This window comes from Spirillospora sp. NPDC048824 (genome assembly GCF_043198455.1).
In the GTDB taxonomy this organism is placed as follows: Bacteria; Actinomycetota; Actinomycetes; order Streptosporangiales; family Streptosporangiaceae; genus Spirillospora.
The window spans coordinates 1-56,723 of record NZ_JBICUS010000006.1; the positions used below are offsets into that span (position 1 = coordinate 1).

50 protein-coding genes and 1 pseudogene (1 of these 51 running past the window's edge) are annotated in these 56,723 nt (G+C 70.5%); 22 read left to right on the forward strand and 29 right to left on the reverse strand.

Annotated elements, in window-relative coordinates; all coding sequences use genetic code 11:
- Positions 1-512: 512 nt before the first annotated feature.
- Positions 513-1,316, reverse strand: coding sequence for a polyphosphate kinase 2 (gene ppk2, locus ACGFIS_RS13165; protein WP_392911487.1), 804 nt, complete (start codon positions 1,314-1,316; stop codon positions 513-515).
- A 118-nt stretch (positions 1,317-1,434) separates the two neighbouring features.
- Between ppk2 and ACGFIS_RS13170 the strand changes: the two are divergent.
- Positions 1,435-1,632, forward strand: a pseudogene (locus ACGFIS_RS13170) (transposase family protein); the annotation flags it as partial.
- 125 nt (positions 1,633-1,757) lie between these two features.
- Here ACGFIS_RS13170 and ACGFIS_RS13175 read toward each other — a convergent pair.
- Entirely contained in the window at positions 1,758-2,450 is a 693-nt protein-coding gene (locus ACGFIS_RS13175; protein WP_392970792.1) for a hypothetical protein, read from the reverse strand.
- A 467-nt stretch (positions 2,451-2,917) separates the two neighbouring features.
- Between ACGFIS_RS13175 and ACGFIS_RS13180 the strand changes: the two genes are divergently transcribed.
- Positions 2,918-3,997, forward strand: a complete 1,080-nt coding sequence (locus ACGFIS_RS13180) for a DUF3500 domain-containing protein (RefSeq protein ID WP_392970795.1) — start codon at positions 2,918-2,920, stop codon at positions 3,995-3,997.
- A gap of 104 nt (positions 3,998-4,101) precedes the next feature.
- Here ACGFIS_RS13180 and ACGFIS_RS13185 read toward each other — a convergent pair whose 3' ends face one another.
- The 3 genes from ACGFIS_RS13185 to ACGFIS_RS13195 form a co-directional block, all read right to left on the reverse strand.
- Positions 4,102-4,341 (reverse strand): hypothetical protein, encoded by a 240-nt coding sequence (locus ACGFIS_RS13185; RefSeq protein WP_392911493.1) that lies wholly within the window; start codon positions 4,339-4,341, stop codon positions 4,102-4,104.
- Positions 4,342-4,369: 28 nt separating this feature from the next.
- Positions 4,370-4,624, reverse strand: coding sequence for a hypothetical protein (locus ACGFIS_RS13190; RefSeq protein WP_392970798.1), 255 nt, complete (start codon positions 4,622-4,624; stop codon positions 4,370-4,372).
- A gap of 307 nt (positions 4,625-4,931) precedes the next feature.
- The gene (locus ACGFIS_RS13195) at positions 4,932-5,222 is read right to left on the reverse strand and encodes a hypothetical protein (protein WP_392911497.1); all 291 of its coding nucleotides are present in this window, start codon (positions 5,220-5,222) and stop codon (positions 4,932-4,934) included.
- 69 nt (positions 5,223-5,291) lie between these two features.
- Between ACGFIS_RS13195 and ACGFIS_RS13200 the strand changes: the two genes are divergently transcribed.
- Positions 5,292-5,846 (forward strand): HEAT repeat domain-containing protein, encoded by a 555-nt coding sequence (locus tag ACGFIS_RS13200; protein WP_392911499.1) that lies wholly within the window; start codon positions 5,292-5,294, stop codon positions 5,844-5,846.
- On the opposite strand, the gene ACGFIS_RS13205 is transcribed toward ACGFIS_RS13200, so the two are convergent.
- The gene (locus ACGFIS_RS13205) at positions 5,761-6,606 is read right to left on the reverse strand and encodes an NAD(P)H-binding protein (protein ID WP_392970801.1); all 846 of its coding nucleotides are present in this window, start codon (positions 6,604-6,606) and stop codon (positions 5,761-5,763) included. The two genes, ACGFIS_RS13200 and ACGFIS_RS13205, sit on opposite strands and share 86 nt — an antisense overlap.
- 119 nt (positions 6,607-6,725) lie before the next feature.
- Here ACGFIS_RS13205 and ACGFIS_RS13210 point away from each other — a divergent pair, with 119 nt between their 5' ends.
- The gene (locus ACGFIS_RS13210; protein WP_392911503.1) at positions 6,726-7,118 is read left to right on the forward strand and encodes a winged helix-turn-helix transcriptional regulator; all 393 of its coding nucleotides are present in this window, start codon (positions 6,726-6,728) and stop codon (positions 7,116-7,118) included.
- 67 nt (positions 7,119-7,185) lie between these two features.
- Here the strand turns inward: ACGFIS_RS13210 and ACGFIS_RS13215 are convergent, their stop codons facing one another.
- Complete coding sequence (locus ACGFIS_RS13215) at positions 7,186-7,497, reverse strand: hypothetical protein (protein WP_392911505.1); 312 nt, start codon at positions 7,495-7,497, stop codon at positions 7,186-7,188.
- Between the two features lie 372 nt (positions 7,498-7,869).
- On the opposite strand from ACGFIS_RS13215, the gene ACGFIS_RS13220 reads away from it, so the two are divergent.
- The 3 genes from ACGFIS_RS13220 to ACGFIS_RS13230 all read left to right on the forward strand — a co-directional run bounded on the left by ACGFIS_RS13220 (position 7,870) and on the right by ACGFIS_RS13230 (position 10,566).
- Complete coding sequence (locus ACGFIS_RS13220; RefSeq protein ID WP_392911507.1) at positions 7,870-8,061, forward strand: hypothetical protein; 192 nt, start codon at positions 7,870-7,872, stop codon at positions 8,059-8,061.
- A gap of 46 nt (positions 8,062-8,107) precedes the next feature.
- Positions 8,108-10,060: a DNA/RNA non-specific endonuclease gene (locus tag ACGFIS_RS13225; RefSeq protein WP_392970804.1), complete on the forward strand. Its 1,953-nt coding sequence runs from the start codon at positions 8,108-8,110 to the stop codon at positions 10,058-10,060.
- Positions 10,061-10,278: 218 nt separating this feature from the next.
- Positions 10,279-10,566, forward strand: a complete 288-nt coding sequence (locus tag ACGFIS_RS13230; RefSeq protein WP_392970807.1) for an NAD-dependent epimerase/dehydratase family protein — start codon at positions 10,279-10,281, stop codon at positions 10,564-10,566.
- A gap of 74 nt (positions 10,567-10,640) precedes the next feature.
- On the opposite strand, the gene ACGFIS_RS13235 is transcribed toward ACGFIS_RS13230, so the two are convergent.
- The 4 genes from ACGFIS_RS13235 to ACGFIS_RS13250 form a co-directional block, all read right to left on the reverse strand.
- The gene (locus ACGFIS_RS13235) at positions 10,641-11,594 is read right to left on the reverse strand and encodes a sigma-70 family RNA polymerase sigma factor (protein WP_392911513.1); all 954 of its coding nucleotides are present in this window, start codon (positions 11,592-11,594) and stop codon (positions 10,641-10,643) included.
- An 18-nt stretch (positions 11,595-11,612) separates the two neighbouring features.
- Positions 11,613-12,845, reverse strand: coding sequence for an NAD(P)/FAD-dependent oxidoreductase (locus ACGFIS_RS13240; protein WP_392970810.1), 1,233 nt, complete (start codon positions 12,843-12,845; stop codon positions 11,613-11,615).
- Between the two features lie 113 nt (positions 12,846-12,958).
- Positions 12,959-14,590 carry a glycoside hydrolase family 27 protein gene (locus tag ACGFIS_RS13245; protein WP_392911517.1) on the reverse strand — a complete coding sequence of 544 codons (1,632 nt, stop codon included), beginning with the start codon at positions 14,588-14,590 and terminating at the stop codon, positions 12,959-12,961.
- A gap of 172 nt (positions 14,591-14,762) precedes the next feature.
- Positions 14,763-16,154, reverse strand: a complete 1,392-nt coding sequence (locus ACGFIS_RS13250) for a non-reducing end alpha-L-arabinofuranosidase family hydrolase (protein ID WP_392971248.1) — start codon at positions 16,152-16,154, stop codon at positions 14,763-14,765.
- Between the two features lie 428 nt (positions 16,155-16,582).
- Between ACGFIS_RS13250 and ACGFIS_RS13255 the strand changes: the two genes are divergently transcribed.
- Both ACGFIS_RS13255 and ACGFIS_RS13260 read left to right on the forward strand, forming a co-directional pair.
- On the forward strand, positions 16,583-18,022 hold the full coding sequence (locus ACGFIS_RS13255; RefSeq protein WP_392970813.1) for an endo-1,4-beta-xylanase: 1,440 nt from the start codon (positions 16,583-16,585) through the stop codon (positions 18,020-18,022).
- Between the two features lie 27 nt (positions 18,023-18,049).
- Complete coding sequence (locus ACGFIS_RS13260) at positions 18,050-19,444, forward strand: RICIN domain-containing protein (RefSeq protein ID WP_392970816.1); 1,395 nt, start codon at positions 18,050-18,052, stop codon at positions 19,442-19,444.
- A gap of 153 nt (positions 19,445-19,597) precedes the next feature.
- On the opposite strand, the gene ACGFIS_RS13265 is transcribed toward ACGFIS_RS13260, so the two are convergent.
- Positions 19,598-20,245 carry a class I SAM-dependent DNA methyltransferase gene (locus ACGFIS_RS13265; protein ID WP_392970819.1) on the reverse strand — a complete coding sequence of 216 codons (648 nt, stop codon included), beginning with the start codon at positions 20,243-20,245 and terminating at the stop codon, positions 19,598-19,600.
- 357 nt (positions 20,246-20,602) lie between these two features.
- Here ACGFIS_RS13265 and ACGFIS_RS13270 point away from each other — a divergent pair, with 357 nt between their 5' ends.
- Positions 20,603-22,162 (forward strand): serine/threonine-protein kinase, encoded by a 1,560-nt coding sequence (locus ACGFIS_RS13270; protein ID WP_392911525.1) that lies wholly within the window; start codon positions 20,603-20,605, stop codon positions 22,160-22,162.
- Positions 22,163-22,193: 31 nt separating this feature from the next.
- Here the strand turns inward: ACGFIS_RS13270 and ACGFIS_RS13275 are convergent, their stop codons facing one another.
- Complete coding sequence (locus ACGFIS_RS13275; RefSeq protein ID WP_392970822.1) at positions 22,194-23,039, reverse strand: VOC family protein; 846 nt, start codon at positions 23,037-23,039, stop codon at positions 22,194-22,196.
- A 184-nt stretch (positions 23,040-23,223) separates the two neighbouring features.
- On the opposite strand from ACGFIS_RS13275, the gene ACGFIS_RS13280 reads away from it, so the two are divergent.
- The gene (locus ACGFIS_RS13280) at positions 23,224-23,646 is read left to right on the forward strand and encodes a VOC family protein (protein WP_392911814.1); all 423 of its coding nucleotides are present in this window, start codon (positions 23,224-23,226) and stop codon (positions 23,644-23,646) included.
- Positions 23,647-23,716: 70 nt separating this feature from the next.
- On the opposite strand, the gene ACGFIS_RS13285 is transcribed toward ACGFIS_RS13280, so the two are convergent.
- Entirely contained in the window at positions 23,717-24,691 is a 975-nt protein-coding gene (locus tag ACGFIS_RS13285; RefSeq protein ID WP_392970825.1) for a helix-turn-helix transcriptional regulator, read from the reverse strand.
- Between the two features lie 63 nt (positions 24,692-24,754).
- Between ACGFIS_RS13285 and ACGFIS_RS13290 the strand changes: the two genes are divergently transcribed.
- From ACGFIS_RS13290 to ACGFIS_RS13300, 3 genes are all read left to right on the forward strand, one after another.
- On the forward strand, positions 24,755-25,939 hold the full coding sequence (locus tag ACGFIS_RS13290; RefSeq protein ID WP_392970828.1) for an epoxide hydrolase family protein: 1,185 nt from the start codon (positions 24,755-24,757) through the stop codon (positions 25,937-25,939).
- 148 nt (positions 25,940-26,087) lie between these two features.
- A complete protein-coding gene (locus tag ACGFIS_RS13295) occupies positions 26,088-27,578 on the forward strand; it encodes an aldehyde dehydrogenase family protein (protein WP_392970831.1) in 1,491 nt (496 codons plus the stop codon).
- A 156-nt stretch (positions 27,579-27,734) separates the two neighbouring features.
- Complete coding sequence (locus ACGFIS_RS13300) at positions 27,735-28,580, forward strand: SMI1/KNR4 family protein (protein WP_392970834.1); 846 nt, start codon at positions 27,735-27,737, stop codon at positions 28,578-28,580.
- A 97-nt stretch (positions 28,581-28,677) separates the two neighbouring features.
- Here the strand turns inward: ACGFIS_RS13300 and ACGFIS_RS13305 are convergent, their stop codons facing one another.
- Both ACGFIS_RS13305 and ACGFIS_RS13310 read right to left on the reverse strand, forming a co-directional pair.
- Positions 28,678-28,947 carry a metal-sensitive transcriptional regulator gene (locus tag ACGFIS_RS13305; RefSeq protein ID WP_392911537.1) on the reverse strand — a complete coding sequence of 90 codons (270 nt, stop codon included), beginning with the start codon at positions 28,945-28,947 and terminating at the stop codon, positions 28,678-28,680.
- 134 nt (positions 28,948-29,081) lie between these two features.
- The gene (locus tag ACGFIS_RS13310) at positions 29,082-29,471 is read right to left on the reverse strand and encodes a DUF302 domain-containing protein (protein WP_392970837.1); all 390 of its coding nucleotides are present in this window, start codon (positions 29,469-29,471) and stop codon (positions 29,082-29,084) included.
- Between the two features lie 152 nt (positions 29,472-29,623).
- On the opposite strand from ACGFIS_RS13310, the gene trxA reads away from it, so the two are divergent.
- Both trxA and ACGFIS_RS13320 read left to right on the forward strand, forming a co-directional pair.
- A complete protein-coding gene (trxA, locus tag ACGFIS_RS13315) occupies positions 29,624-29,992 on the forward strand; it encodes a thioredoxin (protein ID WP_392911541.1) in 369 nt (122 codons plus the stop codon).
- Positions 29,993-30,006: 14 nt separating this feature from the next.
- Entirely contained in the window at positions 30,007-30,279 is a 273-nt protein-coding gene (locus tag ACGFIS_RS13320; protein WP_392911543.1) for a metal-sensitive transcriptional regulator, read from the forward strand.
- A 2-nt stretch (positions 30,280-30,281) separates the two neighbouring features.
- Here ACGFIS_RS13320 and ACGFIS_RS13325 read toward each other — a convergent pair whose 3' ends face one another.
- From ACGFIS_RS13325 to ACGFIS_RS13335, 3 genes are all read right to left on the reverse strand, one after another.
- Entirely contained in the window at positions 30,282-31,877 is a 1,596-nt protein-coding gene (locus ACGFIS_RS13325) for an FAD-dependent monooxygenase (protein ID WP_392911545.1), read from the reverse strand.
- Positions 31,878-32,065: 188 nt separating this feature from the next.
- Positions 32,066-32,641 carry a TetR/AcrR family transcriptional regulator gene (locus ACGFIS_RS13330; protein ID WP_392911547.1) on the reverse strand — a complete coding sequence of 192 codons (576 nt, stop codon included), beginning with the start codon at positions 32,639-32,641 and terminating at the stop codon, positions 32,066-32,068.
- Positions 32,642-32,706: 65 nt separating this feature from the next.
- On the reverse strand, positions 32,707-34,827 hold the full coding sequence (locus tag ACGFIS_RS13335) for an MMPL family transporter (protein WP_392970840.1): 2,121 nt from the start codon (positions 34,825-34,827) through the stop codon (positions 32,707-32,709).
- 160 nt (positions 34,828-34,987) lie between these two features.
- Here ACGFIS_RS13335 and ACGFIS_RS13340 point away from each other — a divergent pair, with 160 nt between their 5' ends.
- Complete coding sequence (locus ACGFIS_RS13340; RefSeq protein WP_392911551.1) at positions 34,988-35,596, forward strand: TetR/AcrR family transcriptional regulator; 609 nt, start codon at positions 34,988-34,990, stop codon at positions 35,594-35,596.
- On the opposite strand, the gene ACGFIS_RS13345 is transcribed toward ACGFIS_RS13340, so the two are convergent.
- From ACGFIS_RS13345 to ACGFIS_RS13355, 3 genes are all read right to left on the reverse strand, one after another.
- A complete protein-coding gene (locus tag ACGFIS_RS13345) occupies positions 35,580-36,785 on the reverse strand; it encodes an FAD-dependent oxidoreductase (protein ID WP_392911553.1) in 1,206 nt (401 codons plus the stop codon). The genes ACGFIS_RS13340 and ACGFIS_RS13345 overlap by 17 nt on opposite strands.
- Before the next feature lie 67 nt (positions 36,786-36,852).
- The gene (locus tag ACGFIS_RS13350; protein ID WP_392970843.1) at positions 36,853-39,135 is read right to left on the reverse strand and encodes a TSUP family transporter; all 2,283 of its coding nucleotides are present in this window, start codon (positions 39,133-39,135) and stop codon (positions 36,853-36,855) included.
- A complete protein-coding gene (locus ACGFIS_RS13355) occupies positions 39,132-39,719 on the reverse strand; it encodes a rhodanese-like domain-containing protein (protein WP_392970846.1) in 588 nt (195 codons plus the stop codon). The genes ACGFIS_RS13350 and ACGFIS_RS13355 overlap by 4 nt, the downstream gene beginning before the upstream one ends.
- A gap of 275 nt (positions 39,720-39,994) precedes the next feature.
- On the opposite strand from ACGFIS_RS13355, the gene ACGFIS_RS13360 reads away from it, so the two are divergent.
- Entirely contained in the window at positions 39,995-41,035 is a 1,041-nt protein-coding gene (locus tag ACGFIS_RS13360; protein WP_392970849.1) for a zinc-dependent alcohol dehydrogenase family protein, read from the forward strand.
- A gap of 91 nt (positions 41,036-41,126) precedes the next feature.
- On the opposite strand, the gene ACGFIS_RS13365 is transcribed toward ACGFIS_RS13360, so the two are convergent.
- Positions 41,127-43,559: a glycoside hydrolase family 65 protein gene (locus ACGFIS_RS13365; protein ID WP_392911561.1), complete on the reverse strand. Its 2,433-nt coding sequence runs from the start codon at positions 43,557-43,559 to the stop codon at positions 41,127-41,129.
- A 190-nt stretch (positions 43,560-43,749) separates the two neighbouring features.
- On the opposite strand from ACGFIS_RS13365, the gene ACGFIS_RS13370 reads away from it, so the two are divergent.
- Complete coding sequence (locus ACGFIS_RS13370; protein ID WP_392911563.1) at positions 43,750-44,637, forward strand: universal stress protein; 888 nt, start codon at positions 43,750-43,752, stop codon at positions 44,635-44,637.
- Positions 44,638-44,717: 80 nt separating this feature from the next.
- Here the strand turns inward: ACGFIS_RS13370 and ACGFIS_RS13375 are convergent, their stop codons facing one another.
- Both ACGFIS_RS13375 and ACGFIS_RS13380 read right to left on the reverse strand, forming a co-directional pair.
- Positions 44,718-45,929, reverse strand: coding sequence for an arginine deiminase (locus tag ACGFIS_RS13375; RefSeq protein ID WP_392911565.1), 1,212 nt, complete (start codon positions 45,927-45,929; stop codon positions 44,718-44,720).
- 13 nt (positions 45,930-45,942) lie between these two features.
- Positions 45,943-47,301, reverse strand: coding sequence for an amino acid permease (locus ACGFIS_RS13380; protein ID WP_392911567.1), 1,359 nt, complete (start codon positions 47,299-47,301; stop codon positions 45,943-45,945).
- A gap of 252 nt (positions 47,302-47,553) precedes the next feature.
- On the opposite strand from ACGFIS_RS13380, the gene ACGFIS_RS13385 reads away from it, so the two are divergent.
- From ACGFIS_RS13385 to ACGFIS_RS13395, 3 genes are all read left to right on the forward strand, one after another.
- Complete coding sequence (locus ACGFIS_RS13385) at positions 47,554-48,435, forward strand: universal stress protein (protein WP_392911569.1); 882 nt, start codon at positions 47,554-47,556, stop codon at positions 48,433-48,435.
- Between the two features lie 64 nt (positions 48,436-48,499).
- A complete protein-coding gene (locus ACGFIS_RS13390) occupies positions 48,500-49,018 on the forward strand; it encodes a hypothetical protein (RefSeq protein ID WP_392911571.1) in 519 nt (172 codons plus the stop codon).
- A 31-nt stretch (positions 49,019-49,049) separates the two neighbouring features.
- Complete coding sequence (locus ACGFIS_RS13395; protein ID WP_392970852.1) at positions 49,050-51,692, forward strand: GNAT family N-acetyltransferase; 2,643 nt, start codon at positions 49,050-49,052, stop codon at positions 51,690-51,692.
- 47 nt (positions 51,693-51,739) lie between these two features.
- On the opposite strand, the gene ACGFIS_RS13400 is transcribed toward ACGFIS_RS13395, so the two are convergent.
- The 4 genes from ACGFIS_RS13400 to ACGFIS_RS13415 form a co-directional block, all read right to left on the reverse strand.
- Positions 51,740-52,246, reverse strand: coding sequence for an HPP family protein (locus ACGFIS_RS13400; protein ID WP_392970855.1), 507 nt, complete (start codon positions 52,244-52,246; stop codon positions 51,740-51,742).
- Positions 52,247-52,373: 127 nt separating this feature from the next.
- Positions 52,374-54,992, reverse strand: a complete 2,619-nt coding sequence (locus ACGFIS_RS13405; RefSeq protein WP_392970858.1) for a cation-translocating P-type ATPase — start codon at positions 54,990-54,992, stop codon at positions 52,374-52,376.
- Positions 54,989-55,144: a hypothetical protein gene (locus tag ACGFIS_RS13410; protein WP_392970861.1), complete on the reverse strand. Its 156-nt coding sequence runs from the start codon at positions 55,142-55,144 to the stop codon at positions 54,989-54,991. Before ACGFIS_RS13410 ends, ACGFIS_RS13405 begins: the two co-directional genes overlap by 4 nt.
- A 176-nt stretch (positions 55,145-55,320) precedes the next feature.
- On the reverse strand, positions 55,321-56,723 hold the 3' portion of the coding sequence (locus tag ACGFIS_RS13415; protein ID WP_392970864.1) for a lysylphosphatidylglycerol synthase domain-containing protein. Its footprint extends 3,475 nt past the window's final position; only the last 1,403 of its 4,878 coding nucleotides appear in the window; its start codon lies off the right edge, out of view; its stop codon occupies positions 55,321-55,323.

A 56,723-nucleotide genomic window follows, 5' to 3' on the forward strand; every position in this document is an offset into this window, starting at 1 on the left:
CGGGCCATCAGCATGCTCCGACACCGAAAACCCGCTCCCGGGGACGCTCGTCACGCCGTTCAGGCAGACGCTTCAGCAGCGTGAAAGATCGAGGCTTACGGGCGGAACGCCTTGCATCCCCCTTGCGAGCATTGACGGTCTTCGCACTCACTGAGGAGGCTTCGCCCGCCCCCGCCCCCGCGCCCGCGGCGCCGCCGGCGACTCCGCCACTTCCCACCATCATGATCGCGGCCAATCCGGCTGCGATGGCCTTTCCCCCGCCACCGTCATCGATCGGAATCCGCCGACCGTTCTTCGTGATCCAGCGCTCTGCCATAACCGCCCCCCGAACTCCATCGGTCGGATCCCAGTAAGGCTAGAGCAGGCCACAGAAGATTCCTGGTGGTCTCCCCACGACGTCCGGATCCGGACGTGGCGTCCCAGAGACGAACCGGAAGCGCAGATCATCTTTACGGACATCTGCACGGAAGCCCGACACCGAGATCTTCAGCGAGTGGGCACCGGGAAGCCCGTCAGCCTCGGAGAGTCGCCGCGTGGTCCGGGACGTGGGTCTGCGCGCCTCGCGGGGGCCGCTCGTAGCCCTTGGAAGGCGGGCGTTCGGGGAGCTGGAGCGGCGGATGCTCCACCTCGTGGTAGGGAATGCTCGACAGCAAATGGGAAATCATGTTGATGCGGGCCCGGCGCTTGTCGTCGCTTTCGACCTCGAACCAGGGCGCCTCGGGGATATTGGTGTGGACGAACATCTCGTCCTTGGCGCGCGAGTACTCCTCCCAACGCGATATCGACTCCAAGTCCATGGCGGACAGTTTCCATCGCCGCATGGGATCTTCGAGCCGTTTGCGGAAGCGGCGTTCCTGCTCGGCGTCGCTGACGGAGAACCAGTACTTGCGCAGCAGGATGCCGTCCTCGACGAGCATGCGCTCGAAGGTCGGGCACTGGTGCAGGAAGCGTCTGTACTCCTGGTCGGTGCAGAAGCCCATGACCCGTTCGACGCCCGCGCGGTTGTACCAGGACCGGTCGAAAAGGACGATCTCCCCGGCCGCGGGCAGGTGTTCGACGTACCGCTGGAAGTACCACTGGGTTCGCTGCCGCTCGGTGGGCGTCGGGAGCGCGACGATGCGGGCGACGCGGGGATTGAGGTACTCGGTGACGCGTTTGATGGTGCCGCCCTTGCCGGAGGCGTCCCGTCCTTCGAACACCACGGCGATGCGCACCCCCTCGGCGTGTGCCCAGTCCTGCATGAGCATCAGCTGCTCCTGCAGCCGGAGAAGTTCACGCTCGTAGATCCGCCGGGGCAACCGCCGGGATGAGCCCATACCGCCTCCATAAATCGAACATGCGCGCCTCCGCCTCAGTCTGGCGGATGCGCCACCCCATCCCGTGTCGGGCCTGGGTCTTCGCACTCGGCGTCGTGGTCGCGGTGGGCCAGGGCGCGGACAACATCACCGCCACGGCATGAACCTCCAGGTCATCGCCGCACCGGACGGGACCTTGCTGTGGGTATCGGGACCGCTGCGCGGCTCGGTCCACGACCTGGCCGCAGCCCGGATCTGGGGCATCATCCGGGAACTGGCAGCCAACAAGGGCTGCGCCAGGGTCGCCCTGTGGAACTGGCGCGGCGACGGTGGCTTCCTCGTCATCCATGACGAGCAGGAAGCGTTGCACGCGACGTCGCGCTGGCGGTGGGCTGGCAAGTGCTTGCCGTCAACCTGCCCGCACGACTGGACGACCGGTACCGGGCCGGTAGGCCGCGCGGCTCACATGCGGGCGTCGAAGCGCCTGCGAAGCGGCTCGTAATCGTGTCCGGGAAAGATTTCCGGAAGGACGGCGAGACAGTGCTCCAAAGCCGCGACGACGCTGGGCGTCACCTCGCGCCGCAGGTTGACGTCGGCGAAAAGGTACTGCCACCCGGGGGCGCCCACGGTGAGCAGTACCGCGTCGAGGTAGCCGGCGTAGTCGACGTCCAACTGTTCGAGCCGGTGACCGCCATCGCAGTACCAGATCTTCCTGTCCGCTCGGAGGGACAGCGGGCGCGCGTGGGGTACGGAGATCGCAGTGACCGACCCCGTCCCGCTGCGCGGCTCGTAGTCGATGGTGTAGAGGTCCGCCACTATGGCGTGCTCCTCGGGAGGCAGCGCCCCCTCGTCGGGACCCCACTCGCCCGCCGCCCATTCAGTGATGTTCTGCAGGCAGACTTCTCCGGTGCACGTGCTGTCGGCTGTCAGCCGCCACGCGACGTGAAGTTGCTTGGACGTGAAGTACAGGCGGCGGAAGGCCTCATCCAGGTGAAGGTCGTAGTCCGCGGCCAACCCCGCGAACACGACGTCGGCCGCGGCCCCGTCCAGCACGTCCTCACCGGACTTTTCATGGTCGATAGAGACGAGCGGGCTTGCCGCCAGCTGCTCAACGACGCGGACATAGCGTTCCTGGAACGGTGCGGAGCCGTTCATCATCCTCCTCGTATGGTCGAAGATCGCGATCTCTCTGGATCGGCAGGGCGTGCGACACGAGACAGCCGCCCGATGACTTGGTATGTGAGGACCAATGATTGTGGGGCGCTGCCGCCGCAATCGTAGAGACCGAGGCCGCCGGCGGTCACCTCGACGACCTGATCACGATCTCGGGCTGTCGTCAGAGTGAATCGCCTGAAGGTTTCGGAGCAAGTCTTTCGCAACTCCTGGTGCGCCGCGAAAGTCACAGCGCGCATGGGACCTTTGGAACAACGTTGTGGCGGTTGCGGTCCACGGAGGTGGTGTAGGAGGTTGACCTGGTCGAGGCGTGGCGCGTGACGTGAGACGGCCATCGCGACGATGCTCGAGCCTTTGCGACCGCTGCACATACTCACCTCTCGGACGATGCCGAGCGCTGGACAGGGCTCTGGGGGTTTGTGCAGACTTCGAGACCGAGGATGGACACAGTGAATGAACTGCCGCTGACTGCTCCCGAGACCGCGAGCGCGATGGCCGGCGCTGCAGCCGACTTCCTTGCGGCGCTGACCGAAGTGCAGCGGGACAAAGTCGGTTTCGACTTCGCCGATGAGGCTCAGCGGCGCGACTGGTCGTTCCTGCCCGCCAGGCAACGCGACGGCTTGCCGCTCGGCGCGCTCGACGAGGCGCAACGCAAGCTGGCGCACGAGTTGATCGTGGCCGGTACCAGCATGCCCGGCTACGCCAAGGTCGTCTCGGTGATCGCCATGGAGCATGTACTCCACGCGCTGGCTGCGCTGCAAAGCCCGGCGAGCGCGGAGCTGTTCGACCCGGGACGGTACTGCTTCAAGGTGTTCGGCCGCCCCGGCGACACCGGCGCGTGGGGGTGGCAGCTCGCCGGGCACCACGTCTCGCTCAACTTGACCGTGGTAGACGGACGTTATGTGTCTCCCACCCCGTCCCTGCTCGGTTCGCAGCCGGCGACCTTCGGCACACTCTCCCCGCTCACCGATGACGAGGAAGCCGGCTACCGGTTCGTCAACTCCCTCGACCCTGACCAACGCGCCTCCGCGATCATCCACCATCGACCGCCGCCGGATCTGGCGACCCGCATCACACCCAAGATCGGTCACCTTGAGCGGCCGGATCCGGTGTTCGCGCCAGAACCCGACTACGTGCTCGACGAGGCCGAGCGCGACATCCTCAGCTACGTTCGCGACGCCCCCAAAGGGCTGCCCGGAAACGCGCTGCGCGAGCACCAGCTCAGCGCCCTGTTCGCCATCGTCGAAGCGTTCGCCGGGCGGCTGCCATCGGACGTGGCGGCAGCGCAGCTCCGCAACATTGAGCACGCCGGCCTGCAGAACCTGGTATTCGCCTGGGCCGGCGGCACCTCACCCGGAGACCGGCACTACTTCCGAATCCAAGGACCGGTCCTGCTGATCGAACACTACAATTCTCAAAACAATGGCGCCCACATCCACTCGGTCTGGCGCAACCCCGCCGACGACTTCGGCGACGACGTTCTGGCCGAGCACTACCGCCAGCACCACACGACCCAGCAGGACCACTGACCACCGTCCATCCCCGCGACCCGACTCTGCGAACATCCTCTACTGCCGCGGAGAGCATGCTGGCGTTGATGTCTGTGATGGCGTTCACCGGCGCGGTTGGGCGGTCAGGTGCGGCGGTCGGGGTCGAATCGGTCCGCGAGTTCTGTCGGTACCGAAGACCGGCGCTGCTCACGCTCGGCAGCCGTTGGGTCGGATCGGGTCGATAGCCGGTCACCGGCGAGCGCGGCCTGGGCGGCCAGCATCCGCAGCCGCGGCCCAAGTCGGGCGAGCCCCTCGTCCGGCCGCACAGCGCGGGACAGTAGGTGCACGACCTCCGGGTCCTCGTTCTCCAACGCCCTCGTCACCGTGCTCGCATCGACCGACGCGCCACGGTCAAGAAGAGTCCAGGCAAGGTCCACATCGACGGCGTGCGCGCCGACCGACCCGCAAGGAGTTCTCGACCGGAACACCTTGTTCGAGCAGCCACGCGATGACCTCGAAGGCCCGATGGAGCAGGGCCACCTCCAGCGGACTCAGCCCGCTGCGAATCTCCTCCGCCGGGTCGCAGCCCATCGCCACCAGCCGCGCGAGCAGCACCACATCGTTATCGGCCGCCGCCCGTTCCAGGGCCAGACGCCGGAGCAACAATGGAGGGCTTCGTACATATTGAAGGGAGCCATGGCGGATCAAGGCGGCTGCGGCGATCCCAACGATCCAGGTATTCGGCAGAGTGAATCGGTCGTACCTCAGGTTCAGCAGGTCTCTGAGCGTTGGGAGATCCACTCTGAACGGAGGGCAGATCCGTCAGGACGCGCGAACACCACCCGAGCCTTTCGCAGGCGGCCTGTGCCAGATGGAGCGGCGGCAGCTAGATGAGGCCCAGTGCGGCGGGCAGGTCCAGGGCCGTTGGTCGCCGGCTCCATGAGGGTCTTGGCGAGCACTCGTTCGAGCTCGGTCATGGGCCTGCCTCATGGCTGGGGGGTGTTGCGGGTGGTGATTCGTTCATGGTGGCAGTCTGGGCAGCGCTGCTGGTCACGGTGTCGATGGCCACTCGTAGCGGTGTTTCCGCCCAGCCGAGCAGGGCCTTCGTGATCGCGATCGCGGCGATCGTGCCCATGCCCCGCTCGGCCAAGAGGGTTTGAACGGCCTCCATCCCTTCGTTCGCCAGCACGGGACGGCACTCCTCGACCAGCGCGGTCCAACGCGCCGCTTGCTCGGCCGACAGCCCGTTGACGTTGTCGAACATTGCTCGTCCTCCCCGGTCACTGACCACGTTCTCCGACGCCCATGTGCGTACAGCCGCCGTCGCCGCGCTGTGGGCATCGTCGGTGACCCGGACGAAGTCATGCAGCCGTTGCTCGACCTGCTCGACGACTCCATCCCGTTCCGGATCAACGAGGCGGCCGACGTACTCGCCGACATCAACCCTCCCGCGCGAGAAGCGCTGCCTCGCCTCCGGAACCTGCTGACCCACAGCTACGAATGGGTCCGCGTCCCCTGCGCGGCCGCGCTCTGGGAAATCGGCGGCGACGCCGAGGCGCCGGCCGTGCTGGACACGCTCCTCCAAGCCTGGGAACAGAACCCTTCGACCGCCAACCATGTCGTTGCATGCCTGGACCGCATGGGACCCGCCGCACGACCCGCCCTGCCCCGACTCCGCTCCGAACTGCACCACACCCAGCGTCGCGGCAGATACGACAGCATCGACGACGACGAAGAACTGCAGGAGATCAGCCGCACCCTCATCGAAACGACTGACCGCAAACTGACATCGAGTGTGCTGATCAGCGGAAGACGGCGACGTTGGCACGAGCCCAGTCGGCATACGTGCGGGGTGCTCGGCCCAGCACCTTCTCGACATCTGGGCTGACCCTCTGCTCGGCCGGGGTGGGCGCGCCCAAGACGGCCAGGGTCGTCTCCACTACGTCCGCCGGCATGAAGTTCAGCATCTGGGCCCGCGCCTGGTCGCGGGTTTGCTCCACGAACCGGATCGGCTCGCCCAGCGCAGCGCCGATCGCCTCGGCCTGCTCCCGGGGCGTCACCGGGGCGGGGCCGGTCAGCTCGTAGATCCGCCCGTCGTGGCCGTCCTCCCGCAGCGCCGCGGCCGCCACACCGGCGATGTCGCCCGGGTCGATGGCCGGAAGCCCGACGTCGGCGAACGGCGCGGCGACGGTCCGCTCGGCACGCACCGACGCAGCCCAGGCGTAGGAGTTGGAGTCGAAGTTGCCGGGCCGCAGGATCGTCCAATCCACGCCCGACCCTCGCACGGCCTCCTCGATGGACAATCCCAGCACTCCGTGCGAGGCCGACTCCGGCCGGGTCGCCACCCCCAGCGAGGACAGCAGCACCACCCGCTCGACACCGCCGGCCTTGGCCACATCGAGGATGTCGCCGACGTTCAGGGTGTGAGCACTGGCACCGCCGTTCTGCAGGAACAGGGCGTCGGCGCCGTCGAACACCGGGCGCAGGCTCTCGGTGTCGGCCAAGTCCGCTCGGCGGAACTCGACACCCTCGGGCACGTCCGCCTCCGCGATGTTGCGGGACGTGGCGGTCACCTTCTCGCCCGCCGCCGCGAGCGCCCGCACGAGCGCGCCGCCGACGTTCCCGGTCGCTCCGGCCACCATGATCATGTCGTTCTCCTGTCGTCTTCCGGCCGCCCGGGACGGGCGGTCCGTTGCTGGACGCAGGCGACGCTAACATCCTGAATATAGTAGGTACCTAGAGGAAAGTGACTACCTTAGGGAGCCCCATGGCCGACACGGCGTGGAACCCGGAGACCGCCGCAGCCGGCCCGGAGCAGGCGTGCCCGATCGCCCCGGTGGTCGACATCGTGTTCAGCCGGTGGACCACCCCCATCCTGTGGACGCTCCACCAGCACGGCCGGCAGCGCTTCGTCGAGCTGCAGCGGCGGATCGCCACCATCACCCCGAAGGTGCTGACCCAGCGCCTGCGGCAGCTCGAACGCGACGGCCTGGTCGTCCGCACCTACCACCCCGAGGTTCCGCCCCGGGTCGAGTACGAGATCAGCGACCTCGGCCGCAGCCTCGCCCCGCTGTTCGCTCACCTCGCCGATTGGGCCGCCGCCAACCTCGACCAGGTCGATCAGGCCCGGCGCGACTACGACGACACCTTGGCCGGCTAGAGCCGGCAGAACGCGGAAACGTGCAAACGGTCACCGTCGGCCAAGGCCGCCACAGCCAGTGGAACCGTCAAATCGAGTTCGCCGTGCTGGATACCGAGGAACTGGCCCCGTGGCTCGGCGACCACATGCCCACCCGGCTCGGCCTGCTCAACGTCTTCAGCGCGGTCGGAAGCGTTTCCGAGGAATGCGCCATCGTCTGTGCAGACCCGGCGCGCGCCGTGGAGGTGCCGGTGCCGCCGTCGGCGCACACCTTGAGCATGGTCGGGCTACACGCCACACCGATCATGACCCTGCCGGCGGTTTCGGGTGAATCGACACCGGCGACCCGGTCCTGGAGACCTTCGACTACCGCGCCGAACCCGACTTCGACGAAGACCACTGGGAGTCTCCGGTCGAACAATTCGTGCAGGGCCCGCTCCGCCAGGAGTGGGACTTCTTCTGTCAGAACAAGCAGGGTTTCACCCTCGGGGACAGCCAGGCATTCGGCTGGCCCTACATCGACAGCTCGGTCGGCATGAGGGCGGAGGGGTACGCACACCTGCTCACACTCTCGGGTGACCTGTGGGATGACAACGGATTCGAGCGCGTGATCAGGTTATGACGGCTATTTGAATCAACGAGATCGCCTGACATTCTCATGGGGAAGTCTCGTCGCTTTTTGATCACGGCGTTGCCGCTACAAGGTCTGGTGCAACCAGATCGCCGGAGAGCCGAACGCGTTCCGTTCGCGCCATCCGTTACCCCCGGCGCGATGGACGAGGTCACCCACTGGTTCGCCGGGGGCCGGGCGGAGCAGGCGCTGCCGCCGGTCATGGCCGCGGCGATCTTGCTGTGCGGCTCCCTGATGACCCCTCTCGCGCGTCGTCTTCGTCAAACGTTTCCAGGTGCGGGTAAAGAGGACAATCCCGGGCTAGCGAAATCCGGTGAAAGGCGAGGAAATTAGGAGAAGTGGGTGGTTCACGGATATTCAATGACCCGGGGGAATTGGAATGGGGTTCTATGAGCGGGAACAGGAGGGCCAGCGGGAGTCGGCGGCGCGCCGGGTGGCCGAGCGCGTTCCGGAGCGGCGGGAGCACCTGACCGTTCTGGCCTCGCCCGGCGGCGTGGCGGAGGCCGATACGGCCGAGCGGGTCGCCAAGCGGGTCGACAGGCTCAGCCGGTTCTACGGCGACGGCTCCCTGCTCGAACCCGGGGTCGCGGAGCCCGCCGCGCGACTGGAGAAGATTATCTATACGGTCGACTACGTGGGCGTCCGCTATCTGGACGCCGGGGTGGCGGCGGCGCGCACCGTCGGCCGGGTGAACATCCGCGACGAGGGCGGCCGCACGGTCGGGTACGGGACGGGCTCGATGGTGTCCCCGTCCCTGTTCCTGACCAACCACCACGTGCTGCCCGACGCCTCTACGGCCCGTACCAGCATGGTCGAGTTCAACTACCAGGACGGCGTCGATGGACGGCCGCTGGCCGTCGTGGCGTACCCGCTCGATCCGGACCGGTTCTTCCTCGCCGACATCGATCTCGACTTCGCCATCGCGGCGGTCGGCGCCCCGGCCGCCGAGCTGGCGGCGTTCGGCCACAACCGGCTGATCGAGACCGAGGGGAAGGCGATCATCGGGGAGTTCGTCACGATCGTCCAGCACCCGCGCGGGGACAGGAAGCAGGTCGCGCTGCGCGAGAACCGGATCGTCGACATCCCCGAGCGGTTCCTGCACTACGCGGCCGACACCGAGCCCGGGTCGTCCGGGTCGCCGGTTTTCAACGACCAGTGGGAGGTCGTCGCCCTGCACCACGCGAGCGTGCCGGTGACCGATCCGGAGGAGACCGGCGGGTTCGTCAACGAAGGAATCCGCATCAGCCGGATCTGCCGGACGGTGCGGGAAACGTCGCTTCCCGAGGCGCAGCGGGCGCTCGTCGACGAGTTGTTCGCTCCGCCGGGGAGCGAGCGCACGGTGCCTCCCCAGGACTCGCCGGTCGGCCCGCCTCCGGTCTCGCGCGCGGCGTCGCGGGCGCTGTCCGCCGTCCCCGCGGCGCAGACGCGCGAAGGGATGGTCACGATCCCGATGGAGGTCACGGTACGGCTCGCGGACGGGCGGTCGGCCGAGGCCGCGGGCGAACCCGGGGCGATCGACCCCGACTACAGCGCCCGCGAAGGGTACGATCCCGCGTTCCTGGCCCGTCCGCTGCCGATGCCCGTACTGCCGCCCGACCTGGCCGCCGTCGCGTCGGCCGAACTGCGCTATCACCACTTCAGCGTCGTCATGCACCGGCGGCGGGCGCTCGCGCTGTTCACCGCATGCAACATCGACGGCCGCAGCGCGCGGCGCCCCCGGCGCGAGGGGGACCGCTGGCTCTTCGACCCGCGGCTGCCCGCCGGAGAGCAGACCGGCGAGGACGTCTACCGCGCCAACGACCTGGACCGCGGCCATCTGGTGCGCCGGATCGACCCCGCCTGGGGGACGGACGCCATCGCCAAGGCCGCCAACGACGACACCTTCCACTTCACCAACGCCACCCCGCAGCACCACGCGTTCAACGCCGGCCAGACGCTGTGGCTAGGGCTGGAGGACTACGTCCTGAACAACGCCGACAACCATGACCTGGCGGTCAGCGTGTTCACCGGGCCGGTGCTGGCCGACGACGACGACGTCTACCGCGGCGTCCGCCTGCCCCGCCAGTTCTGGAAGATCGTCGCGATGGCCGACGCGTCCGGCCGGCTCTCGGCGACCGGGTACCTGCTCAGCCAGGCGGTCCTGATCGACGATCTGGCCGGCGAGGAGGCCTTCTCCTACGGCGCGTACAAGACGTTCCAGGTGCCGGTCCGCAGGATCGGCGAACTCACCGGCCTCAACGTCGACCCGCACGTCCGGGCCGATCCGCTGGAGCGGCTGGAGACGGTCCCGGCGCCCCGCGAGATCGTCCGCCCCGAGGACCTGATCCTCTGACAGCGGACGTCCGGCGCGAGCGTGTCGTGCACCCGCGAGACCTTTTTGGGAGGTCTAGTCGTCTGCGGGGAGTACGAGCTTCTGCAAGGAGGTTCCCCCATGGCGCGTTGTTCTTTGCCGCTCCCGAACTCGTCCATGCCGCCGTCCGCGGAACCGAACCGGATCTGTCCACGCTTGCCGGACCCGCGCACGCGGAGGATTCGATCGACCTGTGCTAGGTGAAGGACACCGCTCGGGCGATCGCGCTCCTCCAACTCGCGGACCGGCTCAACCACCGCACCTACAACGTCGCGTCCGGCCGCGCGACGACCAACGCCGAGATCATCGCCGCGATCGGGCAGGTGGTGCCGGGTGCCAGGGCCGAGCTGCCCACCGGCGGGGACGGACGGCAGAACTACCTCGACATCACCCGGCTCCAGCAGGACACCGGCTACAAGCCCGAACACGACACCCAACGCGCAGTCGCCGACTACATCGCCTGGCTGCGCGCGGGCAACGAGCACTGAGCATCCATCCGGGCACCGAGCATCCGGGGACTAGCGAGGCACGGGTGCGCCTTGCCCTACCCCAGGCGGAGGGCTCACCATTCGGGGATGAGCGGCGTGTCCGGTTGGTGTTGCCGCCAGGCTTCGGTGAGGCGGGCGAGGCGGGGCGGGGCGGCGATGCCGCGCACGGTCGCGATCTTGCCGTTGGCGAGGTCGAACGTCACGGTGCCGATGACCCGGTCGTCGACCACGAAGACGAGGGCGGGGGCGCCGTTGACGCGCGCGTAGTGGACGGCGGGCGTGCCGCCGGCGAATCGCCGTTTCGCGGGGGTGGGCTTGAAGCCGCCTCGTGCGAGGGCGGCGATGCGCTGCGGGGTGTCGGACAGCAGCAGCGTTTCGGTCAGGCCCGCGCCGTCGGAGATCGCGGTCGCGTCGTCGGTGAGCAGCGCCACGAGCCGTTCGGTGCGGCCCGATGAGGCGGCGGCGAGGAACTCCTCGACGATCTTGCGGGCGGATGCCGGGTCGGCTTCGCCGCCGCGGCGGCGCGCGGTAGTGATGCGGCGCCGGGCCCGGTGGAGGTGCTGCTGGCTCGCGGACTCGGTGATGTCCAGCAGCCCGCCGATCTCGGCGTGCTTGTAGGAGAACGTTTCGCTCAGGAGGTAGACCGCCCGCTCGATGGGCGACAGGCGCTCCATCAGGGTCAGCACGGCCAGGGAGACCGATTCGCGCTGCTCGAAAGTGTCCGCCGGGCCGAGCAGCGGGTCACCGTCGAGGAGCGGTTCGGGCATCCAGGCGCCGACGGTGCGTTCCCGGCGGGCCCGGGCCGAGCGGAGCCGGTCGAGGCACAGGTTGGTGACGACCTTGGTCAGCCATGCCTCCGGCACCTCGATCCGCTGCCGGTCGGCGGCCTGCCAGTGCAGGAACGCGTCCTGCACGGCGTCTTCGGCGTCGGCCGCCGACCCGAGGAGACGGTACGCCAGCGAGGCCAGCCGGTTCCGGCTGGCCTCGAACCGACCGGTGTCGAACCGATCGGCGGCGGCGCCGTCCACGCGAACCACTTTAGATGGCTACACAGCCGCCCTCTCGGCGGACGCATCCGGCGCGAAGGCCGCCTCGCCGGCGGACGCGGCCGCGGCGGCGGCCAGGCGGCGCTTGCGCTTGGGCAGGCCGAAGGTCGGGTGCGAAGTGGCCCACAGAGACGTCGTGACGATGCCCGCCTTGATTCGCGCGGCCTTCCAGCCACCCACGTGTTTCGGCTTCGCCGCCCCTTCGCCGTCGACCATCTGCACGATCCCGTCCCGCCGCCCGAGGCTGATGTGGTTGCCGTAGTAGAGCAGCTTCGTGTGGGGGACCTTGCGGCCGGTCAGGCGTCCGACGATCGCATGGATCGCCTGATTGCCGGTGTAGCCGGCCGAAGCGCAGGACATCGGCAGCGGCCGGCCGTTGTCGCCGAGGGAGTACGCGCTGTCGCCGATGGCGTAGACGTTCGGGTGTGAAACCGACTGCATGGTGCGGTCGACGACGATCTGCCCGTTGTCGGTGACCTCCAGCCCACTGGCGGCGGCGAGGGGGCCGACCTCGAACCCGGCCGTCCACACGGTGACGTCGGACGCGAGGACGGTGCCGTCGGCGCACAGCACCCGCGCCGCTTCGACCGCTTCGACGCGGGTGTGCTCCACGGTGGCGATGCCCAGCCGGTCGCAGGCCCGGCGCAGGTGGTCGCGGGCTCCGGCGGACAGCCGCGCGCCCAGCTCACCACGGGCGATCAGCGTCACCGACAGGCCGGGCCGGGCTTCGGCGATCTCGGTGGCGGTCTCGATGCCGGTCCACCCGTCGCCGACGACCAGCACACTCCCGCCGTCCCCCCGCCCGCCCAGGTCGTCCAGGCGCTCGCGCAGGCGCAGTGCCGAGGGCCGGCCGGCGACGTTGAAGGCGTGCTCGGCCACGCCGGGGACGCCCTGGTCGGCGACGTGGCTGCCGAGCGCGTAGAGAAGCGTGTCGTAGCCGACTTCGCCGCCGCCGTCGGCGTCGGCCACGGCGACGACCTGGCGTTCGAGGTCGACGGCGGTGACACGGGCCACGCGCAGCCGTATCCCCGTGCCCGCGAAGACGTCGGTGAGCTTGGGAACCCGGATCGTGCGGCCGGCCGCGAAATGGTGCAGCCGCAGCCGCTGGACGAATTCCGGTACGGCGTTGACCACGGTGATCTCGGTGTCCGCGGGGGACAGCCGGCGGGCCAGGACCCCGGCCGCGTAGGCCCCGGCATAGCCGGCGCCGAGGACGACGATGCGGTGCTTCATGTGTCGCTCCTGTCGGTTCGTTTGCTCCTTCGGTGACTTGAGCGGGACAGCGCCCCGATTGCTGACAGGAACCGCATGTGCCTTGGACCACAGAGCATCCACCGAGGGGACGGTCAGGGGCGGGTCCAGCGTTGGTTGGTGCCGCCGTGGCACGTCCAGATTTGGACGTAGACGCCGTTGGCCGTGGCGTTTCCGGGTACGTCCAGGCATTTGTTCGCGCCGACGGCGGTGATGCTTCCGTCGGAGTTGAGGCGCCATTTCTGGTTGTTCTGGCCGTTGCAGTCCCAGATGATCACGCTGGTCCCGTCGGCGGTGCCGTTGTCGTACACGTCGAGGCACTTGCTTCCGTAGACCCGCAGTTCACCGGCCGCCGTGGCGGTCCATTGCTGGTTGCTCTGGCCGTTGCAGTCCCAGATCTCGACCCGCGTTCCGTTGGCCTGGGACGCTTCGGTGACGTCGAGGCATCGTCCCGATCCCGCGCCCCGGATCTGGGACGCGGGGTTCGGGGTTCCGCCGCTGACCCTGAAGACGACGGTGCCGTGAGAGGGCACGCTCGCCGAGATGGCCCCGGTGGTCGTGGTGACGGCGTTCGTCCAGGCGTCGCGGAGGCTGAAGGAACTGCCGGACAGGCCGATCGCCGAGGCGGTGGTGCTGATCGTCGTCGTGCTGCCGCCCTGGTTGAACAGCGCGACCGCGACGTCGCCGTTGCTCAGCGGTTTGGCCAGGACGCGGCGGGTGCCGTCGTTGCTGATCTGGTTCGCCTGGCGGCCGAGAGAATCCTGGTCGATGGCGATCAGGTTCTGGTTCTTCAGGATCGCGGCGGTGGCGGCGTCCATGTTCCGCACGTCGTTCCCCGCGATCAGCGGCGCGGCCATGATGGTCCACAGGGCGAAATGGCTGCGCATCTCGGTGTCCGTCATGCCTCCGCGTCCGACCACCATCATGTCGGGGTCGTTGAACTGCCCCGGCTTGGCGTAGCCCGACAAGGGGACGTTGACGTTGACGATGTTCTGGATGCCCATCGGGTAGCCATTGGTCTGGCCGGAGTCCCAGACGTTGGTGATGTCCTCGGTCGTGCGCCAGATATTGGCGACGTCACCCCAGTTCCGCTGCGGGCCGGTCTTCTCGTGGATGCTGTTGGGGTTGATGCTGTAGAGGATCGGGCGGCCGGTGGCGGCCAGGGCGTCGCGCATCTTCGCGAAGGTGCGTACCTGGTCGTCGATGGTGCCGGTGGGTGAGCACCAGTCGTACTTGAGGTAGTCGACGCCCCAGGCGGCGAACTGCCGGGCGTCCTGGGCCTCGTGGCCGAGACTGCCGGTGGCACCCGGATAGGAGCCGAAGTACTGGGCGCAGGTGCGGTCCAGGGGCGCTTGGTAGAGACCGAACTTCAGGCCCCTGGCGTGCAGGTAGTCGCCGAGCGCCTTCATGCCGCTCGGGAATCTCGACGGGTTGGCCCTCAGGTTGCCGGACGAGTCGCGGTCGGGGTCGAACCAGCAGTCGTCGACCACGACGTACTGGTATCCGAGGTCGCGCATGCCGGAGTTCACGAGCGCGTCGGCGGTCTGGTGGATCAGTGTCTCGTCGATGTTGCAGCCGAACGTGTTCCAGGTGTTCCACCCCATCGGCGGGGTGCGGCCCACGCCGTTGTCCAGCGCCTGGGCCTGGGGAGCCGGGCCGAGCGCCACGGCCATTGCCGCGGCCGTGGCCACCGTCGCCAGTAGCGCGCGGATTCGTTTCCTTCTCATAGAGACCGCTCCGCAGTGATTCGAAGGCCGGTTCCGTGGGGGGCGTCCTGGTCCGCGGTGACCCGGGTGGGGGGGGGGGGGGGGGGGGGGGGCCGCCCCCCCCCCCCCCCCCCCCCCCCCCCCGGGCCCGCCACGCTGGGTCCGCAGTGGAGCCGGACCCGTGTCGCGTCGTTCAGCGCTGCAGTGTCAGCAGACCCGGCCGGTAGGGCAGGAGGCCGTAGTCGCCGCCGGAGTTGGGGCTGCGCCCCTGGTAGAGCAACTGCAGATTGCAGGGATCGACGGTGAAGGTCTGATCGGCGCCGGCGCGGATCAGTTCGCCATGGCTGATGTCGTTGGTCCAGGTGGCGCCGCTGTTGGCCTTGCCTGCGAAGGGGTTGCCCTCGGAAGCGGCCTGCGGTGTCCACGAACCGTTCAGGCTGGTGGCCGTGAACGAGCGGAAGTAGCGCCCCTGCGAACCGATCGCCTCGACGAGCATGAGGTAGCGGTTCTGGTCCTGGAGTTTGTACACCTGAACGCCTTCGAACAGGTTGTTGGTCGAATCGCTCATGATCACTGTTGAGGAGGAGCCGAAACTGCCCGGGAAGTTCCCGATCGGCATGCCGGCCCGGTAGATCTTGCCGTTGTCACCGGCGAAGAAGAGGTACATGTTCGTGCTGTCGCCGATGACCGTCTGGTCGATGGGTCCTGTCCCGGAGCCGCTGATGCTCCCGGAGAAGAGCACCTGCTCGGACGACCAGCCATTCGGGTTGGTGGGGTCGCTCGACGTCCGGTAGGAGAAGGCGGTTCCACCCCACTGGTAGGCGAGCACCCAGATGCTCCTCGGCGCGAAGTAGAAGAGCGTGGGAGCGACGGTGGAATTCGACATCGCGTTCTGGCTGGCCGAGCCCATCTCCGACCAGTTGCTGAACAGGCCGAAGTTCATCGAACCCCATCTCGTCCCCGTGTCGTGCGTGGTCGCGTAGACGAGATGCCTGCCGTTGTAGGGAGCGACGGTGAAGTCCTTGAGCGAGACCCAGCCCGACCTTGGCTGCGCGAGCGCGCCCGTTGACGTCCAGCGGTATGTCGACGGGAGATCGCACGACGTACCGGGGTCGTCGTCGCCGCCGACCTCGACGAGCTCCCACTGCTGGTTGCTCCCGCCCCAGTCGTCGTACTGGACGATGTTCGCGCCGTTGGCGGTGGAGCCGCCCTGGACTTCGAGGGCCTTGTTGCTGTGGCGCGAGATGAGCCTGACGTGGCCGTCCGAACTGTCGGCCAGCCGCCACTGCTGGTTGGTGCCGTTCAGGTCGGACCACTGGACGATCGATCCGCCGTTGGCGGTGGAGAAGTTGTAAACGTCCAGCACCTTGCCGGAGTGGCGGGACTTGATGCGGTAGTAACCGCCGCCGGAGTCGACGAACTGCCATTGCTGCTGGTTCTGGTCGTTCCTGGTCCACTGGGTGATGCGGGCGCCGTCGTTGGTCGCCAGGTTGTAGACGTCCAGGGCCTTGCCGCTGTTGCGGTTGACCAGGACGTACCACTTGTTCACATCCACTGCCGCGGCCTGGGCCGTTTGTGCGGTCATCACGGACAGGAGCACCGACAGCAGGAGCGATGCCAGCACTGCTGCACCGGTCCTCAACATGAACTTCTTCCCTTCGTCAGCGTGAGTGTTAGCGCTAACATTTCCAGCCGGGCGGGACCTTCTCTCCATCGGGGGGGATCGGGGGGTGGTGGTGGCCGGAGTAAATACGAGGCACACCGGCATCGTCAAGAGCCCCGGACCCTCGAAAAATTTCGAGCGACAAACCAGCTGCTAGGACGCGCACATCACGTCGGCGACCAGATTCGCGCGATGAAACATTTTGAAACTATTGACGAGATCTGCGCGGGCTCGCACACTGTGTCCGCGACGCCCCGGTGGTGTGTGCGTTTCCGTGATGGAGCGCGGCGTCTGTCGCACGGCTGTGCCCGTGCTTCCAACCCCCGTTATCCATTCATGGAGGAACAGACGTGCGTACGAAAGCCATGCCCAGGTCCGGGATCCGCAAGCGGGCCCTGCTCGCAGGCGCCGTCGGGGTGCTCAGCGCGGCCGCGGCTCTGGTGGCGCCCGCTCCGGCCACCGCCGCGGAGACCACGCTGGGCGCCGCGGCGGCGCAGAGCGGCCGCTACTTCGGCACCGCCATCGCCTCGGGCAGACTCAACGACTCGGTGTACACCACGATCGCGAACCGCGAGTTCAACTCGGTGACCGCCGAGAACGAAATGAAGATCGACGCCACCGAACCCCAGCGAGGCCAGTTCAACTTCACCTCCGCCGACCGCGTCTACAACTGGGCGGTCCAGAACGGCAAGGAGGTGCGCGGCCACACCCTGGCCTGGCACTCCCAGCAGCCCGGCTGGATGCAGAGCCTCAGCGGCGGCGCACTGCGCCAGGCGATGATCGACCACATCAACGGGGTCATGGCCCACTACCGGGGCAAGATCGTCCAGTGGGACGTCGTGAACGAGGCCTTCGCCGACGGCAACTCGGGAGGCCGCCGCGACTCCAACCTGCAGCGCACCGGCAACGACTGGATCGAGGTCGCCTTCCGCACCGCGCGCGCCGCCGACCCGGCCGCCAAGCTCTGCTACAACGACTACAACATCGAGAACTGGAACTGGGCCAAGACCCAGGGCGTGTACGCCATGGTCCGCGACTTCAAGCAGCGCGGCGTGCCCATCGACTGCGTGGGCTTCCAGTCCCACTTCAACAGCGGCAGCCCCTACAACAGCAACTTCCGCACCACCCTGGAGAGCTTCGCCGCCCTCGGCGTTGACGTGGCCATCACCGAACTCGACATCGAGGGTGCCTCGGCCACGACCTACGCCAACGTGACCAACGACTGCCTGGCCGTCCCGCGCTGCCTCGGCATCACCGTCTGGGGCGTCCGCGACACCGACTCCTGGCGCTCGGAGCAGAGGCCGCTGCTGTTCGACGGCAACGGCAACAAGAAGGCCGCCTACACCTCGGTCCTCAACGCCCTCAACGGCGGTGCCACGGACCCGCCCGACCCCACCGACCCTCCCACCGACCCCGAGGCCGGAACGATCGTGGGCGTCGGTTCAGGCCGCTGCCTGGACGTGCCCAACGCCAGCACCACCGACGGCACCCAGCTCCAGCTGTGGGACTGCCACACCGGCGCCAACCAGCAGTGGTCCTACACCGATGCGGGCGAGCTCAGGGTCTACGGCGACAAGTGCCTGGACGCCGCCGGCACCGGCAACGGCGCCAAGGTCCAGATCTACGGCTGCTGGGGCGGCGACAACCAGAAATGGCAGCTCAACTCCGACGGATCCATCGTCGGCGTCCAGTCCGGCCTCTGCCTGGACGCCGCCGGCAGCTCCAACGGCACCCCGATCCAGCTCTACTCCTGCTGGAACGGCAGCAACCAGCGCTGGACCCGCACCTGACCCGCCCCAGAGCGAAAGGGCGAATCGATGAAGACCTACGGTGCGGCTTCCCCCGCCCCTCCGCGAAGGCGTCGATGGCGGTCCCGGCTCGCCGCCGCGGTGGCGTCGACCCTCGCGATCAGCATGCTCGTCGCGGTGAACCCGGCGCCGGCCGAGGCGGCGACGGTGGACACCGACGCCTGGTACGTCCTGGTCAACCGCAACAGCGGCAAGGCGCTCGACGTGTCCGGCTCGTCCACCGGTGACGGCGCGCGGATCAACCAATGGACGCGCCACGACGGGACCAACCAGCAGTGGCAGTTCGTCGACTCCGGCGGCGGCTTCTACCGGTTGAAGGCCCGGCATTCCGGCAAGGTGCTGGACGTGGCCGGTGCCTCGACGGCCGACGGCGCCGCGATCCAGCAGTGGGCCGACCACGGCGGAACCAACCAGCAGTTCCGGCCGGCCGACTCCGACGCGGGCCACGTCCGCCTGATCAGCCGCAGCAGCGGCAAGGCGGTGGAGGTCCAAGGCGCCTCCACCGCCGACGGCGGCAACGTCGTCCAGTACACCGACTGGGGAGGCGCCAACCAGCAGTGGACCATGGTCGAGCTGTCGTCCGATGGCGGCGGCGATGACGGCGGCGGCGACGGCGGCGGCTGTGGCAGCGCCCCGACGCTCACCAGCGGTACGCACACGATCCAGAGCGGCGGTCAGAACCGCAGCTTCATCCTCAGAGTTCCCTCCAACTACGACAACAGCCACCCCTACCGGCTGATCTTCGCGTTCCACTGGCGGGGCGGAACCGCCGGCGACGTCGCCTCAGGTGGAACGAGCGGGAGCGCCTGGTCCTACTACGGCCAGCAGGAACAGTCGAACGAAAGCGCGATCCTCGTCGCCCCCCAGGGCCTCGGCAACGGCTGGGCCAATTCGGGCGGTGAGGACGTCACCTTCGTCGACGACATGATCCGGCGAATCGAGAGCGGCCTCTGCGTCGACTCGACCCAGCGCTTCGCCACGGGTTTCAGCTGGGGCGGCGGTATGAGCTACGCACTCGCCTGCGCCCGCGCGAACGAATTCAGGGCCGTCGCGGTCATCTCGGGCGCCCAGATCAGCGGGTGCAGCGGCGGCACCCAGCCCATCGCCTACTTCGGAATCCACGGCATCAGCGACTCCGTCCTCAACATTTCGCAAGGACGGTCCCTGCGCGACAAGTTCGTCGCCAACAACGGCTGCACCGCCCAGAGCCCGCGCGAGCCCGCCCAGGGCAGCCGGACGCACATCACCACTGCCTACTCGGGCTGCCGCGCCGGGTACCCGGTCCAGTGGGCCGCGTTCGACGGAGGCCACATTCCCGGTCCGGTCGACGGCTCCACCAACGAGAGCGGCATCGCCACCTGGACCAAGGGAGAGATCTGGAGGTTCTTCGCACAGTTCCAATGACATGCCCGCATGAATGACATGCCCGCATAACGGCGTGGAGCCGGGAACGCCGCGGCTCCACGCCGTCATCCATCTCGATGCCGGGCCGCCGTCGGGTGCGTCAGGCCCCCGCGCCGATGGCGAATTCGTCCAGGCGGGCTTACCTGGCGGAGGTTACGGGGGCGGTGCCGCGGGCCGGCGGCCGAACAGGATCGCGCCCGGCTTCGGCCCGTCCGGATTCAGCAGGTGCTGCGCCTCCACGGTGAAGCCCGCCTCGCGGAGCCAGCCGGCCACGCGGGACGGCCGCCGATGGTGCACGTACGTCTGTACGGGCCGGTCGGCGTCACCGGTCGTCTCGATCTTCGACTCGTCGCCGACGTGGAATCCCACGGCCAGCACCCCGCCCGGCCGCAGCACCCGGCGGAACTGCCCGAGCACGCCCGGCACCGCCTCGTCCGGAATGTAGATCAGCGACCACCACGCGAGCACACCGGCCAGGGAGTCGTCGGCGAGCTTCAGGTCGGTCATCGAACCGACTTCGAACCGCGCGCCGGGGTGCTCGCGGCGGGCGATCTCGATCATCGCGGGTGACAGGTCGATGCCGGACGCGTCCGCGCCCAGCTCCCGCAGCAGGGCGGTGGTGTGCCCCGGCCCGCAGCCGACGTCGGCGACGGGCCCGCCGCCGATCGCCCGGACCAGGTCGGCGAACAGCACCACCCCCGCGCGGACGTGGAGCAGCCTGTCGAGCAGGTCGCGGGTTTCCTCGGCGTAGCCGGCCGCGATGGCGTCGTAGGAGTCGCGGGTATCGCTCAACCAGGTCATCAAAGGACCGTAGCCCCTTCGAACCGGGCGTCAACAGGTGTGCGCGCTGCGCGGACGCCTGCTGAAGCCGGCGCAACTGCGGGAGATGCTGGACGGCCGCCTCACGGGACGCCGATCAGGGTCCCTGTACGGCCTGGGGCTGCAGTGGCTCCCGGCCGAATGGCGGGCGCCCGAGGGGCGGCGATCGCGGCCCGGGAGGCACTCCGCCCGGAGACCCGGGGCCCGGCATAACGAGCGAGCCCGACCCCATGAGCGCACCGAACCCCGCACCGTCCGATGGCACCCGTCCGGTGGCACCCGTCCGGCGGTCACCCGATTCGTCTTCTTCCCGCTGTTCCGCGTCGATAGGTTCTGATCATGGGTTGGGACAGTGACGGGGTACTGGCGGGCCGGTACCGCAGGCTCGGCCGGATCGGCCAGGGCGGGATGGGGTCGGTGTGGCGAGCGCATGACACCGACCTGGACCGTGCGGTCGCCGTCAAGGAGCTTCTGGTGCCCGAGCAGGTCACCGACGAGGAGCGGCGTGACTGGTACGCGCGGATGGAGCGTGAGGCCCGCGCCGCCGCGCGGCTGCGGCATCCCGGCATCGTCACCGTCCATGACCGGGTGATGGGCGAGGACGGCCGTCCCTGGATCGTGATGGAACTGGTCGATGGCAGGTCCCTCGGGGAGGTGCTGGCCGAGCAGGGGGCGCTGCCGCCGCGTCAGGTCGCGGTGATCGGGCTGGCGCTGCTGGACGCGTTGTCGACCGCGCACGCGCAGGGCGTGGTCCACCGGGACGTCAAGCCCGCCAACGTGCTGCTGGAAGGTGACCGGGTGCTGCTGACCGACTTCGGCATCGCCGCGCTGGAGGGCGATGCCACCATTACCCGTTCGGGCATGGTGCTGGGTACTCCCGCGTTCATGTCCCCCGAACAGGTGGAGGGCAAGCCGGTCACCCCGGCCTCGGACCTGTGGTCCCTGGCCGCCACCCTGTACGCGGCGGTCGAGGGCCGCCGCCCGTTCGACGGACCCGGCCACGGCGCCGTCTTCGTCGCGATCGCCACCCGGCAGCCGCCCGCCCCCCGCTGCGGCGGCCCACTCGCGCAAGCCCTCAACGGCCTGCTCCGCAAGGACCCCGGCGAACGGCTCCACCCCGCCCAAGTCCGCGACCTGTTCAACGCCGCCCTCGCCCCCACCACCGGCCCGAACCCCACCACCGTCACCGGTACCGGCGGGACCGCGACCGGCGCCGGACCGCGCATCCCTCACCGGCCGCTCCGCACCGCGCTCCTTCGCGCGTCCCCCGGCGACGTCCCACTTCGGCGCGGCCAGATCCTCCTCGTCAGAGCCGCCCTCGTGTGCACCGCGCTCTCCATGCTGGCCTACCTGTTCGGGCCGTGGCCCGGACCCGGCAGTACGCGCACCCTGACGTTCTATTCGCCGGAGACGCTGATCATCCTGCCGCTGCCCTGGATCGCGGCGGTCATCCTCATATGCGTCATGTGGTTCCAGCCGCGCCGGCCGACGGTCGTCCTCGGCCTCGTCTTCGCGATCCTCAGCGGCCTTCATCTGGAAGCCCTCGTCGTTTACAGGTACCAGTACAACGGGACCGCCGAGGCCATCGACCCCAACGACGCGTTCGAGCTCTCCTGGATGCTGGGCACGCTCGCGTTGATGCTCGCCTTCACCGCGGTGAACCCGTCGCTCGCCGGACGGGTGACGGCCCCGCCCGCCCGCTACGCCCTGATCATCGTGGCCGTGCTCGTCCAAGGCACGGTGGCCCTGTTCTGGCCTGAAGCCGTCTACGAACTGGCGGGATCGGGCCTGGACGTCTTCGACAGTTCCTTCTCGGACGACTCCCTCTTCTACTCATTCATCGTCGTCGGCGTCGTCTGGATCGGCGTCCAGCCGTTCATCTGGTCACGCAGGTCCTAGACCGGTCTTCAACGCCCGGTGCGGGCGGTGGTCAGTTCGCCGGTGGGGTGAACTGGCTCGCGGTGAAGGCGGCGCCCTGCGGGTCGCGGACGACCGCGGTGCGGGTCCAGCCGGTGTCCTCGGTGGCGACCACCGTGCCGCCCAGACGCTCCACAGCGGCGGCGGTGTCGTCGCGGTCGGCCACGGTGAAGGTCACGTGCCAGCCAGGGCGCTCGCCGGCGGCCGCCGGTATCAGCCAGCCGATCGCATCGGCGAAGCCGGGCGGTGCATGCATCGATGCCTGGCGTTCGTGGATGCCCGGATCCACGGTCGCGGCGAGGTGGTCGCCATATCCCGGCCGCCGGATCATCGCGCCGAACCCGGCGTCGGAGACGTCCCAGCCGAACACCGCGGTGTAGAAGTCGGCCGCCCCGGGTTCGGCTGCGTGGAGGTCGCTGAAGTTCCAGGTGCCGGGCGCGTTGGTCAGCTGGGCACCCGGGCGGGTTCCGGCCTCCCGCAGCCGGAACGGCACGCCGCCGGGGTCCTCGCACAGTGCCACTCGTCCGCCGTCGCCGGCCGTTGCCGGAGGAAGGACGACGCGTCCACCCGCCGCGGTCACCCGGGCCGCTGCCCGGTCCGCGTCGTCGACCGCCACGTAGGTGTTCCAATTTCCGCTGCCGGGCCCGGCGACATCGGCACTCTCGGCGAGCCCGGCGACATCCTGGCCATTGAGCTGCGCGACGAGGTACTCCGGACCCTCGCCCCCGGCCTCCAGGAATGTCCACCCGAAGAGTTCGCCGTAGAACTCACCGGCGGCCGTGAGGTCGCGGTGCTCGACATCGATCCACGAGGTGACTCCCTCGGGGTAGGTCCGTTGCGTGTTCCGTCGCATCTCCATGGCGGCGACCCTAGGGTGCATTCAGGTCAGAGCCCGTCCGCATCGCCCCGGTCGTGTCTGCTGGACGGCGGGATGCAGCGCGCTGACGCGTGAAGCCGACCTGGACCACGAGCCCCGAAAGGAGATCATCATGAACGACACCGACCAGCGGGGCCCCCGACCCGGGCGAGGGACGATCCTGCGGCTGGACAACGTCGCCATCGTCGTCGACGACCTCGCAGCCGCCATGGCGTTCTTCGCGGAACTCGGACTGGAGTTGGAGGGCGAGGCGACGGTCGAGGGCAGCGCTGTGGATCGCCTCGTCGGGCTTGAGGGGGTCCGATCGGACATCGCGATGATGCGCACCCCGGACGGCCACGGACGGCTCGAGCTGACCAAGTACCACGCGCCGCCGAGCCGAGAGGGTGACCGGCGCGCTCCGGCGAACACGCTGGGCGCGCATCGCGTCATGTTCGCCGTCGACGACATCGACGACATCCTCGACCGCCTGCGGCCACACGGAGCCGAACTCCTCGGCGAGCTGGTGCAGTACGAGAACAGCTACCGGCTCTGCTACCTCCGCGGACCCGCGGGCATCATCGTCGCGCTGGCCGAGCAGAGCGGGTGACCGGTCGGGGAACGAGCCGGCGCCAGGGCGGGGCCGGCTCCAGGTCAAGGTGGCCCCTGGCCCGCCCACCCTAGGTCTTCTGCGGCTGCGGTCCGGTGGCGCGGTGGTAGCGTCCGGCGAGTTCGCGCACGAGGTCCACGAGTTCCGCGGGTTCCGTCACGGTGAAGTCGGCGCCGAGCAGGCCGAGGTGGACGGCGAGCGCCTCGATGGTGTCGGCGCCGGTGTCCAGCAGGCATCGTGTGTTGTCGACCGGGGTGATCGCGCCGATGGCGGCGTTGATCCGCTCGGCGAGCTGTTCCGCCGGTGCGTGCACGACGACCTGGGCCCTGTACCGCCAGGCCGCCGACGACACGCCCCGTCGTACGTGGTCGACGGCTTCCTCGGGGAGCTCCCGGGGCGTGAACCGGGGGCCGGCCGGGGTGCGCGGGTGGAGCCGGTCCACCCGGAACGTCCGCCAGTCGGCCCGGTCGAGGTCGAACGCGACCAGGTACCAGCGCCGTCCCCAGTTGACGAGCCGGTACGGTTCCACCTCGCGCCGGCTCGCGGTGTCGTCGTGGCTCCGGTAGTCGAACCGCAGGCGCTCGTGGTCGCGGCAGGCGGCGGCGAGGGCGCTCAGCGTGTCCGCGTCCACCCGGGGGCCGAGGTCGTCCAGGGGCACCGCGACGGCGTAGCGCTGGAGGGCGTTGACGCGGCGCCGGAGCCGGGCGGGCAGGACCTGCTCCAGTTTGGCCAGTGCGCGCAGCGAGGTCTCCTCGACGCCGGTGATCGTGCCCCCGGCGGCGGTGCGCAGCCCGATCGCCACCGCGACCGCCTCCTCGTCGTCGAGGAGCAGCGGCGGCAGCGCCGCCCCGGCCCCGAGCCGGTAGCCGCCTGCCGCGCCGCGGGTGCCGTTCACCGGATAGCCGAGGTTCCGCAGGCGTTCCACGTCGTTGCGGACGGTCCGGGTGCTGACCGTCAGCCGCTCGGCCAGTTCGGCGCCGGTCCATTCGCGGGGTGTCTGCAGGAGCGAGAGCAGGCGCAGCAGCCGCGCCGATGTTTCCAGCATTCTTCGGAGTCTGCCCGTCCAATAGGAACGATCCGTGCCTAATTGGTTCCTACGGTAGGGGGCATGACGAACGACAGCACGATCACCCCGTTCCGGATCGACATCCCGCAGGCCGACCTCGACGACCTCCAGCAGCGGCTGGCCCGGACCCGGTGGGCGGAGGAACTACCCGCCGGCGAGCCGGCCGCGCCGGGCCCGGTGCCGCCCGGCTGGGAGTACGGCGTCCCGGTGGGCTATGTCAGGCAGCTCGTCGAGCGGTGGTGTACCGGGTACGACTGGCGCGCCTGGGAGGCGAAGCTGAACGCCTACCCGCAGTTCACCACCGAGATCGACGGCCAGAACATCCACTTCCTGCACGTGCGGTCGCCGGAACCGGACGCGACGCCGCTGATCCTGACCCACGGCTGGCCGACCTCGGTGGCCGAATGGCTGGACGTGATCGGCCCGCTCACCGACCCGCGGGCCCACGGCGGGGACCCGGCGGACGCGTTCCACCTGGTCATTCCGTCCGTGCCGGGCTTCGGCCTGTCCGGGCCGACCCGGGAGCGCGGCTGGGACCGGTACCGGGTCGCGCGGGCCTGGGCCGAGCTGATGCGCCGCCTCGGATACGACCGGTACGGCGCGGCCGGCAACGACGGCGGATCGCTGATCTCACCCGAGGTGGGACGGGCCGACCCCGAGCACGTCTGCGGTGTGCACGTGACGCAGGTCTTCTCGTTCCCGACGGGCGACCCCGCCGAACTGGCCGACCTCAGCGAGGAGGAGCGCGGCAAGCTCGCGTTCGCCGAGTGGTTCGTCCAGAACCGGGGCGCCTACGACAAGCTCCAGTCCACCGAGCCGCAGAACCTGGCGCACGCCCTGGCCGACTCCCCGGCCGGCCTGCTCGGCTGGCACGCGCAGCTGCTCGGCGCCACGCTCGACCCGGATTACGTGCTCACCAACGTGATGCTCTACTGGCTGACCAACACCGCCGCCTCGGCCGCCCGGTTCTACTACGAGGACGCGGCGGCGGCCCCCGCACGGCAGAAGTCGAACGGCCGCGGAACCACCGTGCCCGAGCCGACCACCGTCCCCCTCGGACTGGCCAACTTCGCCTGGGACTACCAGTCGATCCGGACGTTCGCCGACCGCGACCACAAGAACATCGTCTCCTGGAACGTCTACGACCGGGGCGGCCACTTCGCCGCGCACGACGCCCCCGACCTGCTCGTCGACGACGTCCGGCAGTTCTTCGGCAAGGTCCGCTGACCCGCCCTCCGCCCGCCCGCGGCCCCCCTTGCCCGTCTTCGCCGGCAGGCCGGGGGCTGCGGGTCGTACCGCCGGCCGGGCGCCTGCCGGACGACCGGTGCGCAGGTCACGTCGCGTTTGGGTGCCCGTGCTCGGGTAGCTCAACGGCATGACTCAGACCATGTCCCCGCAGCTGAGAGCATCCGAGCGCTACGACGGCTTCGACAAGATGCCGATCGCGGGCACGTGGCGGGCGGGGAGCAGCGGCGGGTCCAAGGCCGACCTGGACCCGTGGAGCGGCGACACCCTCGTGGAGATCCCGCTGGCCGACACCGAAGACGTGGACGAGGCCTTCCGCATGGCCCACGAGGCGCAGCCCGCCTGGGCGGCGCAGGCGCCGGCGGAACGGGCCGAGGTCATGCGCACGGCCGCCGCGATCTTCGAGGCGCGCAAGGACGAGATCGTCGGCTGGATCGTCCGCGAGTCCGGCGGGACCGTCGCGAAGGGCGAGCTGGAGTGGGGCCTCGTGCGGTCCGTCCTGTACGAGGCCGCGTCGATGTCGTCCCACGTCGAGGGGCGGATCATGCCGTCGGACGTCCCCGGCAAGGAGAGCCGCGTCTACCGGCGGCCGGTCGGCGTGGTCGCCGTCATCAGCCCGTGGAACTTTCCGCTGCAGCTGTCGGCCCGCTCGGTCGCGCCGGCGCTCGCCGTGGGCAACGCCGTCGTCCTCAAACCGGCGGGCGACACGCCCGTCACCGGCGGGCTGCTCCTGGCGAAGATCTTCGAGGACGCGGGCCTGCCGCCGGGCGTCCTCAACGTGCTGATCGGCCGGGGCCGCGACATCGGCGACGCGGTCGTCGAGCATCCCCTCGCGCGGATGGTGTCGTTCACGGGATCGACGCCGGTCGGGGAGGGGATCATCAAGAAGGCCGGGGTGAAGAAGGTCGCGCTCGAACTGGGCGGCAACGGCCCGCTGGTGATCCTGGACGACGCCGACCTGGACCGCGCCGTCGACGCCGCGGTCTTCGGCTCGTTCTTCCACGCGGGCCAGATCTGCATGATCGCCAACCGTGTGATCGTGGACGCGTCCGTGCACGACGCCTTCGTCGGCCGGTTCGTCGAACGGGTCCAGGCGCTCACGGTGGGCGACCCGTCCGACGAGGGGACGCACATCGGGCCCGTCATCAACCGGAGCCAGCTCGACGGGATCCGCGACAAGCTCACCCGCGCCCGCGAGGAGGGCGCCGAGCAGGTGCTCGGCGGCGACCCGGGCGGCCCGTCCGGCCTGGTGCTGCCGCCGCACGTCCTGCTCGCCGGGAACGACGCGGCCACGGCCCGCGAAGAGGTCTTCGGCCCGGTCATCACCATCATCCGCGCGGACGGCGAGGACGACGCGCTCCGCATCGCCAACGACACCGAGTACGGCCTGTCCAGCGCGGTGTTCACGGAGGACGTCGAACGCGGAGTGCGCTTCGCTCTGCGCGTCGACGCCGGCATGACGCACGTCAACGACTCACCGGTGAACGACGACTCCAACACGGCGTTCGGCGGCGAGAAGGCGTCCGGCATCGGCCGCTTCGGCGGCCGTTGGGCCATCGAGGAGTTCACCACCGACCACTGGGTCAGCGTCCAGCACGCCGGCCGTTCGTTCCCTCTCTGACCACGGGCTCTCTCTGACCACGGGCTCTCTCTGACCACGGGCCCTCTCTGACCACGGGCCCTCTCTGACCACAGGCCCTCTCTGACCACAGGGAAGGCCGCGTCCGGAAACGTGAAACCGGCGGGGGTTGTCGGGGGCGGGTGGTTGGGTCTGGTCATGGACCATGAGGAACTGTTCAAGGCCGCGTCCCACCTCACGGGCGCGGATCGTCCCGCCGGCCTGGTGTGCGACGAGCCGGGGCACCCGGGTGGGCACACGTGCCTGCCGGTGTCCGCCGGTGTGGACGCGGACGACCTGGTCAAGGCGTTCACCGGGCGGTTCTCGGCCCCCCGCACCCGCTCCCACGGGCTCCCGCCGCTTCCTGTCGCGGAGCAGAACGAGTGGACGCACGCCTGGACATGGGCCTCCCGTGCGATCGCGCTCGGCCGGGGCGCGAACGGCCGTCCCGTCCTCGCGGTCACGGAGCGGAACATGCCCGGCCCGGACGAGTTGCCTGCGGACATGCCCTGGGTGGACCGCCTGGCCGCGATCACTGGGGGGCCGTCGTCACCGCCGCCCCCGCCGGACTGGGCGGCGGTCGAGTCCCGGCTGGGCACGCCGCTGCCGAGCGACTACAGACGGCTCGTCGAGGTCTTCGGCTGCGACGGCCTGTTCGACGTGTTCTTCCGCGTCTGCGACCCCGATGAGCTGATCGACAGATGGCAGGACTATGCCGGCGACGACCCGGCGGCGGGAGGACTTCCGGGTTTCCCCCTGCCGGGCGGGCTGATCCCCTGGTCGGACAACGAACACCACGAGACGTTCTTCTGGATCACCGATGGCCCCGACCCCGACCGCTGGCCCGTCTACGCCGTGAACGAGACCGATGAGGGGACCCGGTTCGAGTGCACGGCCACAGAGTTCCTGTTCCGCCAGATGACCGACCCGGAGTGCCCCTTCTACAGCGCGGCGGAGTACTTCACCGGCCACTGGTTCATGCAGTTCATCCGCCCGGCCTCCTGACACGAAGGCAGAGGTCGCGCAGGTGGCGCGTCCCGCGGCCTAGGCGCATCTGCGGTGGACCGCGGACGGCAACGCCCGTCCGCGTCGCCGTCCGGGGTCAGGCGAGGCTCATGAAGAGTTTTTCCAGCTGGGCACGGTCGAGTTGGGCCTGTTCGGAGTCGGTGCCCTCCCGGACGCATTTCTCCAGACCGGTCGCGATGATCTTGAATCCGGCGCGGTCCAGTGCCCGTGAGACCGCGGCGAGCTGAGCGATCACTTCCTTGCAGTCCCGCTCGTTCTCGATCATCTGGATGACACCGCCGAGCTGGCCCTGTGCGCGCCGCAGGCGCACGAGGGCGTCAGCCAGCGTGTCCGCTTCGAGTTTCACGTCACCCTCCTCATACCCGCCAGGGTATCCGGTGTGCGTCGCGATCGAACGGGCCGCCGGGCGCCGTCGCCGCCGGTGCCGCCGCGGCCAGTGGTGACTCAGGAGTGAGTGGTGACTTAGGAGTGAGTGGTGACTCAGGAGTGAAGGGAGTCCAGCGCCTTGGTGAGCCTGCCGGCCGCGTCGCCGGCGACCGGTTCGAGGTCGGGGTTCTTGCTCACCGTGACCATGACCTCGGGGTCCATCGCCTCGACGATGGTGTCGTCGCCGTCGGCCCGGACGACGACGTTGCAGGGCAGCAGAAGGCCGATCTGCCGGTCGGCCTCCAGGGCGCGGTGCGCGAGCGGTGGGTTGCAGGCGCCGAGGATGAGGTAGTCCTCCATCGTCTCGCCGAGCTTCTCGTGCAGCGTGGCGCGCACGTCGATCTCGGTGAGAATGCCGAACCCCTGCTCCTTCAGTGCCGCCCTGACCTCCTCAACGGTGTCGGCGAAGGGCCGGTGCAGCCGGACGGTCATGCCGTAGCTCATTGGTCTCTCCCTCGGGTGTCATGGATCCTCGGTGAACTCCCTCCATGATACCCCTACCCGTATAACCGAACCGGCTGCGAGCCTGGAATTAGAGACGGCGGAGGCGTGTTGTCATACCCGTAGGGGTATCCATCCAAGAGCTGGAGGCGACGATGGCCACGACCGAACTGACGCGCGAGAACTTCGAAGAGGTCCTCGACGGCGGCGAGATGATCCTGATCGACTTCTGGGCGAGCTGGTGCGGGCCCTGCCGCTTCTTCGGACCCGTGTACGAGCGGGTCTCCGAACGGCACGACGACATCGTGTTCGGCAAGGTCGACACCGAGGCCCAGCAGGAGCTGGCCGGCGCGTTCCAGATCAGCTCCATCCCCACCCTGATGATCATCCGGGACAAGGTGGTCCTGTACGCCCAGCCCGGGGCGCTGCGCGAGCCCGAACTCGAGAAGCTGATCGAAGAGGCCCGGTCGGTCGACCTGGACGACGTGCGCCGGCGTGCCGGTGAGCACCGGCACGCCTCCTGAGGAGGGCAGCGCGAATGGAGTTGGAGAAGGAGTCCCTGGCCGACGTCGTCGTACGCCTCCGGCGTGCGCAGGGGCAGATCGGCGGGATCGTCAAGATGATCGAGGAGGGGCGTGACTGCGCCGACCTGATCAACCAGCTCGCGGCCGTGTCCCGTGCACTCGACCGAGCGGGATTCAAGATCATCGCTACGGGGCTGGAACAGTGCGTCACGGGCGAGAACATTGGGACCGAGCAGGCCGAGATCGACCGGGCCCAGCTGGAAAGGCTGTTCCTCACCCTCGCCTGACGTCACCCTCGCCTGACGTCGCCGAGCGGAGTTCCGTAGCCGCGGTGCTGGAGCGCTGACCACACGGCTTCCGGGCTCGTCCCGGCCGCCGCGACATATCGGTCGGGGCGGACCAGTGCCACGCGTTCGCCTTCGTCCGGCCAAGGCTGTCCGGCGGCGAGGGTCGTTTCCGTCAGGGAGAGCACGGGCAGTCCCCTCCACCTGGAGTCACCGGGGTCGGGGACCGGCTCGTCCGGGCGCACCCAGGCCACCCAGGTGTGGCCGAGGCCGCTCAGCCGCGGGTAGATCCGGCCGCCGGAGCGCAGTTCCGGGTTGGGCATCCTGCGGCCCGCGGACGCGCCCGCGGCAGGGCGCCCGCCACGGTAGGCGGTCTCCAGCATCCCGACCTGGCGCCCGAGCCTGGCCTGGACGGAGGGGCGGCTGATGACGCGCGGTGCGAGGGTGGTGCGCAGTCTCTGCGCGACTCGGAGGTTCCAGGTCATCACGCCGGTCGCCCTGGCGGTGCCCTTGACCATCCGCTGGGCGATGGATCGCCGTTCGGCCTCGTAGCTGCCGAGCAGCCGCTCCGCCGCCTCCGCGTCGAGGCGGTCGGCCGCCGCGAGTTTCCACAGCAGGTTGTGGGCCTCCTGGACGCCGGTGTTGAGGCCCTGCCCGCCCACCGGGCTGTGCACGTGGGCGGCGTCTCCGGCGAGGAAGACCCGTCCCCGGCGGTAGCGGTCGGCCAGGCCGTGGCTGAGGTCGAACCGCGAAACCCAGGTGAGGTCGTGGCCGCCGAACTCGATGCCCGTCCGGTCCCGGATCAGCCGGTCCAGGAAGGCGGTGTCGACGGCGGGCGGGGCATCCGGGACGGCCCCGGGCATGTGCGCGATGATCCGGCGGCGTCCCGGTTCGGGCATCGGGACGATGAGCAGGAGCCCCGCCCGGTCCAGGTGGACGTGCCCCTCGTCGTGGGCGAGCGGCGCCGTGGTCCTGACGTCCGCGAGGACGAAGGAGGCTCCGGCGTCCGACCGCTTCAGCCTGAGCCCCGCACGTTCGCGCACGGTGCTGCGTCCGCCGTCGCAGCCGATCAGCCAGCGGGCGCGGACCGTTTCGATCCGTCCGGTCGGATGCGCCAGGCTCGCCTCGACGTGGTCGCCGTGGTCGTGGAGGTTCTCCAGGGAGACCAGCCATTCCACCGCGGTCCCGGCCGCGCGGAGACGTGTTTCGATGATCTGTTCGGTGACGTACTGGGGGATCGACAGCCAGAAGGGGTAGGAAGTGTCTCCCCATGGCAGCCGGCGCATGTCGATCCGTACAGGCTCGCTCCGACTGGCGTGGACGTTGAGCGCGGCGAACGGGAGGCCTTCGGCCAGCACGGCCCCGTCCAGTCCCATGGCCTCGAAGACCTCCATGGTCCGTGCGTGGACGACCAGTGCCTTGGAGATGGCCTCGCGTTCCGGCTTGCGGTCGATGATCCGCACGGTGAGCCCGTGGCGGAGCGCCTCGTGCGCGGCGGTCAACCCGGTGGGGCCGCCACCGACGACCAGGACATCGACGTCGGCCGACGGGGGCGGGCTTGCCGGGAGTACATCGCGAGAGGACGGGGGAAACGGTGACATGGCGTCTCCTGGGTGCATGGGCCACGGACGCCCCAGCATACGGAAAATGAGACACTAAAGTATCGTTTCGATTCGCGACATGGGTGTTCTCGGTTGAAGGCGGCCCGAAGACGCACGTGTCCGGACAAACGGAGGCGAGGGCGTGGCCGGTGCGGGCACCGCCGGTCGTGATCGTGGGGACGCGCGCCTCAGCGCGCAGCCGCGACACCCTCGGTGAGCGTGCTGAACACCAGATCGGCGACGGCCGTATCGGGTGTCGCGGGCGAGGTCGCCACCGCCGCGGCGAGGGTCGCCGCCATCACCGTCAGCACCCAGGTGGCCGGAACATCCGTCCGGATGGAGCCGGCCCGCTGTCCGCGGTCGATGACGTCCAGTACGGGGCCGAGCAGTTCGCCCCGCTCACGCACGAAATCCGGCTCCAGGACGCCCCCCTCGGCCAGCAGCGCCCGGAAACGCAGGCCGAGGGGGACGAGGGCGTCGACGGCCCGGCGGAGGGCGTCCAGCGCCGGGCCCTCGTCCAGCCGGGCGTCGGCGATGGCCAGGCGCGCACGCTCGAGAAGTTCCGCGCGCATCGCCTCGATCAACTGCCCGCGGCTGCTGAAGTGCCGGTACACCGTGGCGCGGGTGAGCCGTGCCGCCCGCGCCACCTCCACCATCGACGCGCCCGGGTTCTGCGCCAGTGCCTCGGCGGCGGCCTCCAGCAGTGCCCGCCGGTTGCGTCGTACGTCGCTGCGCTCGCGCGGGACATGCGGTTGTGCCGGCACGCCTCCTTACTAGCAGAGGCGATCGACGCCGTCCTAATCGGCCGTTGCGCGCCAGGCCCGTGCCGTCACCGCAGCGTCGCCGGCTCCCGGTCACCGATGTCCTCGCCCCGCCGTGCGGAGGCCCTGCGCGGCAGCCACCAGGCGGATCGGCCCAGCACGGTGAGCACCGCCGGGACGAGCACCAGCATCGCCAGTACCGCGTACAGGGCGATGGCGGTGGCCAGCCCGAAGCCGAACAGGTTGACCACCCGCTGGTCGTTGAGGACGAAGCCGGTGAAGACGGCGACCATCACCGAGGCCGCCGCCAGGATCACCCTCGAGGTCGACGCCACCCCGGTGACGATCGCGCGCCGCGCGTCTCCGGTGCGCCGGAACTCCTCGTGGATCCGGCTGAGCAGGAACACCGCGTAGTCGGTGGAGAGCCCGAACAGCACCGCGAACAGCATCACCGGGGCGAACGACTCCACCGGGCCGGGCTGCGCGCCGATCAGCCCGGCCGGCCACCAGCCCCACTGGAACACCGCGACGACCGGCCCGTAGGCCGCGCCCACGGCGAGCAGGTTCATCAGCACCGCCACGACGGGCACCGCCAGCGACCTGAACTCCACCAGCAGCAACAGGAAGGCCAGGCCGACGACCAGGAGCATGAACCAGCCCATCCTGGCACCGAGCCGGTCGGCCAGGTCGATGCTCGTGGCGGTCGCACCGCCGACGTGGGCTTCGGCGCCGGGCGCGGCGTCCGGCAGCACGTCCGCCCGCAGCGTGTGCACCAGCTGCTCGGTGGCCTCGGCGTCGGGCGACCCGGTGGGCACGACGGTCAGCACCGCGGTGCGGCCCTGCGGATCCGGCCGCGGAGGCAGCACCTGCCCGACCCCGTCCGTCCGGGCGACGGTCTCGCGCAGAGCGGCCGCTTCGCGCGGTGCCCGGCCGTCCTGCCCGTAGTCCACGGTGACCAGCAGGGGACCCGTCCAGCCGGGCCCGAACGCCTCGTCGACCATCTCGTAGGCCTGCCGCTGGGTCGTGCCGGGCGGCTGCGAGCCGCCGTCGGCGGTGCCGAGCCGCAGCGACCCCAGCGGAAGCGCCAGCAGCCCGAACGCGCCGACCGCGAGCACGATCGCCGCCCAGCGGTACCGGACCACGGTGCGGATCCAGCCGCCCCCGGATTCGTTCGCGGCCCTGCGCCGGCCGATGCGCAGCCGGTCCAGGTTCCGTCCGAACACCGCCAGCAGCGCCGGCAGCAGCGTCACCGAGGCCAGCAGCGTGGCCGCCACGGTCACCGCGCTCGCCAGCCCCAGGGCGGACACGAACGGGACACCGATCACGTACAGGCTGAGGATGGCCACGATCACCGTCGTGCCCGCGACCAGCACGGACCGTCCCGCCGTCGCCATCGCCGCGGCGATCGCATCGGGCGGGGCCAGGCCGCGCGACATCTCCTCACGGTGCCGCGTCACCACCAGCAGCGCGTAGTCGATCCCCACCCCGAGACCGATCATCGCGGCCACGACGGGCCCGGACGTCCCGATCGTCATCGAACCGGACAGCAGCGTGATGACCGACAGCCCGACGCCGACGCCCGCCACCGCGGTGAGGATCGGCACCAGCATCGCCGCCAGCGACCCGAAGGCGATCAGCAGCACCACCACCGCGGCGATCAGGCCGTAGATCTCCTGGCCGGACGGCCCGGACTCGGCCTGCACCGCCGCGCCCCCGAAGGCGACCTCGACGCCGGGACCGCGCACCGGATCGAACGCCTCCTGCGCCCGCCGGACCGCCTCCTCGGGAATGTCCTTGGCCCGGCCGGTGAACTGGACCGTCGCGATGGCCGTGCGGCCGTCATCGGACACCATGTGCCGGGCCTGCCCGAACGGGGACTGCGCCGCCGCCACGTCCGGCTGCCGCCGGGCCTCCGCGACGGCGGCCTCGACCTTCCGCTGCACCTCCGGCGAGATCGCTCCCGGTTCGCTGCGGACGACGACCTGCATGCCGTCCCCGGACAGATCGGGGAACCGTGCGCGCAGCGTGTCATAGGCGGCCTGTGAATCGGCCCCCGAGAGCGTGAGGTCATTGGTGAACGAGCCCCCGGACGCGCGGCCGGCCGCCGCCACGCCGAGGACCAGCAGAATCCACGCGGCCAGCACCCACCAGCGGTGCCGGGCCGAGAAACGACCGAGAGCCGAGAGCACGGCGTCACCTCCAGAGAAACATGTGTGTCTACATACGTTATACACGTGTGTAGACACGTGTTTCACATGTTCGGGGGAGAGTCGATCCGCCGGAGTGGCGTAGATTCGATGTCGGCCGCGGTACGACGCGCGCCGACCCGACGACCGCCGGAGGACCTAGATGACCGTACGGTCACCCGGCTTCGGCCGGACCCGTCAGGACGGACGCGAGCGCGTCCGCTCCCAGTTGCTCGACACGGCGCTGCGGCTGTTCGCCGAACACGGCTACATCGGCGTGCGGGTGGAGGACATCGCCAAGGAGGCAGGCGTCTCGCGCGCGACCTTCTACAAGCACTTCGCCGAGCGCGAGGAGATCCTCGCCGAACTGTTCGCCCGCCTTGTCGAAGACCGGCCCGTGCCCACACCGCCCGGCACCGACGCCGAGGCGCTGCCCCGCGTCCGCGAACTCCTGACCACCGCCGCCACCCGGATGGTGGCCGACGAACAACTCGCCAGGTTCGTCTACACGCTCCCGATCCGCCACGCAGCGCTGCTCGGCGAAGGCGCCCGCCCTCCGGTCATGGAGGAGGTGGAACGGCTCATCGAGCGCGGCGCCGCCGCCGGCGCGGTGCGGACCGACATCCCGCCGACTCTCATCACCGCCCAGATCGCCCGCACCTTCGAGGCGGCCATGCGCGACTGGGCCGAGGACCGGGCGTCCGGCGTGGCCGACCACCTGGCGCTGCTGCTCGACCTGTCATTCAACGGACTGGTCAGGCAAGGCCCTTGAGCATGCCGTGCCAGTAGAGGGCGGGCAGACCGTAGCGTTTGAGGTACCACATGTCGCGCCGTTCCTTCTTCGTGTTGATGATCGGCAGTGATGGTGTGGGGGTCAGGTCATAGTCGAATTCGGCGAGGAGCATCTTGTCCCTGGCCGTGACGAGCGGGCAGGAGGTGTAGCCGTCGTAGCTCGCGGTGCGGGAGTGGCCGGCCATGTCGGCCATGAGATTCCTGACGACGACGGGGGCCTGTTTGCGGATGGCCGCGCCGGTCTTGGACGTCGGCAGATTGGCGACGTCGCCGAGGGCGTAGACGTTCGGGTAACGCGGATGGGCGAGGGTGTGCTTGTCGGCCTCGACATAGCCGAAAGGGCCGGCCGGGTCCGCGAGAACGGACTTCTTCACCCAGTCCGGGGCGCTCTGCGGCGGGGTGGCGTGCAGCAGGTCGTAGGCGATCTTCTCCGTGGCGCCCGCGCCCTCGCCGGCGAGCGTCAGTTCGCGGCGGTCGGGGTCGATGGACAGGAGTTCGGACTGGAAGCGGGTCTGGATGCCGTAGCGGGCGACGACCTTGTCCAGTTCGCGGGCGTAGGTCTCGACCTTGAAGAGCGTGGGCTCGTTGACGGCGAGGATGATGCGGATGTCGCGCAGCCTGCCCTCGCGGCGCCAGTGGTCGGCCGCCAGATACGCGATCTTCTGCGGGGCTCCGCCGCACTTGATCGGACCGGCCGGATAGGTGAACACGGCCGTACCGGACTTGAGGTTCCGGATGAACTCCCAGGTCTTCGGAGCGTACTCCGGGGAGTAGTTGCTGGACACTCCGTCGCGGCCGAGCGATTCGGTGAGACCGGGGACGGCGGACCAGTCCAGCTGGAGACCGGGGGCCATGACCAGGTACTCGTAGCGGAGTTCGGTGCCGTTCGCGGTGGTGACCGTCCGGGCGTCGGGGTCGACGGCGGCCGCGGCGTCGCGGATCCACGTCACGCCGCGCGGGATGACGGACCGCTCGGGTCTGCGCGCGACGTCGAGGGGCGCCTGCCCGCCGCCGGTGAGGGTCCACAGCGGCTGGTACCAGTGGGTGTCGGAGGGCTCGAGGATCGTGACGCCGCTGACGCCCTTGCGGCGCAGCCTGGCGGCGACGGTGATCCCGGCGGTGCCCCCGCCGACGATCAGGACGCGGTGCCGGTTCGGGGTGGCGGACATGGAGAACTCCTTCCAGAAGGGGCGCGCCCCGCCCGGAACAGGCCCGGCAGGGCGCGCTGGGGCCCGATCAGGCCTCGGCCGGGGAGTGGGCCGCGGCCCAGGCGCCGTAGCCGCCGAGCAGGTCGGCGACGTCGGTGCGTCCGGAGTGGCGCAGCAGGCTCGCGGCGGCCGAGGAGCGGACGCCGCCCGCGCAGTGGACGACGATCCGCCGGTCGGACGGGATCGTGTCCAGGCGGCCGGGCAGCTCGGCCAGCGGGATGTTGACCGCCCCCTCGATGGCGCCGTCCGCCAGCTCGCCGGTGTTGCGGACGTCGATCACCAGCGGCGGTTCGGCGCCGTCGAGCTCGTCGCGCAGGTCGGCGAAGGTGATCCGCTCGGCCTGGACGATGTTCCCCTCGGGCGCCAGAGTGAAGGCGTCCTCGGGATCGGGCAGGTAGCCGGCGGCCGTGTCCAGTCCGATCCGGGCGAGGCGGGTGATGATCTCCTCCGCGCGGTCTTCGGGGGCGATCACGACGATGTCCCGCCCGGGTTCGATGAGCATGCCGGCCTGCTCGGCGAACCGGCCGTCCGCGGGGACGTTGATCGAGCCGGTGAGGTGGCCGGCGGCGAACTCCTGCGGGTCGCGGGCGTCGACGACGACCGCGCCGGCGTCGCGGCGTGCCAGGACGTCGGTGAACGGCAGCTCCTTCAGGTGCTCTTCGACCTTCAGCAGTTCCCGCTCCTTGCGGTTGAGGATCGCGTCGTAGACGAAGTAGTTCGGGGCCGAGGGCTGGCCTTCGGTGACGATGTCGACGAACTCCCGCTCGCCCATGGGCACGCAGGCGTAGTTGCTGAGCCGCTGCGCGCCGATGGTGGACTGCAGTTCGGCCGACAGGTTCTTGCCGCACGCCGAGCCGGCTCCGTGCGCGGGGAAGAGCCTGGTCTGGTCGGGCAGCGCCATCAGCTTGTGCTGGACGGTGTCGTAGAGCATCCTGCCGAGTTCGTCGGCGGTGACGCCGATGGACGCCAGCAGGTCGGGGCGGCCGACGTCTCCGATGAACAGGGCGTCCCCGGTCAGGACGCCGTAGGGCACGGTGTCATCGGCGTGCTCGAAGACCAGGACGCTGACCGACTCGGGGGTGTGGCCCGGGGTCTCCAGGATCTCCAGGGTCACGTCGCCGAGGCTGATGCGCTCGCGGTCGTGAAGCTTCCGGATCTGGAACTCGGCCTCGGCCCGCGCGCCGTAGCCGATCCAGGCCCCGGTGCGGGCCGCCAGCTCCAGGTGGCCGGAGATGAAGTCGGCGTGGAAGTGGGTGTTGATCACGCCTTCGATGTGCAGGCCGTTGGCGGCGGCGTCGTCGAGGTATTCGGAGACGTCCCGGCGCGGGTCGACGACGACGGCGCGTCCGGTCTGCCTGTCGCCGATCAGGTAGGACGCCTGGGACAGGCACTCCAGGTAGTGCTGGGCGAAGTACATCCGAGTCTCCATTGCTTCGGTTTCCTTTCGCGACTCAAGGGTGCGGAGTCTGGGTGTGGTGTGTCGAGACCGCCGGGCGGTCAGAATGGCCGCCCCGGCGAGGGCGATGACGGCGACGGCCGCCAGGAAGATCGGCTTGGCCTGCGCGGGAAGCTCCTGCGCCACGACGAAGACGGACATCACCAGGACGAACCAGCCGAAGGCCTTGCGCAGCCGCTCGGGATCGATCCTTCCGGAGAGCCGGGAGCCCAGCAGGCCGCCGACGGCCGCCAGCGCGGTGATCGAGAGGGTCAGTGACCAGTCGAGCTGCACGCTCTGCAGGTAGCCGGCCAGTCCCGCGAAGGACTTCATCGCGATGACCAGCAGGGACGTGCCGACGGCGACCGGCATCGGCAGCCCGCCCAGCAGGGCCAGGGCGGGAACGACCAGGAAGCCGCCGCCCGCGCCGACCAGCCCGGTGACCAGGCCGACGGCCGAGCCCTCCAGAAAGATTCTGGCGAGCGGCCTGTTCCCGGCGTGCTGATCGGGCCCGGTCTCCTTCCGGCCGCGCAGCATCGCGGCGGCCGTGACGGTCATCATGATTCCGAAGGCGATCAGCAGGACATTCGCCGGGATGAACGCGGCGAGCCTGCCTCCGGCGTAGGCGCCGACCATCCCGGCGGCGCCGAACAACAGGCCGGTGCGCCACCGGATCCGGCCGGCCCGTGCGTGCGGGACGGCTCCCACCACGCTGGTCGCGCCCACGACGAACAGCGACATCGCGATCGCCGTCTTGGCGTCGACACCGGCCACGTAGATCAGCACCGGGGTGGTGAGGATCGAACCGCCCCCGCCGAACAACCCCAGCGTGACCCCGATCAGCACAGCCGCTGCAAGCGTGAGCGCGAGGATCATGCCGGTCGCCCGTCGTCCGCCAGGCGGGCCCTGATCGTTTGGATGTCGCAGCTCGCGCCGCGGTTGTAGGGCAGTTTCGCCAGCAGCATTCCCATCGCGCAGGTGTTGGTGAGCGCCGCGAACGTCAGGCCGGCGCCGATGAAGGCCGCCACCCACTTCAGGCCGGGCAAAGCCGCGCTGCCCACCACGGCCACCAGCACGATCGTCCCGGCGACGAGCCGGACCTGGCGTTCCAGATCCCAGCGCTTGCGCCCGTCCCGGTTGAGCGGCGCTCCGGCCGTCTCCCAGGCGAGGATCCCGCCCTCCAGGACGCGGGTGTTGCGCAGGCCCGCCTCGGCCAGCGCCTGCTCCCCCTGCCCGGCGCGGACGCCCGAGCGGCAGATCAGCACCACCTCCTCGTCGAGGTGCCGGCACAGTTCGTCGCGGTGCTCCCGCAGCAGGTCGAGCGGCACGTTGTACGAGCCGGGGATGTGGGCCGCGGCGAACTCGCCCGGCGTCCGCACGTCGAGGAGGCGGGGCGGCCTGGGGCCGTCGAGCCGGGCACGCAGGCCGGCGGCATCGAGTCTCGTGGGCATGTCCTTCATCGGCACCTCTTCCGATTCGGTCCAGGGCACGGCCATCGGCCGTGGTCATATACCCCCTGGGGTATCTCTGGTGCCACGGTAGCCGATGGATGGGCGACCGTGCAAATACCCCCATGGGTATGCCCGGGCGCGCCCATGCGCACCGCCGATGCGAACGCCGCCGCGGTGACCGGGTGGGGACGTTAGGCGTGTGTGCCGGGACGTTGGGCACTGCAACGGCCGTTCGTGGGAATCGACGCTGGAAACGACAGCCGAACCGATGAAGGAGGCGCGTCATGCGAGCGCTGGTGTACCACGGGCCTGGGAACAAGGCCTGGGAGGACGTCCCCGACCCGGAGATCATCGAGGACGGTGACGCGGTCGTACGGGTCGATGCGGTGACGATCTGCGGGACCGACCTGCACATCCTCAAGGGGGACGTCCCGGCGGTGACCGACGGGCGGATCCTCGGGCACGAGGCGGTCGGGACCGTCGAGTCGGTCGGTGCGGGAGTGCGGACGGTCAAACCGGGCGACCAGGTGCTGGTGTCGTGCATCACGGCGTGCGGGACGTGCAGGTTCTGCCGCCAGGGCCGCTACGGGCTGTGCGTCGGCGGCGGGGGCTGGATCCTCGGGCACACGATCGACGGGACGCAGGCCGAGTACGTGCGGGTGCCGTTCGCCGACACCTCCGTCCACCCGCTGCCCGACGGCGTTCCCGCGCAGGACGTGCTGATGCTGGCCGACATCCTGCCGACCGGCTACGAGGTGGGCGTGCTCAACGGCGCCGTCCGGCCCGGCGACGTGGTCGCGGTGGTGGGCGCCGGACCGATCGGGCTGTCGGCGATCATGGGGGCGCGGCTGTTCAGCCCGAGCCACATCATCGCGATCGACCTGGCCGACAGCCGGCTGGAGGCGGCCAAGCGGTTCGGCGCCGACATCACGATCAACAACTCCCGGCAGGACCCGCTCGCCGCCGTCCGCGAACTCACCGGCGGGCTGGGCGCGGACGTGTCCATCGAGGCCGTGGGCATCCCCGAGACGTTCGAGTCGGCGGTCGCGCTGGCCCGGCCGGGCGGCCACATCGCCAACATCGGCGTGCACGGCGGCCCGGCCGTCCTGCATCTGGAAGAGCAGTGGATCCGCGGCATCACCATCACCACGGGCCTGGTCGACACCTTCTCCACGCCGACGCTGCTGAGGCTGGTCGCCGGCGGCGGGCTCGACGCCGGGCGGTTCGTCACCCACCACTTCCCGATGGAGGAGTTCCTCAAGGCCTACGACGTCTTCGCCGACGCCGCCGGCACCGGCGCGCTCAAGGTCGTCCTGACCCGGTGATCCGCCGAGACCGCGAGGCCGCAGCCCGTCCCGCAGGGCTGTGGCCTCCGTCGGCGTACACGAGTCCGATCGAGTTCATCTCCGATCGAGTTCATCCGGGCCGGCCGGGTCGGTCGCCCGGCGTCGTCCTGCCGTGCTGGAGCGGGGTCTCCCAGGACGCGCCCGGCTGGATCTCCACGTCCTCGTCCGCGTAGGAGATGCGGATGGGGAACGTGGCGTCGGGGCGGAGCATGACGCGGAGTAGATCCTGCCGGCAGGTCAGGTCGATGCCCCAGTGGCCCCGGTAGCGGAGCCCGAGGCGCAGTTCGCCGATCGCGCCGGGCAGGTGCGGCTCCAGATGGAGGGTGCCGCCGCGGGTCCTGATTCCGGCGTGGCAGCGCTGGACGAGATCGACGGTCCCGGCCATCGCGCCCAGGTGGACGCCCTCGGCCGTGGTGCCGCGCTGTGTGTCGGTGATGTCGCTGAACAGCGACTCAAGGAAGATCCGCCAGGCCACGTCCCCGTCCACGTGGGCCAGGATCCAAGCGTGGACGAGTGAGCTGAGCGTCGATCCGTCGCAGGTGCGCGGCAGGTAGTAGTCGATGGTCCTGGTGGCCAGGGCGGCGCCGTGCTCGTAGCCGAGATGCCGCAGGATATCGTCGAGTTCGCCGGGTGCGAGCACGTAGAAGAGCATCAGCACGTCGGCCTGCTTCGACGCCTTGTAGCGGTTGGGGGAGTCGCCCTCGGCCTCAAGGATCCGGTCCAGCCTGCGGATGTCGCCGTATCGGTCCCGGTAGCCGTTCCAGTCGAGTTCTTCCAGGTCGGCGTAGCCGTCGAACTGGCTGATCACCCCGTCGTGGAACGGGACGTACATTTTGCCGGCGACGTCCTCGAACCGGGTGATCTCCTCACGGGTCAGGGCGAGCCGTTCACGCAGTTCCGTGCGGCGGTCCTCGGGCAGCGCGGCGAGCGCGTCCAGCGCGCGCCGCAGCACCCAGACGGCGAGGACGTTGGTGTAGGCGTTGTTGTCCAGGCCCGGCTCGTCGCGTCCCGGATAGGCGTCGTGGTATTCGTCGGGCCCCATGACGCCGTGGATCTCGTACCGGTCCGTTGAGCGGTCGTAGGCGGCCAGGTCCGCGAAGAACCGGGCGACCTCCAGCATGATCTCGGTGCCGTACTCGGCGAGGAAGCCGATGTCGCCCGTCGCCTCGTAGTAGCGCCACACGTTGTGGGCGACGGTCAGCCCGACATGCCGCTGCAGATGCGAGTGGTCGGGCAGCCACCGGCCCGAACGCGGGTTCAGGTGGACGCGCTGGGTCTCCTCGCGCCCGTCGGCGGCGCTCTGCCACGGGTACATCGCGCCGCGGCGCCCCGCATCGGCCGCCGCGCGGCGCGCCGCCGGGAGGCGCCGCCACCGGTACATCAGCAGCGCGCGGGCGATCTCGGGGAACCGCATGGTCAGGAACGGCAGGATGAACAGCTCGTCCCAGAAGACGTGGCCCCGGTACGCCTCTCCGTGCAGGCCGCGGGCGGGGACGCCGACGTCCAAGTCCACGCTGTGCTCCGACACCGTCTGCAGCAGATGGAAGATGTGCAGGTTGAGAATTCGCTGCACCTCGACGTGGTCGACGCTGAGCTGGCAGCGCCGCCACAGCCGGGTCCACGCCAGCGTGTGCTTCTCCAGCAGAGCGTCGAAGTCGCCGGCGCCCGCGGCGGCCGCCAGTGCCGCCTGGCCGACCTCCTCGATGGCGCGGTCGCGTGAGGTGAACGCGGCGGCGACCTTCTCGATCGTGACCGGTACCCCCTCGTGGACGTCCACGGTCAGGTTCTGGCCCGTCCAACCGTCTTCGGCCCGGTGGGTGCGCTCGGCCGGGACCGAGACCCGGGTGCGTGCCGCCACCGCGATCCCGATCTTGGACGAGACCGTCGAAGCGCGCAGCAGGAGCAGTTCCGGATCGCTCTGCTCGGGGCTCTTCTCACGAGTCAGGTGCACCTCGGGCAGGTTCCGGTACCGCTCCACACCGGCGTTGACGACGCGTCCGTCCAGCGCCGACACGATCTCCACGGTGCCGCTCCAGTCCTCCGCCACGATGGTGGTCTCCAGCGCGGCCAGGTGGGGGTCGTCCATGGACACGATCCGGCGCTGGGCCACCCGCGTCGTCCGCCCCTGCGCGTCGCGCACGCGCACCAGGCGGGTCAGGACACCGCGGCGCAGATCCAGTTCCTGCCGGTAGGACGGAAGCCCGCCCTCCCGCCGGGCACGGTCGGGATCGAACCATTCGCCCCCGGCGGCGCGGAAGGCCAGCGGAAGCCAGTTCGGCATGTTGACCAGGTCGGCGTTGTCGGTGCGCCGCCCGGCCATCTCCGCCGGCAGACGGTCGTAGCAGCCCGCGATGTAGGTCCCCGGGTAGTGGACGCCGTCGGCGGACGACTCCGGGGCGGCTCCCCTGGTGCCGAGGTATCCGTTGCCGAGTGTGCACAGGGCTTCCCGCAGCCCTTCGGTGTCAGGGTCGTAGTCGTCGTAGGACAGGATCCACCGGTTCATGGTGTCCCCTCACGGTGTCGTCCGAGGCCGTCGGCAGGGCATTCCCGGCATCGCCACGTTCTCACCGGCCGGTACACACCGGGCAGTGCCGGACGACCTGGCCGACCGGGGACCTTCGGCCCCTGAAAAGGAGCGCGCGGCCTGCCGAAACTGAAACTGAGACCTTGGCCAGAGGAAGGGGGGCGGCCGGATGGTCGCGCTGACACGGCCTCAGCGGCCGAACGTCCTGGTCGGCTACGACGGGACCGAGGAGAACGATGTCGCGCTGCGCTGGGCGGTCGAGGAGACCCGCCTGCGGGGGCTCGACCTGATGATGTGCTACTGCTGGCACTGGCCGTATCCACCGGGGCACGTGGACGGCAACGTCCAGGCGATCATCCAGCGGGCGGGAGAGAATCTTCTGCGCGAAGGCGTGCAGCGGGCACGGGACCTGGGGGCGGGCGGGAAGGTGCACACCCGGCTGAGGCGCGAACCCGTCTGCGAAACGCTCGTGCGCGAATCCGACGACGCGGAGCTGATCGTGGTCGGCTCGCATGAGCGGGACCGGCTGCTCGACGGGTCGACGGCGGTGCAGCTGCCGGCGCGCACGCATCGCCCGGTGATCGCCGTCCGCGGCGCCGGCCGGCGGCGCGGGCTCGTCGTCGCCGGGGTCGACGGATCGGCGGCCGCGGACACGGCGCTGGGCTTCGCGATCGAGGAGGCCGCCCTTCGCGACGCCGATCTGCGTGTGGTCCACGGGGCCTGGGAACCCGGGGCGGTGCCCGATTTCGAGCTGCCCCTGTTCACCGATGAGAACAAGCTGCTGGAGACGCGCGCCGCCATGCTGGAGAAGGCCGTCCACCCGTGGAAGCGGCGCTACCCGAAGGTCCGCGTGCGAACGTCGCTGCTGCTTGAGCGACCCCGCGAGGCCCTGTCGGCGGCGGCCGGGGACGCCGATCTGCTGGTGGTCGGAGATCGTGGCACGGGGGGCCTGGATCCGCTGCTGCTGGGGGCGACGAGTTCGGCGATGCTGCATCACGCCCCGTGCGCAGTGGCGATCGTCCCGCCGCCCCGGCACGTCGCCGAGCGCGCCGCCTGAACCGTGGCCGGGCCGGAGGGTGGCGGCGCCGTGAGCGCCTCTCCCGTGCCGGGATGCGCGCTCGGGTAGGCGGCGCGGGGTCATCGTCGAGTCACCTCGTCGCGGTGGAGGGGGCAGCTCATGCAGCGGGGGCCGCCGCGTCCGCGTCCGAGTTCGCCGCCGGGGATGGTGATGACTTCGATGCCGTGGTGGCGGAGCATCGTGTTGGTGGTGACGTTGCGCTCGTAGGCGATGACGACGCCGGGTTCGACGGCCAGGACGTTGTTGCCGTCGTCCCATTGCTCTCGTTCGGCGGCGCGGACGTCCTGTTCGGTCGTCAGGACGCGGATCTGCGGCACGCCGGCGGCGTGGGCGATCGCTGGGAACAGCGCGTCGTTCTCATGGACGAGCACCCCGCCGTCGCTTCCGGGGGTGAGCGTGTAGGACCGCAGCGGCGGCAGCCCGGGGTAGACGGTGAAGACGTCGTGGTCGACCATCGTCATGACCGTGTCCAGATGCATGAACGCGCGCCGCTTGGGCAGTTGCGCGGCGATGACGCGGCGTACCCTCCCGGCGGTGAACAGCCGCTGGGCGAGCAGTTCGATGGCCTGCGGGGTGGTGCGCTCGCTCATGCCGATCAGGACCAGGTCGTCGCTGAGGACGTGGATGTCGCCGCCTTCCAGGGAGGGCAGGGTGAAGTCGGCGCCGGGATACCAGATCGGGACGTCCCGCCCGCTGAACAGCGGATGGTGCCGGTAGATGGCGCTCAGGTGCACGGTCTCGCGCCGCCGTGCCGGTTTGGCCATGGGATGCAAGGTGACGCCGTCGTGGATCCACGCGGACGGGTCGCGGGTGAACAGGTGGTTGGGCAGCGGCGGCAGGACGAAGTCGCCGTCGTCGAGCGAGGACAGCAGCAGGCTGTGGGCGGGCACGCCCAGTTCGGCCTTGGTGAGCCCGCCTATGAGGTGGCGGGTGAGTGTGGTGGGGTCCATGTCGTCCAGCGCGGACCGGACGGGGGCGGCCAGGGTGGGGCCGAGGGTGATCTGTGAGGCGGTGTGGTCGAGGACCTGGGCGCGGGCCTGGTCGATCTTGAGGGTCTCGGCGAGCAGGTCGGCGAGGTAGTGCACGCGGACGCCGCGTTCGCGGAGGGCGTCGGCGAACACGTCGTGTTCCTGGCGGGCGCGTTTGGCCCACAGCACCTCGTCGAACAGCAGGTCGTCCTTGTTGGCGGGGGTGAGGCGGAGCAGTTCCAGGTCGGGGCGGTGCAGCAGGACCTGCCGCAGCCGCCCGACCTCGGAGGAGACGGTGAACACGAGCGGTGTCCTTTCAGGCGGCCTTGGCCGGCGGTTCGGGTTGGGCGGCCTGGACGGGGGCGCGCTGGTCGCGGTACTTCAGCCAGGCGTAGACCGGCATCCCGGCGAAGATCAGCAGTGTGCCCTTGTAGACGACCTCGTAGCCGGCGCCGGCGATCGCCCAGACGGTGTAGCCGAACGCCAGCAGGGCGATGACGGCGTCGCGGGCCAGGCGCCGGCCGGAGAACGCGGCCGGGTCGGTGGCCAGCAGGACCAGTTCGGCGAGGGAGGCGTAGGCGTAGGGGATGACGGTGGTGAGGGTGGCCAGCAGGATGATGAAGGTGAACTGGTCGACCAGGCTGGCGTTGTAGTTCATGACCATCAGCCCGGTGACCAGGACGCTGGAGACGACCAGCCCGACGATCGGGGTGCCGCCGCGTCCGGTGCGGGCGAACACGCGGGGGAACAGGCCGTCGCGGGCGGCGGCGAGCGGGATCTGGCCCTGCAGCAGGATCCAGCCGTTGAGGGCACCGAACGCGCTGATCGCCGCACCGGCCGCGACGAGGTCGGCGGCCCATCCGCCGAACGCGGCGTCGGCGGCGTCCGCGAACGGCGCGGTCGAGGTCGCCAGCGCCGCCGCGGGCACGAGGCCGAGGACGGCGACGGTGCCGAGGATGTAGATCAGCGCGGTCACGGCGGTCCCGGCGACGGTGGCGCGGGGGATGGTCTTCTGCGGGTCCTCGACGTCCTCGGCGGGGACGGTGGCCGATTCCAATCCGATGAACGACCACAGCGTCAGTGCGGCGGCGGCGGTCACCGCGGAGAACGCGCTGCCGCCGCTGGCGTTGAACTCGCCGAAGTTGCCGGACTTGACGAAGAACAGCCCGCCGATCGCGATGAGCAGCAGCGGCACCAGCTTGATGACCGTGGTGGCGACCTGGACGGCGCCGCCCTGCCGGATCCCGTAGCCGTTGACGGCCGTCAGCAGCCAGATCGCCGCCAGCCCCACACCGGCGGCCAGCACCTTGTCATCGGCCAGCTCGGGCCAGAAGTGCGCCATGTACCCGACGAACGCGACGGCGATCGCCGCGTTCCCCGCCCATATGGCGATCCAGTAGCCCCACGCGGTCTGGAATCCGACGAAGTCACCGAACGCCCGCCGCGCGTAGGCGTACGGGCCGCCCGTCTTCGGGTAGGCCCGGGAGAGCCGGGCGAACACCAGCGCCAGCAGGATCGCCCCGGCCGCGGTGAACACCCACGCCACCAGGCTGATCGGCCCGTACGCGGCCAGCGCGCTGGGCAGCAGGAAGACACCCGATCCGATCATGTTGCCCACCACGAGGGCGGTGGCCATCCACAGCCCCAGCCTCCGGCGGGAGGGTTGCGCGCTCATGAGCGTCTCCTTGGATCAGCGGCGGACTCGCCGCGATCTCAGCTGATCACCGTGCTCCTGTGACGGTCGCCGGGCATCGGTCCCGGGACCGGTGGACCAACGTCCCCTCTCAGGCGATCCACCGGTCCCGGCTCCGCCCCGCCCCGCTGGAAGGCCGAAGGTCCCTCCAGTTCCGGACTGATGCCCTCTATGTGGGAAGGACGCCACGAGAAACGCTGGTGCAGGAACCCGATGCATGAGGTGGGAGCAGGTATGAGTGCCGAGCAGATCATTGGTGTCGCTGTCGGTTATGACGGCTCCCCCGAGGGGATCCGTGCCCTGGACTGGGCCGCCGGCGAGGCCCGGGCTCGGGGCCTGCCGCTGACCGTGATCCACGCGTGGCAGGTCTACATCGGGAGCCCGGTGGCCATGCCCATGGTTGACCTGGGCACCATGGCGCAGGAGACCCTGGACGGCGGCGTCGAGCACCTCCGCAAGCACGCCCCCGATGTGCCGGTGCGGGGCGTGCTCGTATGCGGGCAGGCGGCCGCCGAGTTGATCGAGGCGGGCAAGAGCGCCGATCTGATCGTGCTGGGGCCGCGAGGCCTCGGGGGGTTCGCCGGACTGATGCTCGGATCGGTCAGCGCCCAGGTGGCCGCGCACGCCACGTGCCCCGTCGTCATCGCCCGAGGTGACGTGGACCGGCACCCGGGGACGAAGCCGGGACGCGTCGTGGTCGGCGTGGACGGTTCGCCGGCCTCCCGGGCCGCGCTGGCGATGGCGTTCGCCGAGGCCGAGTTGCACGGGTCGTCCGTGCACGCCGTGGTCGCCTGGGAGTCGGTGCCCGTGGACGATCTGCCGCCGCTGGCCGACGAGGACGGCATGCGTGAGGCGGCCCGCACGCGCCTGGATCAGCTGATGATCCCCTTGCGTGAACGTCACCCCGGCGTCGATGTGCGGGCCGAGGTCGTGGCCGGGCCGCCGCGTCAGGTTCTGCTGGACGCCTCGGACGACGCGCGTCTGCTCGTCGTCGGCTCGCGAGGGCTGGGCGGCTTCCGCGGTCTGCTGCTCGGATCGGTCAGCCACGCCCTGGTTCAGCACGCCCCCTGCCCCGTAGCGGTCGCGCACGCGCCTCGGCGGAACGCGGGCGACTAGGACGCAGACGCTCGGGCGGCCGAGGACATACAGAACGCCGGGCACGGCGGGCCAGGGAGGAAACATGACCGGTACAGGCGTCGGAATGGTGGATGCGGCCGTTCTGGAAGGTCGGCTGCGGGAGCATCACAGGCGTTGCCTACCTGCTTTGAGCAGGCTCAAGCTGCTGGCGAGGGACGGCTGGGAGACGGCCACCGACGTGCGAGCCGCCACCGCGGAGGTCATGGTCGAACTGGACGCCGCCGAATCGATTCTGCTCGATGCCTTATCGGGAAGCGTTCGCCGCGATGCTCTTGCGCATTTTCTCGCCTGCCGCGTCAATCGGCTCACGGTCATCGCCGAACATGCCGCGGTGACGGCCGACGCCGGCGACCTCCCCGTACTGCGACGCATGCTCTATCAGTTCCATGCCCTGGCCGTGGCCATGTGGAAAGTGCAACTGGGACTGCAGACGCATGGACGGCGTCCCATGATCGAGGTCGGGGCGGTCCCCAAACCGTCGGCACCGGGCGTGAGGAACGCCCCGGCCCGTCCGGTGAGAACGGGACCAAAGTCCCGGCCGCAGGTGACCTTGGGACGCTGATCCGCGACCCGCACGGTCAGAGGCTGGAGACATGACAGAGCAGCTTTCCGGCGCGCGGGCGTTCGCGCTGCTGACCGATGGGACGCAGATAGAGATCAGGCGGCTCGGCGCGGCGGACCTGGACGCGGTGCGCGAGCTGCATCAGGGGCTGTGCGAGGAAAGCCTGTATCTGCGGTTCTTCGGCCTGAACCGGGCCATGGCCGGGCATGTGGCCGAGCGGGTCTGCCGGACGGAGGGCCGCGATCATGCGGCGCTCGGCGCCTGGCTGCGCGGTGACCTGATCGGGGTGGCGGAGTACGAACCGACCGGTGTGCCGGGCGAGGCGGAGATCGCGATGGCGGTCGCCGACCGGATGCACCACCGCGGTGTCGGGACGCTTCTCCTGGAACATCTGGGGTCGCTTGCCCGCGCCGGCGGAATCGTCGCGTTCCGAGCCGACACGCTGCCGGGGAACGACGCGATGCTGCGGGTGTTCGCCGACGCTGGGATGCCGGTCCGGCAGCTGATGTCGGGGGGTGTCGTCGAGGTGACGATCCCGCTGGTGTCCGACGACGGATATCTGGACGCGGTCGCCGAACGGGAGCGCAGCGCGGACGTGGCGAGCCTGGAGCCGCTGCTGCGGCCCCGGGTCATCGCGGTCATCGGGGCGTCCCGCAGGCGCGGGACGGTCGGCGCCGAACTGCTGCACAACATCGTTTCGGGCGGGTTCAAGGGCGCGGTGTACGCGGTGAACCCGCACGGTGCGGGGACGGACATGCACGGTGTCCCTTGCGTGGCGAGGCTCGCCGACCTGCCCGAGCCGCCCGATCTCGCTGTCATCACGGTGCCCGCGTACGCGGTGCCCGGGGTGGCGGCGGCGTGCGGGCGGTTCGGGACGTCCGCGCTGGTGGTGGTCAGCTCCGGCCTGACCGCCGAGCAGGGGCACGGCCTGCTGGCCGCCTGCCGCGAGCACGGGATGCGGCTGGTCGGGCCGAACTGCCTGGGCATCGCCAACACCGGGATCTGGCTGGACGCGACGTTCGGCGCGCACCGTCCCGCGCTGGGGGGTGCGGGCGTCGTCGTGCAGTCGGGCGGTGTGGGGATCGCCCTGATCGAGGAGCTGTCGCGGCTGGGCGTCGGGGTCTCCACGTTCGCGTCCGTCGGGGACAAGTACGACGTCAGCGCCAACGACATGCTGATGTGGTGGGAGTCGGACCAGACGACCCGGTTGGGCATCGTCCATGTGGAGTCGTTCGGCAATCCCCGCAAGTTCGCCCGGACGGCGCGCCGGGTCGCCGCGCGGATGCCGCTGCTGACCGTCCTGGCCGGACGGTCCGCGCCGGGCACCCGGGCCGCCGTGTCGCACACCGCGGCGGCCGCGACCCCGGAACTGACCCGCCGGGCGCTGTTCGAGCAGGCCGGGATCGTGGCGACCGACGATCTGGGTGAGCTGGTCGACGCCGCCGCGCTGCTGGCGACCCAGCCGCTCCCGGCCGGGCCGCGGGTGGCGGTGGTGTCCAACGCGGGCGGCGCCGGGGTACTGGCCGCCGACGCCTGCGCCGACGCCGGGCTCGTCGTGCCGGTCCTGGACGCGGCCACGCGGCACGTCCTGGCCGGCCTGCTGCCAGATTGCGCGGCGGTCGCCAACCCCGTCGACACCACCGCCGCCGTGTCCGCCGAACGGTTCCGCGACGCCATCGAGGCGGTCGCCGCCGACGACGCCGTGGACGTCGTCCTGGCGCTGGTGGCGCCGACCGCGCTCGGCGACCTGCGGGGCGCGCTCGGCGGCATCGGAAAGCCGCTGGCGGCGGTGGTCCTCGGACAGGCGGAGACGGTCACGATCACCGATGAGGCGATCCCGTGCTACGCCTACCCGGAGGGCGCCGCCCGCGCGCTCGCCCACGCCTGGTCCTACGCGCGGCGTCGGAACCTTCCGCAGCAGGCGCCGCCTGCGCTGCCCGGCCTGAACCCGGACGAGGCGGCCGCCGTCATCGCCCGATACCTCGACCGTGCACCGGACGGCGGCTGGCTGCCACCCGCCGACGCGTTCGGGCTGCTGGGGTCCTACGGGCTGCCGGTGGCCCGGTGGCGCTGGGCCCGGACCGAGGACGAGGCGGTCGCGGCGGCACGTGACCTGGGTGTGCCGGTGGCGCTGAAGGCACACGTCTCAGGTGTGGTGCACAAGACCGCGGCGGGCGCGCTGGAACTGGGCCTGGACGGGGAGGAGGCCGTCCGCGCGGCGTTCGGCCGGCTGTCGGAACGGTTCGGCGGCGATGTGGAGGGGACGCTCGTCCAGGCCATGGCGGACGACGGCGTCGAGGTGCTGTGCGGCGCCGTCCAGGACGAGGTGTTCGGGCCGGTGGTGATCTTCGGGGCCGGGGGCGTCGACACCGACGCCCTGGCCGACCGCGCCGCCCGGCTCGCGCCGCTGACCGGCCGCGAGGCCGACGACCTGATCCGCGCCCCCCGGCTGTCGGCGCTGCTGCTCGGCCACCCGGCGCGCCCGCCCGGCGATCTGGTGGGGCTGCGCGAGGTGCTGCTCCGGCTCTCCCGGCTGGCGGCCGACCACCCCGAGATCGCCGAGCTGGACCTCAACCCCACCATCGTCCGCCCGGACGGGACCGTGGCCGTCGACGCACGCGTCCGCCTCGCACCCCGCCGGGCCTGGGACCCCTACCTGCGCCGCCTCCGCTGAGCCATGCCGGCCAGACGGCACTCGCAGCCGGACGGCACTCGCAGCGGTCAGCTTCGATCCGGGTGGGCCGGTGCGGTGCTCGGCAGGACGGGTTCGATCCGGTAGAGGGACGGCATGCCTCCGCTGGGAGGCGCGATGTCCCGCTCGGCTCCGGCCAGGGCGGTGATCAGGTCGCGTGCGGTGATCAGCCCGACCAGGCAGCCGTGGTCATCGGTCACCGCCACATGGTCGTTGCCGGCTTCGAGCATGGCGCGTGCCGCCTCGGGGATGGTGGCCGACGGCCGCACCGTCATGGGCGGCGGGGACGGCAGGAGCGACGTCACCGGCCGGCGGGCGTGCTGGGGGACGGCGGCGTTCCACGTCGCGGTCAGGGTCTGGGCGTCGACGACTCCGACGAAGCCGCCCTCGTCATCGGCGACGGGCAGGTGATGCACCCCGGCCTTGCACATCAGCTCCCAGGCCATCAGGACCGATTCGCTCGTGGCGATGGTGAGCAGGTCCCTGGTCATCATCTCGCCGGCGGTGCGCTGCTCCAGCGGCGGACGCGTCATCATGGCTCCTCCTGGCGGTCTGGCTGGCAATCTGGCCTGTCATCTCACGTCCAGCTTCGCTGCCGGACCGGTGCGGTGTTAGGGGCGAACGTCCTGTCTCGAAACGTCCCGTCTCGCTGCACGGACGGCGTCAGCGGGCGCGTTGGACGTACTTGAGGGCTTCCACCGCCATGTAGGAAACGGCGGCGATGACGATGATGCGTGCCCAGGCGGCGGCGGTGAGCGGCGCGGAGTGGAACACGTCGTTCATGGCGGGTGTGTAGGTGTAGATCAGCTGGATCGCGATGAGGGCCAGACCGCTGACGGCCACCCAGGGGTTGCGGCGGATGCCGCGCCACAGCAGGGGGCGGTCCAGCGACAGGCAGTTGAACATGTAGGTCAGCAGGGTCAGCGCGAAGACGTTGACGACGATCGTCTGCGCGGTCTCGGGGGTCGCGCCGTGGGCCCGTTCCCAGTGCTGGAGGCCGAAGGAGCCGGCGAGCAGGATCGCCGAGACCAGCAGGATCCGGGCGGTCAGCGCGCGGGAGATCAGCGGCAGGCCGGGGTCGCGCGGCGGACGGAGCATGATGTGCTCGTCCTTGGGTTCGACGGCGAACGGCAGGCCGAGGACGAGCACCGCGGTCATGTTCAGCCACAGCACCTGCAGCGGCAGGATCGGCAGCGCGGTGTTCACGGCGATCGCGGCGACCAGCACCAGGCCGAGCCCGACGTTGGACGGCAGCGCCCAGACGATGAACTTGACGAGGTTGTCGAAGACGCCGCGTCCCTCCTCGACGGCCTGCTCGATGGAGGTGAAGTCGTCGCCGGTGAGGACCATGTCGGCGGACTCCTTGGCGGCGTCGGTGCCGGTGCGTCCCATCGCGACGCCGATGTCGGCCTGCTTGAGGGCGGGCGCGTCGTTGACGCCGTCGCCGGTCATCGCGATGACGTGCCCGGCGCCCTGGAGGGTCTGGACGAGGCGGAGCTTCTGCTCGGGGGAGACGCGGGCGAAGACGGTGGTGGCCTGGACGCGTTCGGGGGAGAGGTCGGCGGTGAGTTCGTCGCCGGTCATGACGTCGCCGTGCAGCCCGACGCGGGTGCCGATGGCGCGGGCGGTGGCGGCATGGTCACCGGTGATCATCTTGACCTGGACGCCCGCGTCGTGGCAGGTCCGGACGGCTCGGGCGGCGTCGGCGCGCGGCGGGTCCAGCATGGCCTGCAGGCCCAGGAACGTCAGCCGGGGCAGCTCGTCCAGGCCGGGGGCGTCGGTGTGCCCGCAGGCGAACGCCAGCACCCGCAGGGCCTGCCCGCCGTAGTCCTCGGCGCGGGCGGTGACGGCGGCCGGGTCCAGCGGGACCGGGGAGCCGTCCGGGCCGGCGGCGTCGCCGCACAGTTCCAGGATCCGCTCGACGGGGCCCTTGACGTAGACGGTGCCGTCCTCGTGCAGGGTGGCCATGTAGCGGCGCTCGGAACCGAAGGGGAGCGTCGCGGTGCGGTGCGGGGCGTGTTCGAGGCCGGCCTTGGCGGCGCTGGTCAGCAGGGCGCCCTCGGTCGGATCCCCGGTGATCGTCCACTGTCCGCCGGTGTCGACGAGCCGTGCGTCGTTGCAGCCCAGGCCGGCCAGCAGCGTCTCCCGCAGCACGGGATGCCCGGCGAGGTCGGCCGCCCGGCCGTCCAGCCGCACCTCGCCGGCGGGGGCGTAGCCGGTGCCGGTCACGGTGTAGTCCCGGCCGCCCGCGGTGACGGCGGTGACGGTCATCTGGTTCTGGGTCAGGGTGCCGGTCTTGTCGGTGCAGATGACGGTGGTGCCGCCGAGCGTCTCCACGGCGGGCAGGTGCCGCACGATCGCGCCGCGGTGGACCATCCGGGCGACGCCGAGCGCCAGCGTGATCGTCACGATGGCGGGCAGGCCCTCGGGGATCGCGCCGACCGCGAGCGCGACCGCGGCGGTCAGCATCTCGGCCCTGTCCCGGCCGTACAGCACCCCGATCAGGAAGGTCAGCGCGGCCAGCGCCAGGATCGCCACCGTGACGATCTTGCTGAACTGGGTGATCTTGCGGGTGAGGGGCGTCTGCACCGCGGTGGTGGTGTGCACCAGCCGGTGGATGTCGCCGAGTTCGGTGTCCGCGCCGGTGGCCACCACCACTCCGGCGGCCCGGCCGGCGGTGACCAGCGTCCCGGAGTAGGCCATGGCGGTGCGGTCGGCGAGAGAGACCTCGGGTAGCGCCGCCGGGTCCTTGGTGACGGGCACCGATTCGCCGGTCAGCGTCGACTCGTCCACGGCCAGTTCGTCGGTGCGCAGCAGCCGCAGGTCGGCGGGGACCTTGTCGCCCGCCTCCAGCTCGACCAGATCGCCGCGGACCAGCCCGGCCGCCGGGACCCGCGACGCCGCACCGTCGCGGACGACCGTCGCGATCGTCTGCGTCATCGCGGCCAGGGCGGTCAGCGCCTTCTCGGCCCGCGACTCCTGGACGAACCCCACGACCGCGTTCACGATCACCACGCCGAGGATCACGACCGCGTCCACGTGCTCACCGAGCAGCGCCGTCACGACCGCCGCCACCAGCAGGACGTAGATCAGCGGGCTGTTGAACTGCAGCAGGAACCGCACCACCGGGCCGCGGCCCCGCGCGGCGGGCAGCGCGTTGGGACCCTCGCGCTCCAGCCGGGCGGCGGCCTCGGCCGAGGTCAACCCGTGCGACATGTCGCCGCCGAGGTCGCGCACGATCTCGGCGGCGGTTCTGCGGTAGGGCGCGAGATCCGTCGTCATCGAAGTTCGGCCGACCGCTCGTCGTACTCCCCGGTGCCGATCGAAGCCGCCACCCGCAGCCGCATCCGGCCGGACCGGCCGCCGTCGCCCGCGTATCCCCGGCCGTCGCCGGGATCGGCGACCACCTGGGCGCATCCGATGTTCACGGCCACACCTCCTGTTCACCCTCAGTTTGTGATCTCCGTCCGCGTACCCCCAGGGGCGAAGGTCCCCCGGATCGGCGGACCCAAGCCCCCTGAACGCCGCGCCTGCGGGCGGCGAGCCTCGAAAGCCGCCGGAGCTCACGCCCACGCCGCCTTCGGTGCGCAGCGGGCGGGACGCCGGGGCGTCACCCGCGTCCAGGACGCCGACGACGCCAGGCCGTGCGTGACGGCCGAGGGCCTCGCGGGCGGCCAGGCGCAGCGGCGTGGGAGATCAGGGCGCCGGGCAGGATCGGGAGCCAGAAGCTGAGGATCCTGTAGAGCAGGACGGTCACGACCGCTTCGGTCGGGCCGGTCCCGAGGGCGACCAGGGCCAGCGCGAAGAGGGGTTCGACGATGCCCAGGCCTCCCGGGAGGGGACCGAGAAGGCGCAGCGGGATCAGCAGGAGATACACCGACGCCAGCGTTGCGGCGGAGAGCGGCACGTTCATGGCGTGGCCCACGGCCACGAAGGTCAGCACCGAGCACGTGGTGACCATGGAGCTGCCGGCGAGGAGCGCGATGAGGTGCCTGGGTCTGTGCGACCGCCGGGACGGTCCCGCCGCGACGGCCCTCAGCGGCAGGATGATCTCGGCCCGGCGGCGCCACAGGAGGGCCGTGCCGAGCAACGCGACCGCCGAAACCGCGAGGATCAGCGGCCCGGACCATGCCGGAGAGCGCAGCGTCCCCCACCCTTGTGCGGCGGCGGATGCCAGGGCCAGCGCCAGGGCGATCAGATGGACGAGCGCACCGGTCAGTCTCGTGAGCGCGACGGTCTGGGTGGCTTCGTGTGGTCCGGCTCCATGGTCGCGGAGGTAGCCGCCCAGAACGACGGCGCCGCCCCGTCCGGTCGGATGCTGGCGGGAGGCGTAGGACGCGGCGACCTGGCGCACGTAGGTGCGTCCGAAGGCCAGGTTGCGCGGGGAGGCGCCCATCAAGGAGAGCGCACCCGCTGCGTAGGAGGCCGCCACCAGCAATGTTGCCGCGAGGAGCCAGCGTATGTGGGCGTCGGCGAGGACGGTCATCGGGGAACGCGGGCCCGTGATGCCGATGAGCGCGTGGTAGGTGACGTATCCGACGAGGACGAGCAGCAGCAGGAACCAGGGCCGGGACGGGATCCGCGACAGCGGCCGGGGAGCGACGCGGGTGGCGCCCGCACCGGTCAACGCCGTGCGAAGCTCATCCAGGAGGAGCGGGTGTTCCCGCAGCATCGTCCGTGTGGCGCCCGCCAGGGCGAGGGGCTGCAGGTAGGGCGCGGCGGCCTCGGCGGCGGGAAGCCCGAGCACGTCGACCGCCGCCCGGACGGAGCGCCGCGGGCCGGTGACGAGGGCCGTGGAGACGAGGAGTTCGGCCACGTCCTGGGCCAGCCGGCCGTCGCCGGCGGCGTCCTCGGCGAAACCGAAGTCGACGAGGACGGGACGGCCGCCGGTGTCGATGAGGACGTTCGCCAGCCGCAGGTCGCGGTGGGCGATACGCGCCGCGTGGAGTTTCGCGACCTGCGACCACAGGCGGCGCAGGCAGGGGTCGTCCAGCGAGTGGACGGGGCGGCCGC

Coding starts and splice junctions, on each gene's coding strand:
- ppk2 (WP_392911487.1), bottom strand. CDS start 1,316: ATGGGCTCATCCCGGCGGTTGCCCCGGCGGATCTACGAGCGTGAACTT.
- ACGFIS_RS13175 (WP_392970792.1), bottom strand. CDS start 2,450: ATGAACGGCTCCGCACCGTTCCAGGAACGCTATGTCCGCGTCGTTGAG.
- ACGFIS_RS13195 (WP_392911497.1), bottom strand. CDS start 5,222: ATGTTCGACAACGTCAACGGGCTGTCGGCCGAGCAAGCGGCGCGTTGG.
- ACGFIS_RS13205 (WP_392970801.1), bottom strand. CDS start 6,606: ATGATCATGGTGGCCGGAGCGACCGGGAACGTCGGCGGCGCGCTCGTG.
- ACGFIS_RS13210 (WP_392911503.1), top strand. CDS start 6,726: ATGGCCGACACGGCGTGGAACCCGGAGACCGCCGCAGCCGGCCCGGAG.
- ACGFIS_RS13220 (WP_392911507.1), top strand. CDS start 7,870: ATGGACGAGGTCACCCACTGGTTCGCCGGGGGCCGGGCGGAGCAGGCG.
- ACGFIS_RS13225 (WP_392970804.1), top strand. CDS start 8,108: ATGGGGTTCTATGAGCGGGAACAGGAGGGCCAGCGGGAGTCGGCGGCG.
- ACGFIS_RS13240 (WP_392970810.1), bottom strand. CDS start 12,845: ATGAAGCACCGCATCGTCGTCCTCGGCGCCGGCTATGCCGGGGCCTAC.
- ACGFIS_RS13245 (WP_392911517.1), bottom strand. CDS start 14,590: ATGAGAAGGAAACGAATCCGCGCGCTACTGGCGACGGTGGCCACGGCC.
- ACGFIS_RS13250 (WP_392971248.1), bottom strand. CDS start 16,154: ATGACCGCACAAACGGCCCAGGCCGCGGCAGTGGATGTGAACAAGTGG.
- ACGFIS_RS13260 (WP_392970816.1), top strand. CDS start 18,050: ATGAAGACCTACGGTGCGGCTTCCCCCGCCCCTCCGCGAAGGCGTCGA.
- ACGFIS_RS13265 (WP_392970819.1), bottom strand. CDS start 20,245: ATGACCTGGTTGAGCGATACCCGCGACTCCTACGACGCCATCGCGGCC.
- ACGFIS_RS13270 (WP_392911525.1), top strand. CDS start 20,603: ATGGGTTGGGACAGTGACGGGGTACTGGCGGGCCGGTACCGCAGGCTC.
- ACGFIS_RS13275 (WP_392970822.1), bottom strand. CDS start 23,039: ATGGAGATGCGACGGAACACGCAACGGACCTACCCCGAGGGAGTCACC.
- ACGFIS_RS13285 (WP_392970825.1), bottom strand. CDS start 24,691: ATGCTGGAAACATCGGCGCGGCTGCTGCGCCTGCTCTCGCTCCTGCAG.
- ACGFIS_RS13290 (WP_392970828.1), top strand. CDS start 24,755: ATGACGAACGACAGCACGATCACCCCGTTCCGGATCGACATCCCGCAG.
- ACGFIS_RS13295 (WP_392970831.1), top strand. CDS start 26,088: ATGACTCAGACCATGTCCCCGCAGCTGAGAGCATCCGAGCGCTACGAC.
- ACGFIS_RS13300 (WP_392970834.1), top strand. CDS start 27,735: ATGGACCATGAGGAACTGTTCAAGGCCGCGTCCCACCTCACGGGCGCG.
- ACGFIS_RS13310 (WP_392970837.1), bottom strand. CDS start 29,471: ATGAGCTACGGCATGACCGTCCGGCTGCACCGGCCCTTCGCCGACACC.
- trxA (WP_392911541.1), top strand. CDS start 29,624: ATGGCCACGACCGAACTGACGCGCGAGAACTTCGAAGAGGTCCTCGAC.
- ACGFIS_RS13320 (WP_392911543.1), top strand. CDS start 30,007: ATGGAGTTGGAGAAGGAGTCCCTGGCCGACGTCGTCGTACGCCTCCGG.
- ACGFIS_RS13325 (WP_392911545.1), bottom strand. CDS start 31,877: ATGTCACCGTTTCCCCCGTCCTCTCGCGATGTACTCCCGGCAAGCCCG.
- ACGFIS_RS13340 (WP_392911551.1), top strand. CDS start 34,988: ATGACCGTACGGTCACCCGGCTTCGGCCGGACCCGTCAGGACGGACGC.
- ACGFIS_RS13345 (WP_392911553.1), bottom strand. CDS start 36,785: ATGTCCGCCACCCCGAACCGGCACCGCGTCCTGATCGTCGGCGGGGGC.
- ACGFIS_RS13350 (WP_392970843.1), bottom strand. CDS start 39,135: ATGATCCTCGCGCTCACGCTTGCAGCGGCTGTGCTGATCGGGGTCACG.
- ACGFIS_RS13355 (WP_392970846.1), bottom strand. CDS start 39,719: ATGAAGGACATGCCCACGAGACTCGATGCCGCCGGCCTGCGTGCCCGG.
- ACGFIS_RS13360 (WP_392970849.1), top strand. CDS start 39,995: ATGCGAGCGCTGGTGTACCACGGGCCTGGGAACAAGGCCTGGGAGGAC.
- ACGFIS_RS13365 (WP_392911561.1), bottom strand. CDS start 43,559: ATGAACCGGTGGATCCTGTCCTACGACGACTACGACCCTGACACCGAA.
- ACGFIS_RS13370 (WP_392911563.1), top strand. CDS start 43,750: ATGGTCGCGCTGACACGGCCTCAGCGGCCGAACGTCCTGGTCGGCTAC.
- ACGFIS_RS13380 (WP_392911567.1), bottom strand. CDS start 47,301: ATGAGCGCGCAACCCTCCCGCCGGAGGCTGGGGCTGTGGATGGCCACC.
- ACGFIS_RS13385 (WP_392911569.1), top strand. CDS start 47,554: ATGAGTGCCGAGCAGATCATTGGTGTCGCTGTCGGTTATGACGGCTCC.
- ACGFIS_RS13390 (WP_392911571.1), top strand. CDS start 48,500: ATGACCGGTACAGGCGTCGGAATGGTGGATGCGGCCGTTCTGGAAGGT.
- ACGFIS_RS13395 (WP_392970852.1), top strand. CDS start 49,050: ATGACAGAGCAGCTTTCCGGCGCGCGGGCGTTCGCGCTGCTGACCGAT.
- ACGFIS_RS13400 (WP_392970855.1), bottom strand. CDS start 52,246: ATGATGACGCGTCCGCCGCTGGAGCAGCGCACCGCCGGCGAGATGATG.
- ACGFIS_RS13405 (WP_392970858.1), bottom strand. CDS start 54,992: ATGACGACGGATCTCGCGCCCTACCGCAGAACCGCCGCCGAGATCGTG.